The sequence below is a fragment of the Pantanalinema rosaneae CENA516 genome (genome assembly GCF_050753385.1).
GTDB lineage: Bacteria > Cyanobacteriota > Cyanobacteriia > Leptolyngbyales > Leptolyngbyaceae > Pantanalinema > Pantanalinema rosaneae.
On the sequence record NZ_JBLZFZ010000058.1, the window covers coordinates 1 to 43,222 of the forward strand.

Genomic DNA, 43,222 nt, shown 5'->3' on the forward strand with positions numbered 1-43,222 from the left:
CCCTGGAAGGGATTCAGTGATTTTGTCGCCTCAATCAATGCCTTTGTATCACTGCCTAGCGTTGTTTCAATCCCTGGAAGGGATTCAGTGATTTTGTCGCAGTAGGTGTTTCTGAGCATCGGAAAGTGGCATATCAGGTTTCAATCCCTGGAAGGGATTCAGTGATTTTGTCGCCGAGCCACCATCACGCCCTGAATTTCTATCTTAAGTTTCAATCCCTGGAAGGGATTCAGTGATTTTGTCGCGAGGAGTTTCAGGAGATATGCAACATCCTGAAATACGTTTCAATCCCTGGAAGGGATTCAGTGATTTTGTCGCTGGATTCTGAGCAACTGCAAAAAGCAGTTGCCCTGGTTTCAATCCCTGGAAGGGATTCAGTGATTTTGTCGCGTCACTGTGTTTTGCACCTCGTATGCCGACCCGTGTTTCAATCCCTGGAAGGGATTCAGTGATTTTGTCGCGCTATTGCCATCGGTCTATCTCCGTTTTGAATTATTGTTTCAATCCCTGGAAGGGATTCAGTGATTTTGTCGCTCCCATATTTGCTGGGTAACAAGAGAGGGTAAACTGTTTCAATCCCTGGAAGGGATTCAGTGATTTTGTCGCTATCAAACCAGTGGCGTGATTGAAAAGGCAGATTGGTTTCAATCCCTGGAAGGGATTCAGTGATTTTGTCGCTTGTTCAGGCGTTGCCGGTAAAGAACGGCACTCCTGGTTTCAATCCCTGGAAGGGATTCAGTGATTTTGTCGCAGGATGGGCAATTCATGGGGTTGCCTGCAAAGCTAAGTTTCAATCCCTGGAAGGGATTCAGTGATTTTGTCGCGGTTAATGCCTCCTGTACCAACTTTTCTAACTTTGGTTTCAATCCCTGGAAGGGATTCAGTGATTTTGTCGCCGGATATCCTCCTCGATTCTGGCGGCGACCATCTGTTTCAATCCCTGGAAGGGATTCAGTGATTTTGTCGCCCTCAACCCGTTTAGCGGTTGTCGGGTCAATCATCTTGTTTCAATCCCTGGAAGGGATTCAGTGATTTTGTCGCCTGGCTAGTTTGTCCCTCTGCACTCCGCATTATCTGTTTCAATCCCTGGAAGGGATTCAGTGATTTTGTCGCCCCGGTGCCGTTGTTGGCTGGTGTCATAGCCCAGGTAGTTTCAATCCCTGGAAGGGATTCAGTGATTTTGTCGCGGCGGGCGGCTGAAAGTCTTGGTATCTGTAGTTTTCAAGGTGCAATAGCGCGAACTCTTCAAATCCTAGCATGATCTCCACTGAAGTAACGGTTATTCTCCAGCATCTCTTTAACTGATCCTTAAGCAGGGCAAGTATTTCCAGCGTTGCGCGAACCGATTGCTACCAGCAAATGGCTGTAACCCCGCATACCAGAGCGATCGAGGTGATTAATTGACCCGTTGTTTCTAAACACCTACCCATTCGCGCATCACACCAGAAAGATAGAATCATCCCGCACTGCTTCTCCGCCAATGCGTTCAATTTTACTCTGGCAGCAGGCACACAAAACGTAGAACCGAATGCTGTCCTGCTCTGGCTTGATTAGTTTGTGCAAGCGCGATCGCAACTTGGCATACTGCGTTTCTGTTAACTCACATTCAAACACACTGTACTGCATCCATTGTCCATAGGACTTCAGGATCTTGTGGATCTTCGTGCGCCGTTTGTCTTCTGGAATATCGTAGGAAATGGCAATATACATTTACTTCAGCACTAATGGTGGATACTGCTCTGTTTCACCCATCAGGTACTTTGCTAGTAACCGAGCTTGAATCTCAAAGGATTCCTGATACGTGCATTGTTTCCCCAGCACCGGATGCTTAAACTGGGACTGCTTCTTTTGTTCATATAACCGTAAAAACGTTCGTCTCGCTTCATCTACTAACGACACGGCTCCACTCAAGGGTTCAGTGGTGAAATCAGCAGGGGTCAGCGATCGGCGATTGATGGCAGCTAACACCATGGCATCCACCACCAGGGGACGAAACTCCTCCATCACATCCAACGCTAAGGAGGGCCGTCCATACCGTTGCGTGTGTAAGTACCCCAGATAGGGATCAAAGCCTACAATATTCAGGGCACTTTCAATATCATGACGCAGTAACGCATAGCCAAAGCTCAACAGCGCATTCACAGGATCGGTGGGCGGACGTTTTTGCCGCGTGGTAAAGGTAAATCCTTCTACCCGAATCAAAGCTGGCAAACAACCAAAGTAAGCCGCACTCCCTGCTCCTTCTAGCCCCCGTAAAGCATCAATGGTATCCGTGGTGTTAATCGGAGCGATCGCTTGCTCCAACCGCCGAATTCCCTCAGCCAGTTTAGAGACCCCGGCAGAATTCGGATCACTGGCTTCTCGGTGGGCCCGCATCAGCGTCTGGCGATAGTTCTTGAGCTTGCCGCGAATAAAGCTCCGAACCACATGCACGGCTTGGGCAGAGTTGCCTTCGGCTTTCCATTGTGCCGATCGCACAAAGATGTTTTTAGTCAACGGCGGTTCTAGTCGTCCTAAAAAGCGCCCAGTTCCGGTTAGAAAACTCAGTGGGATTTTGCGTTCCAATAGCTCGATCAGGGCGGCTGGGGAAATGGTGGCACGACCCAATACGACGACTCCATCGACTTTAAGCATCGGGACATCCAACAAAGTTTTCTTCTGCGATCGCACCTGGAGCCGTTCATCGGTTTTGCCAATAAAGGCATCATCCTGAGTAATATAAACCGTTCCCATCGTATTCTCCTTGAGTTAACTGGTTTCGCGATACCGTCCCACCTTCTCAACGGCTTGGGGCAGACAGGCTTGAAACAGACTGCATCCTTTGCACCGAGGTGTATACGTTGCTTTGGGCATTGTTCCGGTTTGCAACAACATCCGCACCGCTTCCAGAGTCGAGATCGTCTCCTGACGCAATGCATCCGAGATGTTCACCAGCTGCCGTTGATGCGACTGAGCATAGTAGAGGTATCCTACCTGCACCCGCTGTCCGGTCATTTCCTCCAGGCATAAGGCTTGAGCACAGACCTGGAGTTCATCATTGTCAAACTCACCTCGACAACTGCGTTTGTATTCCACTGGATACCACTGTCCATCCTCAGCTTCAATCAAATCCGCTTTACCGATCAGCCCATACCGTTCTGACTTCAACCATATGGCTCGAATCTGCCAAATCTCTTCCCGGTGACTCTCGCCGATCGTATGGACGCGATCGTGCAAGCTGGTGCCCTCGATCGTGTATTGGTTGTCCGTAAAGTCGCCAATGCAAAACATCCGCCAACACCGATGAGGACAGTAGTTGTAATGATTCAGCGCGGCGATCGGGACGTAATCTGGTTCAATCATTGTTCTGCTCAATGCGGACTTTCACCCCTTTGGATAAATACTTGGTAATCGCTTCTCCCAGTTCCTGTTCCGGGGTTTTCCCAGGTTTGGGCAACAGATATTCAGCCAGAATCAGAACTCCTAGGCTAGAGAAAACAATAATTCCAATCAGCATGAATCGTGCCTCCTGATTTGAAGGTGGGTTGGGTTTGATGAGTATTGATGGAAAGTTAGGGGCGGGATTTGAGCAACCGTCTGGTCATCCCCATTCCCATTGGAGTTTTGCGACCGATGCCACTGTAAAGGGCAAAATCAGCCAGGGTATTAATTTGTTTGATTGTCAGGGGATCAACTTCACCTAAAATGCGAAAGTTCATCGCTCCCACACAACCGATAAATTTGCTGCGAGAATCGGTAACGAGTTCAGTCCGAATCTCAAAAAAGCTAGGAAAAATCAGTTCCAGTAACGTTTCAGGAAACTCCATGCCGCTGTACTGATTCCAACGCCGCCGGAGGCTATTGAAGACGTGCTCACGGGTTGGTAGCGCGCAGTCGTACTGGCTCTGCCGAAAAGCCGTTGGGGTACAAAAGGTGAGGTCGATTTGACGATCGCGATCCGAGGCTTGTTCATACAGTTGGGTATAGGTGGAAAAATTTGCCCAGGGCTGAGTTGATTGGGGCGTTCCTAAGACACTCGTAATCTGGAGATCGGCTGATCCTAAATGCCAGGGATGATTGGGGTTGAGGTTGAGCCAGAGTTGAGTCAGATTGCTAAACAAGGCGTCATCCAACAGAGAAATACGCCACCAGCAAGGAGTGCCAGCCGGGATAGGACGTGAATGCTCCCACTGCAACAAATGGTCGCGCCCAGATTGTTTCGTGATCTGAAGTGGACTCAGGGTGAAGGCTTTGTCGGTTTTCTGTTCGTGTAGGCGATCGCCCAAGGATTGATCCACCGAACTCACCAGAGTTAGGAACAGGGCATGAAGGTGTTTGCCAGTCAGGTAGCCTGGTGGAATCGGCGAGGTTGGGACGAGGTTAAGAATTAGGCTATGCGGCATAGAATCAGGGGATATAGATGAATAATTGCAGGGACTCTCGGTATGCCAGTTGATGATTACGCCGAAGCGATCGCGCTAACTGAAAAAATCAAAGCCAACTTGCCCATTACGGCTCATCCTGGCAAACAGTATCTCAAGCTGCTGAAAAAGCAGAGGGAACATGTTTCTAGCCATCAAGAACTGGTGATTGACAGCGTGGTGTATACCGGGGATGAAGGTGGAATCTGCTGCGGAATTCAGCCCAAGGAAGGCGATAAGCAGGTTCAACTGGTTTCCATTACCCATTTGGAGGTTGATCCTAAGCATTCCCTGGCATCAGAAATCCAAAAATATCAACGCAAGCGCACACGGACATTGATGCTGCAAAATAGTCGGAGTTTTATGGCAGAAATGCAGCGGTTATCGGAGTCGAAAAGGAGCCAGAAGAAGATCGATCGTGGCTTTGGCAAGTGAATTAACTGCTAAACCGATACGCCATGCGAGCCGGAATCTTCAATCCTTCAGATTCATAGTAATGACCTTGCAAGCGAACATTGCGAATCAGGCTGACGGGTGGCATGTTCACAGTGTCATAGCTCAACACTTGATGAGTAAACATGACATCCAGGGGATTGAGGGGATAGGGGAAGGTCAATTCCCCCTCTGCCGATCGAACTTTGGGTAGTTCTTCAATCCTGACTTCAGCTTTACTGGCCCATTTGCCTAAACGCACCCATCTCGGTACAGTTAAGGGCTTTGCAGACAGGATAAAACACTCAAATTGGCTCTCGGGGGCAATTTCTTTGGCACGACCAAAGCTAGGAATGTTTTTCTGGGTTTTCTCCATTTCAACATGGTAGTTATTGTTGGCATACTTCCAGGTGTTGAGCACCGCCGTATGATTGATAGCCCGTGCGGGAGTTACATAAATCCCCTGCTGATTTAGTGGCATCAGGTGTTCTTCATACTTGGGAACTTGTTCGGGACAGAAGTAACGATAGCTGTGTGCTTCGGCAACTATCGTGGAGTGGCGATCGCTATCCACTAATCCCAACGCATAACAAAGGGCATAGTTATGCAGTACAGGTTCGGTTTCATACAATCGCCCAATCTCACGGGTTGCAAAGTAAAGGTTATCATGTAGCTCCAGGGTGCAACGATAGATGATAGTCATGGGAGTCACCCTGCCTTGGCTGGCTTTTTGGGCTTCTCAACATACTGGGTATAGTAAGTTTTGGCATCGCGATCTGCTTGTTGCAACACTTGTTTGATCCCTAATTCACTACCTGTCAGGGTCTTGACTTCATCCAATAGCGATTTGAAAGAGTCTCCGATGAAGTCTGTATGCACAATGAATTCTTCAGCCATTAATACTCCAATAGTTTCCTTTGCTGCTTGCATCACATCATCTTCATCTAATGGATCAGGAGATTTGAGGGTGTTTTCTGCTTTCATCTGGTCGTAAATGGCTTGAGTCCAACGCAGATTACTGGTGATTTCCCCATCCGCAAATACAACCCCAATTAACTCATTCCGAACTCGACCTGTACGGGTTGTCTGAGCACCATAGTGCCTGGTTCTAAGAATATTGTTGAACACGTACAAGAAGCTGGCTTCTGTGGGGTCTTTCAAAGTCACGATGCTTGGGAAGAAGACCTGAGGTTTGATGTGATCCTGCTGATTAATACGGCTAGTGACTTCCCCTTGCTTGCTCATAGTGCCGCTCTCATAGGGAGCATTCAGCGTAAAGGTTTCATGGGATTCATCAAACGCACTAATAGAAAAAGCTGTATCTACAACCACTTTCGATTTTTCAGACCCAGAATCCCCGATCGCGAAGCCGTAAATAATGCAATCAGGATTATTCATGGCAAAATCGACGTTATATTCGCACTCCTCAGCCGTCATCAATCCATAATTACGGAGCAGTTCCCGTCCCACCAAACGCTCCGGTGTTGATTGTTTGCGCTTGAACATGGAAAGACGACTGATGGTCGTTTTGTCAGAGATTCCAGCTCTCACCCGCGCTTTATTTAACTCTCCATCGGTTTGAAAAAGTGGGTAAGATTCTGTAACTCGGATAGTCAGAAAGTGGACGTATTTCCCCATTGGCTTGTAGGGAATTTCTGCATGAAAGAATTTGGGGTCAATTGTTTTTAGAAGTGCCATTTGTTGTCTCCAATTTATTTGTTTTCAGTATCAGATTCTTCGCTTACTTCGCCTTTTGCGTTGAGTTCCCGATTTTCCTTGTCCTGCTCCAATCGGTAAAGGAACTCACAGGTATCACGAATTAAATTCAGTTGCCGACCGGCCAGACGGGCACGATCGCCCGCAAATGCGCCTTCAAACACATCCTTAACAAAATAACGGGCAAAATCTAAAACGGCTTGCCGCTCGGCTTCACGATTGCTGATTACCCATCGCCCTTCAGCCGTAGACGCATGAACTCGATCCATCAACTTGAAGACTTCTGCTGCCACTGCCGCGACTAAAGTCTCTCCTTGAAAGACGCTCAATTCCGCTTTCAAAACGGTATCAGCTGCAATATCAATGGGTTTTAAAATCGCATTCGATTTTGGGTTATACCGCTTAGCTGCGCGATAAAAGTGACGGTATAACTCTGTAAGTTTTTGTGGATGGTTCAATGGTGATTCCTCTCCCACAATCAATTCCTCCAAATTGGGATCAAATTTGCTGTAAGGGTCAAAGCAAGGATAAAAGTGATACGAATAGAGCCGAATCTTTTTAATCCGCTCAGTATCAACACTTTGGTTTCGCACCCATCGGTTGAGGTAGCTGAAAACGTAGAGGGGGCTGGTTTCAAAGTCCTTCGCGAGTTCTGTAAACCTGCCCCAGTTTGCGTCATAGCCACCCTTTCCCTGTTTGGCATTGACATCCATGTGAATGGCATAGGCAGCCGTTAAGGTATTTAAGGGAGCCGGATGCTGGTTTCCATCGGTAGATTTCCAACCCTCTAGGATGTAGTCCAGACGAAAGCGATCGCGTCCAACCAGTACCCGAAAGGCATGAGGCGCACTATCCAGAAAGACACTTTCCTCAAATTCAGCGCCGTCGTTAAAGGGTGGAATGGGAGACTCAGAAACGACCGTCTTGACATCCAGAATCATGGGGAATGCAAAGGCTAACCAGGTTGGCATCACCCAGGATTCAGTATCGGTACTATCTCGCCCCGGTGGCATTGCCATAAAGTAGAAGGTCAATGGTTGGTCATTGGGGTACGAAAGTTTGAAGGTCCTGTCTTTGCGGTGCTTGGGGTCAGTCTCCGGTAAGTTCTTTTTGTGGTCTAAGTTCTCGTCAATCAGAAAAGTATCAACAGTTTGATAGCGATCTCGCTCTAGATGCGCTTCTAAATCTTTTGAGACAAAGTGATTACGCAGGCTAGTGTCAAAACGGGTTTGAGCGATGCCACTGTAAGCCTTTTGTAAGAACTTGTTCGTTTCTGGTGTGAAGTAGTAGGTTGGATAGAAGTAAAGATAACGATACTTCCCGTCCTCAAATCGCTTACCCACTGCTTGAGTTTGATTCATTAAGATTTGCCGCAGCATCATCTCAATGCCAGCAATGCTAGAGATATTCCGTTTGGCGTTCGAGCCACCCAAGTGTTGTTTGTTGGTGTACACCTGGGGGGTGAAAAGGACTGACGATTCCATTTGCTCAGTTACGGTGTAGGCAGAATGGGAAATTGAGCAAATGAGTTGCCGTCCTCGTCCCGGCTTTTTGGCTGCATTGTAACTGGCTAACTCTTTTAGGAAAATATCAACTTGATTCGCTCCAAGCTGTTTGTCAGTTTTACCTGGAAGCATGACGACACGTTGCACCCACTGACGCACATCATCCCAACCATCCGGTAAGTGATACTGCTCAATAATGGGGTTGATTAAACAGGTCAGATGGACAATCACCCGTTCACAGATTGGGCGTAGATCTTCAATACCGGGATTATGTTCCAGGTACTTTGCAGCCAAATAGTACCATTCATAGGGAACTCCGCCTGTATTTCCCTTAAGTTTATTTTCCTTAAGACTTTCGTTAATGCGTTGGATCGCTCGAAGTTGGGGTAGGTAATCGGTCAGTTGCCAGAACTCAGCCACAGTTTGAATAACATCAATAGCTTGAAAGGATGGTAACTTCTTGTCCTTCTTCCGAGCTTCTTCAATGCGAGCAACGCGATCGCCCCAAATCTTGCGGCTGATTAAGTCACCAAACTCAGCCAATTGATCAATCCGAATATCATTTCCCAACTGGAAGTTCAAATCAGCAGGCAGAACACCCTGTTGCTGAAACCGAATCAAGTTTTCGCTGCGACTTGCTGCAACGGAGCCTTTATTCGGATTGAGAATACGCAAGGTCGCATCTAAGGCGACCTGCATCAATCCCGGATCATCAAAGAATAGGTTGTAATACTCGGCATATTTCATGCCCTTGCCATCCCGACCGAAGCCAGTTTGGCGCAAGCGTAACTGACCTGCACACAGCTTTTTGATGCTGGTAACTACGCGATCGGGCAACTCTTCTGGATCGATCAATGGCGCATTACGATCAGCCAGATAAATGACCCCGGTAGGAAGGTACAGCAGAGGTTCGTAAGAGGTTTGCTCTGGCGTGTTCAAACTGGTGTGAGCGTCCATCAACGCATTGTTCACCACATTGGTCAGTACACCCCGATTTTCTGCAATGCTGTGATAGGTAAACTTAAGCTGCCCATCACTGAGGCTATGAATTAGTTCTTTTAGTCGGGGATGTTCAGCATCCTGGGGATGTTTGACCATCGAGGCTAGCGAATCAGCCAAACAGGTCAAATCCGAAAGACTCCGCAGGATACGATCACGTAGTATTGGGTTCAGCCCATGCTCAGAAAAATTCCAGTTTGTGTCCCAACGACGTTGAGCGTTGTATGCCATGCATAGAAGGTCATCCAGATACTCACGATATACTTCTGGATCGTCTGGATTGATGAAGCGACCCAGCCCCAGTTGCCGAATTTTTTCACCAATGATTTGGCGATGTTGGTCGAGTGATAATTTGCGGCAATCCTCTGGTGAGTCTGGAAACTTTTCAAAATCATGCAGAATGAAGGCGGCAATTACTAATCGGCGTTCCCGTTCCCGCACTACTCGTTTAATCGTCGTATCCAACTGTTCCAGTCGTTTTTCGATTAAGTTGGCTGGAAATAAACCGTTGAGCAGGTGGGTGTTGAGGGACTGATCGGCGGCGTTATCTCGTCGCACTCTGGCTTTACCTTCTGCTTCTCGCTGTTGATCCAGTTCATCAAAAAATCTGCCGCCTTTCGCTGTCACCCCGATCGCTACTCTCAATAAATTCGGCAGCACATACTCAGCAAAATCCCTCATTACTGCATCATCAGGATTTTGAGTCTGAATCGCTTCCCGTAACAGTTTGAGTGTCAGAAGTTCCCGGTTAGCAGGTTCAATGGTGCGATCACTATCACCATCAAAGCCAAAATCACCGTCTAGAAAATCAAAATCGTTATTATCACGGCTCATCATCTATCTCCAATGAATCCAGATAGTTCTGAATTGCGGCAATGTATTGTGGATATTGTTCAAATGCTTTTTGTAATGCTTCGTATGTCTTCTCAGGCATAATCTCGTCATACAAATGCGCTAAGACATTCCGAAATCTTCCAGAAGCCGACAGTTGTTGAGCTAACTGCTGTGGGATGAACCCATATTCACCTGCTAAAACAAATATCTCAGCATTGGTGAGACTTTCATTACCTTGAGTAAGTTTGATATTCGTAACTTGCTTCAAAAGCATTTTGTTGATGTCTATAGCCCCCTGAATGATTAACTCCAGAAACCGCTCGATCGTTGCTTGTCTAGCTTCATCTTCGAGATATTCTTCAAACGTGAGTGTTCGATAGGGTTGTAGAAGAATTAAGCGCCTAGTCATTCCAGCTAATTTTTTGTTGATTCCCTCTATATCGACGCTCATTGCTTTACCAACCTTGCTAAACCTTCTCGAACCTTTTCCCTTTGTTCTGCTCGAAAGGCTTTTAGTTCTGCCTTGCTCATTAATGCCTGTTGCTTAAACTGCTCAAATGCGCCAGGATCTTTTTCATAAAGAAGTTTTCCATCTCGTGCAATAGAGTGAGCCAGAATATTTGAGCAATCGTTCAAAATAACGCAATCTACCTTGCCTTCCGGCAAGTCAAAAACTTCTTCCAAAACGTTCCAAATTCTTAGCCAATCCCATCCCCCTTTCTCATGCTCTGTGCGAAGTGCCTCATCGTAAAGCACTGCAAAATCCCAGTCACTCTCGTCGTTATAAGTCTCTTTTGCTCTAGAGCCAAATAGAATTAATAGCTTCAGGTAAGGCACTTGTTCGATCACAAATGGGGCAACCGCTTTCAAATCTTTCAAGGATGCTAACTGTGCTCCTTCAGCAGGTGCTTGAGGGTTGAGAATTCGATATTCAGAGCAGTTGTTAGTTTGATGCTTCTCAACTTGATACCCTTGCTTTCGAGCTTCATAAACAGCATGACCAAATCGCCAAGAAACTTTCTCAGCAAGTTCCCGACTGGAATGCCACTTACCATCACTGAGAAGAGAAATTAATTGCTCAAGATTGGTAGTTCCAACATCTTGATGCATTGCCTCACTCCATTACTTGGGGGAAATGATTACAGAAGAAACGGTTAACCCAAAATTTGGTCAACTGCAATCTGGATTTCTGAAAAGTTAGGAATCGTCAGCATTTGACCTGCTTGAAATCGCTGGCTGTTTCCATACCCCTGATCTGTGGGTTCCTGGAAAACCTCTACGACTTCAGCATTGAGATCAATTAACCAAACCACAGGAATGTTTTCCTCGGCATAGGTTGGAATCTTAATTTCGCGATCGAACTCAATGGTGGTATCTGCAACCTCAATAACTAAAAAGATATCGTTCGGCTTAGGATGACCTGTGGCATAAAAATCATCTCGTCGGCTGAGGATGGCAATATCGGGTTGGGGTTCGGAATTATCACTGAGTCGAATCGGATTTTGGCTACGAACGATCGCTTTCCCTGCCAATTGCAAAATCAACAGTTCGGTCAGACGGTCTACACAGGCAGCGTGCCGCCTACCCACGGGTGACATCTCAATAATTTCTCCGTTTAGTAATTCAACCCGATCGCGATCGGTCAAAATTCCTGACTCAATCATCTGGTGGTACTGCCCCACCGTAAACTTCTTCCGCAAAATCTGGACGGTCATTGTCCTTCACCTCATTACCAGTTGCAACGGGCATCCCCATCTAAAGAGTAAGGATTTTCTAGATATTCAAGTTCAACGCTTCTGTCTACCCGGTGCCTCAGGTAAGGTATTTCTGCTTCGAGGAATTCCAAACGGTTCGTTTGCTGCTGTCCCTGTTCCTCGATCTGCTCAATTCTTTGAGAAATAGTTTTGAATTGTTGTTCCCGCAGTTCCCGCTCGGCTTCAAGTTGGTCAAGCACTTGGAGAAATAATCTACGGAGCAAATCGAGATCTGTGTTTTGGCGCAGCATAGAGAATTATCCTGTATCGATTAGTGGGAACTGGGATCTTGAGCAATTTTGCTTTACTCTAACGGATACGCCAGTTTGAGTAAGGAACACATTACTGAGTTCATATTGTATTAACCATTTGCTTCTCTCTCCCCCGTCTTTAAGGCGGCTATTGCGGTAGGCCAAATACTTCAGTACTATATTAAACGCAGGTAGGTGTAATCTGGCAAGTCCGGAATCCAGATTCATGATAATCCCTTTGTAGTGCAGGGATTGAAAAAATGCAATACGTACCTGCATGTGATCGTTTCTCCTTTTGGGTACATCGATCATAGAGTTAATCCCTTTCAGGGCTTTGGCTAGGCGATCCATATTTCGCCTCCTTCTTTTTTGAATTGGTAGGCAAGGGTGTCGAGCAGCAGAGCGCTTTGCCCAAAGGCGACAGAGTAAGGTGCAGTTGCATCGTGAAAACTGTACTGGTCGCTGATGGGATAAATCTGGAAGTGCATGGGTAATCGCAATCGCATCCGGACTTCATTCACCGGGCGACGCAGCACGTAGGCAACCAAACCTTCCTTTCTGAGTGTTTTGTTGATTTCAGTTGCCCAACGGTTCTCCGGTTGCCAGATTTCCAGTCCGGTCAAAACCTGCACTTTCCAGGCATCGGCAACGGGTTGTAAATTTCCAGGATAGGCAAACTTCCAGTTCAATCGTTCTTCCCGGTATGCCTTCAACTGCATGAACGCGAGACAATGAGCAAACCGTCCTTTAGGAATGGGCTGATCCGTCCGACGTTCGACCTCCTCCAGCATTCGCATAAAGGCGGCTTTAGACAGTATTTCAATATCCAGGTTGCCTAGAACCCCCGGTAAGTCATAGGTCTTGAAGCGATCGCCCTCATTCGCCTCTGTTAAATCGTACAACCCACATTGCAGTGGGCTAGAACCTCGGAAACTACAAGCATCGTCAGCAATGGGATTTCCTTTTTTGCCGGAAAGTTGTTGCCACTCCTCCGACCATCGCCGTACCTGCCCTGCAACTTTTTTCAGGCTGGTATCAAAAACTTCTTCACAGGCTGTCTGGAACTTTTCGCGGCTCCCGGCATATTGCTGCTGAATCGTGCGATCGCCCAAATCCCAGAACAATCGAAATGATTGCACTGCCCCCCACCGTTTGTAATAGCCCCGAAAGTCATTAATGCGGCGGTATTGTTCACGGATGGTTTGATTGAGAAATGGGCGATCATAAAGACCGGTTACTTCCAGTGGTGCTGCGTCCCCTGCAAACAACCGCTCTGCCAGAAAGTTTGGGACAAGGGCATAAGCTGTAAAATCATCGAACTGGACTGTTTGACCATCCCGCTCATACCCATCATGTCGTCCCAATCGCCCTAACCGTTGAATAAAGTTCCCCGCATCAGATGACTCGAAGATCAGAAAATTAATCTTGAAATCAACTCCTACATCGATCGTGCTGGTACCAATTACCAGGTCAGCGAGTAAAGATGTTTCCCTCGTTCCCTTCCCAGACAAACCGGTGTTTTCGCTGACTTTTAACCCATGTGGTTCCAGCAGTTCTTGGAAGAAAGGAGTGAGCCGTTTAACTGCCGCGATCGAGTTAAGAATAATGGCTCCCTTACTCCCTGGATGTTGTTGAAATTGGTTCAGGATTAGATTCGTGTTTTCCCGTAACCAGATTTCGGACGCTTTAGAAGCCGATTCTAAAGGAACGAAATTGAGACGAATCGATCGAGCCACTAATCGCCAGTCTCTTAAGTCGAGTTGCTGTACCTCGTCCTGATGATTAGGGAAGCGGTATTTTCCGGTGGCTAAGGGGTCGATCATCTGACATCGCAACCCTGCGGTTTCTAATCGCTCCAGCAACTGATCATTCGGCGTCGCAGATAAGAATAAAAACTTTTTGTGAGTTCCATCGCGACGACTCAGCCCACTGGTGTAGCGAATCAGTAGCAATGTGTTGATTACACTAGCAATTTGAGGTGCACCAAACACATGGAATTCATCAAAAATGAATAAGTCGAAGTTTCGATCAATGCGATTCCACAGTTTGTCTGGAGCATCACCTCGAAACACATAGGCTCCCCGATAAATGTAGTGAAAAATGTCAGGATTCGTGACTAAAATCTCTGATTGTCCAGTGCGAGTTGCGATCGCATCTGCTTTTTTCAGCTTTTCAGTTTCGGCATAAATTTCCAATTCTGCACCACTTAATCGATTAATCCGAGGTTCATGCAGTGGCCGGAAAGTTTGCACGTAGTTGGATATCTGCAACTCCTGATCACGGGCTAGTTCGTTTGTTGGATATAAGCCAATTGCACAGTAATACTCCTGCACACTCTTAAGATAAGCTGCCAGACTTTTTCCATCCCCAGTCATAGCAGTGTTAAACACAACATCAACGTTGGGATTGGACAAAGCGGCTAGGGTTTCTGCCTGATGCCAGGAAAGCGACCATTCATCGGGCAATGTCACCCCGCTAGGTGTTGGAACAGTTTGAGAATAAACAGGTTTGAGCGTAATGCTGTATTCCGTCATCGTCTTAAGGTGTACGTGACTGGTTGCAATGTCTCCATCATGGCAGCACAATAAGAAATAGACAAGTACAAAGTGTACGTACAAGTGGAAGATAGTAATGGGTCGTCGTGGTCAATCAATTACCCTATCGATTTCTGATAAGGACAAAGAGCAGTTAGAGCAGATTGCAACTGAGCAAGGCATGATGTGGGGCGATCGCCCAAACATTTCCCGACTGGTCGAAGCGATCGCCCGTCGAGAATTATTGATTAGTCGCAATAACGATTGGTCAGAAACTCGCATCAGGGCACTCCATCAATCCATCCAGACCCTGATCGACGCTGGCCACTCGGAGTCTGCCCAAATTGTGGCTCAACTTTTAGCGGAGCGAAGTGAATTACCAATTCCCTTAAAAAACCAGATTGAACATTATCTGGAAACGCCCCTCGCTCCCTGGCGATTGGAAATTGACCAGTACATTCGCCGTCAAACTCCGTTCCAACTCACCTATCGAGATGCCGCCGATCGCCCTTGGAGTTTCACCATCCGTCATGCCAAAATCACGCCGTATGAGCGACGGCAATATCTTGAATGTTGGTGTGAGGAGACCGAAGGAAACCAAGATGTAGCGGAACTACAGCACAACTGGATACTACGTCTAGACCGAATTCCTGATGCGGCGATCAGTTCAGTTCCAGATCAATGGCGGTCTAACTTGGATCTCCTTGAAGTCGAAATGCACCTATTTAGAGGATTAGCCTTTGCCTATGAGGCTAAAACAGCCGATATACATACTGAATGGATGAGCGATCGCAATCCACCGATACGCCGAGTTGTGCGTCGTATCTCAAACACCTTCTGGTTCTTTCGTGAAGTGATGCGTTACGGAGAAGATTGCATTCTTGTATCACCAGAGCCAGTTCTGGCAAGACTTAAGCAGAAGCTGCAAGCTCAGTGTAAACAGTATGGTCTTATCAATTAGATAATTTTATCCATAGAAACTTTAAGGAATAAGAACGTTCACTGTTGGAAGCCCAAGTAAAAAAACTGCCTCAAAACTAAGATTAGAGGAATCAAATTGTAGTACTAATATTAACCTATAAATTAGCACTACAAAATATGGCTTTTATCAGATCACGTCTTATCAAGGGAGTGCGCTACTACTCTCTGGTGGAGAACAGACGAGAAGCAGGACAACCATCACCGAGACAAGTGCAGTTGGAATGGTATGGCACTTACGAGGAGGCAGTTCGTAAAATTGAAAAAAGCCGACTAACCGCCGCAGTGAAGCAGAAATATCTAACTCAGTTGGCTAAAAAGGAAGGGCTTCTAGATGCAGGTGCAGTGCCATTTCCAGAGAAACACTACTCCTGTATCGTGGCAGACCCACCCTGGTTTTATCAGCTACGGAACCAAGATAAAACTCATCGCAATCGGATTCCCTATCCTGCTATGCAATTGGAGGAAATTTTAGCTCTTCCCGTTCCTGCCCTCGCCGATCTTACTGGCTGTGTACTGTGGCTCTGGACTACCAACACTCACATGCCGGATGCCTGTAAATGTCTAGAGCATTGGGGATTTGCGCTCAAAACCATCTTGACGTGGGTGAAAGTGTCGAAGAGCGGAACTCCGCACATTGGTGTAGGTCATTGGTTGCGGAATGTTACAGAGCACTGTTTACTAGCAACTAAAGGTAAACCTCGCTCGTTTGGAGATAATGGCACCCAAACATTAACGAATGAGCTAACTCTTCTCTTAACACGTAGGCGAGAACATAGTCGCAAACCAGAGGAGTTTTATCAGTTGGTCGAAAAGCTGTGCCCTGATTTGAGCAAACTGGAGATGTTTGCCCGCCAGCCTAGACCAGGATGGGAAAGTTGGGGAAATGAAGTAGAGAAGTTTGCGCTTGACCAGTAGTGCTAAGAAAAACTTCATAATTAGCACTACATTAATTAGTTCATTGCTTGTCTCGTAAACGGTCGTTTAATTTACAGTTTTCGGCTTCCCATCACTTCTGCCAAAAATTAAGGGTTTTAGCTTTTCTCAACTGTAAATCAACTTGTCTCTAAATCTATGTATCAAAATACAGCAGTTTTAACGAGTTCTGATACAGTCAAAGCATATTAGAACTACTAAGTATGTTGATTGGATATGAACGGGTCTCAACGGATGACCAGAATCTCAACTTGCAACATGATGCTTTAAAGGAAGCAGGGTGCGATCGCATCTTCTCTGACAAGATGAGTGGAGTCAAAGCCGATCGCCCAGGACTGAAAGAAGCCTTTGATTATGTGCGACCAGGCGATACCTTGCTGGTGTGGCGGCTCGATCGCTTGGGGCGATCTCTCAAGGACTTGATTGCGTTGGTGGAAGAATTGGAGCGCCGCCAGATTGGCTTTCGATCGTTGCAGGAGAACATTGATACGACAACGAGTGGTGGAAAACTGATTTTCCATATGTTTGGCGCATTGGCGGAGTTTGAACGCAACTTGATTCGCGAACGGACTCAAGCTGGATTGCAGGCGGCCAGAGCCAGGGGGCGCAAAGGGGGACGACAGCAGAAGTTAACGCCGCAGCAGATTGAGATTGGGCGGTCTTTAGCGGCTGATCCCTCCCGGAGTGTGACTTCCATTTGCGAGCATCTCAACATCAGCCGTCCTACTTTCTATCGGTATATTCATCCGGGAGTCAAACTTGTCGAGCAATCAGAGCCAACCGCACAGGTGATTGCCACACAGACGATTCAAGCGCCAACAACGAAAACGACTCAAATTCGGCTGTGGTTAAGAGTTGAGAATAACAATAAATTCATTCGTCGTAAGAAGAGAGTGAGGGAGTGGATTGAACAACATTGCCTATCTGCTTATCAAATGAAGCAGAAACACAAAGACAGTTGGGAATATGAACTTACCTTTACCTACGAAACGGATGAAGACCTGGAGCAGCAAATTTATGACTTACTCCAGGAAATGGACTGGCACGCAGATCTGGAGTGTTGTTTTATTGAGGCAGATATGACTGAGATTGGCACAGAGCGAAGCTGGTAAAAATCGGGGTGTTTAAGGATAGCGGATGGAGCGATCGTGCGAAGGGAAAAAGGATTCTATCCTTCATTCCGGATAGCGTTTGGCTGAATGCAGTACCCGTAAAATCTCTACGGCTCTGCCGTTAACCCGATAAATAACGATATAAGGGGTATTGGTGATCACCAATTCTCGTGTGCCATTAACTCGACCCATTCTACCCATCAAAGGGAATTCCGCCAGTTGCTCGGTTGCCGCCTGAATTTTGAGTACGAGACTGATGGCGGCATCTAAGTCATGTTGAGCCATGTAATCATAAGCTTGCTCCAAACTTTTCAGAGCTTTGCGTAGCCATTTAACGGACTTTGCCATTCGTCAGCCTTGCAAACACCGCCTGCACCTCTTCCTCCGTAGCAAAGTCTCCGGCATCTGCTTCAGCCAGACCCTGCTGGATCTCCTCGATCTGCCATTGGTGCATTTCCAGGTAAAGCGAAATCGCTTCATTAATCAAGTAGCTACGATCGCGATCCATGCCAGCCGCGATCGCATCGAGGGCGGCTCGCTTTTCGCTATCCAGTCGGAAGGTGACATTTTCCTTGCTCATGGCTATACCTACCTGAAGAAGAAGGAATTTACCTCTATCATGCAACGCATTGCATTGCATTGCAACTATGCCAGGAATGGTGTTATCTGTCAGGTTGACGATCGCAGGGATATGTCTCCAAAATTTTAGCCAACCTAGACCCAATTCAGCGATCGACGCTCGATCGATAAAACGCTAGATCGAAAATCCCCAGAACTAAAGAAGGTGGATCCTATTCAGCTTTAGGACGGCTATTCCCAAGTAACGATCGCGGAAAAACCACGACAAAAAGTTTCATGACAAGACCTTATCTCTAAATGAGATGAAAACCGTCACGCGAGACTTGCGATGCGACTAATAGCCGTAACATCCTAAATAACTCCAAAACAATTGACAAAATGAAAGCCCTCTTTCGAGGGCTGGAAGGAATTCCGAGGTTGTTATGGAATAGGCTTAACCGAGGATATTGGAGATGGCTTGAGAAGTTCTTTGCAGTACATTTGGCATCTCTATTTCAACATCATCGAACTAAACGTTGATCTTAAGCCAAATTCCACCACGCCCTTCATGTAGAATTAGTCAGCATCAGATGCATCGTTTCCGGTCGATTGAGCCGCGTCGGCTGGTGACACCTCTGACAAAACCTCCTGGATAAATTGCAGGTTGGCCGTCATGACCGGCGCAATTTTTTGCACCGTATCTCTCATGTCATAGTGTAGATTTTCCATGTCTTCAGAGTGTTGCAACAGCACCGCGCTACTCTCGGAGAGACCAGCAAACTGGGTGGCAAAGATCTTGCGCAAATTTCTGGGTGGAACAGGTACTTCAGTCCGGCCCCGAATGATGGTTTTGATCCGGCTGTTCCAATCGCTGGCTCGCATCGGCTCGGTCGAGAAACAACGACGAAAGAAGAAGTCGTGCTCCACTTCTCCCCGTACGGTCCGCCCCCAGTCCAACCAGCGTCGAATATAGTCATAGAGCGTGAGAGAACCAAAGGGCACATTGGGCAACTCCACCCACCATCCTTCACTTTGGCGCATCGTCGGTGCCATCGATTTCCCGGTCTTAAAATCTTTGGGGGTGTGATGAAAATAAAACTTCACTTCCTGATGGGATGTTTCCCATAGTCCCTGATGCTTGAGGTTTTCCACACTCCTGAATCGTTGCTGAGTTAAGATCCCTTCCTTAAACGTTTCGCCGATGCGGAGTTCGTAGAACGTGCGCGAGCGGGAGGGGACAAGAATGCAAAAGATAATGCTGAGAAATCGCTGTAAGTCATTAGCGAGCCCTGTATTTGGGCGTTGACAACTTGTAAACCCTTGAGTAGTGTCAGTCCTCACATGGGTAATTGTTTGATCGGCTCGTTGGCGTTGATGCTTCATGGCCTGAATCACTTCTGCCCAAGTCACTGAGGTTTCGCTAAATGCGACCGTCGGCAACGCTTGGGTAGCCTCTTCTTTCTTGGTAGATTGAAGGTCGAGCAGCCGCCGCAGGATAGGAATATTGCGATCGCTAGGAAAATCATCCTGGTTGCGGTCTTTGCGGTAAAGGAACTTGCCGATCGCGAGGGCAATAAAGATGCGTCTGCTTTGAGAGGCCGGATGCCCACCCACAAATTTGAGGTAGCGTTCCACTCTTGCCAAATCCTCGTCGGCAACGGTGCGAGCACGCTGAATCACCATGTCTTTCTGTCTGAGGTATTCGAGATAGTCATCATAATTGGCGGCTTGGATCGTCAACGGACTTTTCGTAATGAACTGCTCAAAGCACAGATCCTCTAGCGCGACGTTTTCGTAGCGATGGAGCCACCCCAGCACCTGCAAAATTTGTTCCGCTTCGACTACATACCCGCCGGGGTTGACGTTGTTATCGAGTCGCCATTGTTGGTAATCCTGGAGTTGCTGTTGCAGCTTCGGATTGATGTAATCGTTGGGAAACTTCTTGGCGCACAAGGCATAATCGCAGCAGCGCTTCGCCTGCATTTGAGCCCCCGGTTTCTGACGTGGACGGGCGCTGCCCGGTGTCCTAAAGGTGTTAAAGACAGGTTCTGGTGCGGCATTGTCGCTCGAATACGTTATGCCGAGTTGATGGCAGATCCAATCCACCCATCCGTGGAGATGCATACGAATCTCAGTTTGCTGCGCGGGTGTCAACTGCAACCGCTCCAACTCTAAATTGAGCAGCGTCTGAGCATTCATGAGATAGGGCAACCTTAACGTGTCTAAATAGTCGATCGCCGCTTGCACGTCTGCCTGAGTCAGCCTTTCGTGAACTGGGGCAGGCCCACCACACGCTGGAATGAAATAATGGACAAGCGCCGATTGCCACAAATCAAGGCCAGCCGTGAGATGAGCGCTTTGAAGGTGTTGAGAGTAGCGCTCATAATAGTCCTTTAATGTCTGGGTCTTGGCTGGGTCGGATGGGCAAATTGGGAAAGCGGTTGGAGTTCCCCACGGGGTAACGCTATGGGGTTGAGGTAGGTAGTGCCATCTCCTAGCCCATCGGAGCAAGTCTTGCAGGGTTCTCCGCATCCGGGTTTGCTGCGTTTGGCTGATATGCAACGCCTGCATCACCGCAGTGGCAATGGTAACCGCTGCATCCAAATATTCCAAGGGTACTGTTTCTAGATAACTCAATGCTGCTTGCACTTCAAACTCCCGTGCTGGCTTATGGAGGGGCCTGGGCCCCCCACACCCAGGGATAAAAAATCGGACGATCGCGTTCTGAGTATTGGTCGTGGCTTCTGAGGTATCAGTCGCCTGCGCCAGATACGCCTGACAAATCTGGCGGGCACTGGCTCGCTTCAGGGGCAGCGCGGCATACAGACCGACCGAAATGTGGTGACAGATCCCTTCTGGAATGGGGTTATCCAGGGGCGCTAAATAGTCGTGCTGCACTGCCCAATCGATGAAATTGCTTAAACTGCGGCGAACTCGTTCCTTCTGAACGGTTGAACTCCCCAGTTTTTCTGCTGTTTTCAACACGAGATCGGGCGCATGACGGAGTGTATCCAGCGAAACTTGGTCTAAAAAATTCAAGCCGACCTGAATATCTTCGGTGGAGAGTGGTCTTCTTTTTTGTGCGGCAGGAACTGGGCCATCAAGACTGGGGATGAAGTAGCGAATGGTGGCATTTTGAAAATTGAAAAGTGATTGCCGATCCGAAAGCGTCTCGACGTATTGGTAATAAAGGTGTTTGGCAGTGAGTGTAGAAAGTTCGGGAGAGGGTGAATAGTTCATAGAGATTTACTCAAAGGTCAATCAGCTGGACAACTGTGAAACTGAACCAGCAAAATATGTGCCAATCTGACCCTTAACCCAGCGTCCATGGGAAGCCTCAACCGTCTCTGAGTTGCCCATATCTGTACTTCCGCCCACGATAGTAAATCGTTGCGATCGCTAGAACAGCTGAAGCAAGAGTTACCCAATCCTCACTCTCAACCAGAAAACTGGGAAACTTACAAGTGGTGTCAGGAAACCGGGTCAGCTTGGGCTAAGCGACTAAGGACAGCCATGATTGAGCACCGCAACATTGGGCATAAATGGCAATTTACAAAGGCACAATGGGAATTACTCCAGAAGTATTACGATGCTAATCAGTTCCGTATTGATTGCCTCAATAGTGCTTGTTGTGTGAGCCGAAAGTACGGGATGAAATTGAGGCAACCGTGTTTACCTTGTGAAAAAGGAGGTGACTGGTAACCAAGCAGTGGAGTAGAGGGAGATAATTATGTCCTCACGTCAGAAGGCTTACGGTTTTCACAAGGCAAAGCTACGATCGCTGAGCAAATGCACCCTATCTGAGCGCCAGCTGCCTCAAAGCAATGCAAAACCGGACCACTATGACAGCGGTTGGGTTAGCACCCTTTTGGGAAAACAACTTTTTGGGCAAGTGCTTAGCCTTTTGATAGTCAAATGAATGACTATTTACGGTTCAGGTGTTTATCAAGCAGGCGGATTGCTGCCTTGCGTTTATTAATCCACAAACGCACGTCACCTGCCTCTGGGCCAACCGCTTCGACAGCTTTCCGAAGAAATGTCTCTGACACACCTAACTTTTTAGTCCAATACCTCACCTCATGAACCTGGTGGATATTGATCTTGAGGTAGTCTTCGGGCCTACGGCGGTTTAGGTTATCTGACATAAATTTAGATCCTACAGATAGGTGGCTCTTATGCTGAGGAATGCCTTTGCTTGACGTTTGTAGAAGACTATAAAGATCTACCTATCTACACTAACTCATATAATTGAATTTGTGTTCTGATTTTAATCATCTGATTAAATAGTTGTTCAGATTTATTCAAAGTAGAGAGAATTATGCCAGATGGATTTACAAGGCAAGAGGTTATTGCAATGACCAGTGCTAAACCAGGAAATCTTAGCTACCTTGACCGAACGGGATTGGTTAAACCCTCTAAGGAGGGCGACCCCCAACACCCTACCTCAGTTATTTACAGCGTGGAGCAGGTGCTTCAAATTAAGGTTATTGAGCGATTAAGGGAACGGCTTTCATTACAGGAAATTCGTCGAGTGCTAGAGTTTCTGGCTAACCGCAACTATACGCCATCCCTTTTCAGTTGCAACTTAGTCATGCTTGACAAGCAGGTGTATCTAATTGAGGATACTTGCGACTTTGGCGTTCAGGTGCTGAAAGCATCAGGCAGAAATAGAGGTCAGGTCGTTATTCATGACGTTGGACAGATCGGTGATGTCATCTCAGAGCTTAGAGAGGCTGCAATTGATAAAGTATTAGACTTTCCCAAAAGGGTTAAAGGCACTCTACTAGAATCAGGGCTAACCTAACCGATATCCTTAAGAAATCAAATTATTAGTCCATCAGGAAATCACTAATGATGACTTACAAATGCAGGCTATATGCACATAAATTCAATCCATCGGATAGCATATACCTCTGTGCTTCCGATGTTGACAGATAAACTCTATTTAAAGAAACCGATTTTCCTATCTGGGTTCTCTGTCTCGGAGAAGAGTTTAAATTCAACGGATTTTATTACAGAATAACTCGAGTAATTTGGTTTCCCAATGATAGGAATGATGCAGTGCTCATTTTGATGCGAGGCAGATTAGTGCTGAGTAAACAACTTATAATCCAAACTGCTTACACACTTCCTGGTAACGCTCTCTGGCACGGCGGTAGCGGGGAGAGTCACCTTTGGAAATGTTCCAAAAGGTTTTGATAAAGGCATCCTGCCCAGTCGTGCCTTGCTGACGGTATTCCAGGATTAGCGATCGCAGCATCTCATCATCCAGGTCATCAATTTCGGGAAATTCAAGTTCGGGCGAACCCGGTGCAGAACCTACCTGATTTTGCCCAGTTTGCGGCATGGTTTCAGCTTCTGAACCTGCCGAACCCGGCGAACTTGAATTCTCGTAATCTAGTTCCAGGCAGCGTTCAAGTCGGGTTCGCTCATCCGCACCTGCATCGAACTCGGTTCGGGGTGGGTTCGCGTTGGGTTCGACTGGGTTCGCTGGGGTTCGGGCCGTCGAACCGGGCTCACCGAAGCGGAAATATTTCGCCTGAGAGAGGTCAGGTAGCTTGCACAGTTGATTGCCTCCTAAGGTAGTGAAGGCGATCGGCACCCGTCGATCCTGAGCCTTGTCCCTGGCATAGAGGGCGAGTAACTGTTGCAGCAGCTGTCGCTGCCGGGAATTGCTCACGACATACGGATTCGATAGGGCATCTTCGACACTTTGGTAATCCCCATTCCGAGACTGAGCAAAATAAGCCATGTTGTCTTGAACGCTAGTATCGAGCCCTAACTGTTTCACTCGGGTCGTTTGAGCTAGCAGCCAAACCGCAATATTGTCCTCACCGCCCTGGAAAATTAGCCGCTCAAGGGCATCGATCGCTCGACCCCGATAATCCGTTTTGTGCTTTTTATCCAACCGGCTGATCATTTCGTCATAGCGCCCAGCCATTCTGATCCAAGTATTCAACTCGTCAAAAATGACCTTGACAGCTCTGGGCATGGTTTCCCAGTGTCCGCCCTGCGCCACGCGTTTGTCCTGTCGGGGTTCTAGCACCTGGGTGATGATCGTTTCAAGTCGTTCAACCGCTTCGGGAACCTGGGATGGCTTGTTGCACAGGAGATAGCGCTCCGTTTGCTCAATGCCGCAAAACGCAGCGCCCTTGGGGTCAAATACCCAGAAATCAACCGCTCCACCATATTGCTGCCAGGTATGAGCGATCGCACTTTGAATGGTGGTGGTTTTGCCGCTGCGGGTCCGGCTGGCGATCAGAATATGTCCTTCATACCGGGCCATTTCCGCCGTTAAATCCCTGACGGCTAGTTCTGTCGGCAGCGCCGTGTCAGGTGTCTGTTGTTCTGTACCGATCGGCATTTCCGCCGGTTGCTGTTGGGTGGTTGATGGGAAGAACTGGGAGCTGAGCTGTTGCTTGTAGTAGGCGGCTTCAGTGGCAATCTGATGCTGGGTTAGTTCTTGCTGCATCAATCGGGAGGCGCGATCGTAGCTTTCTTGCTCCTGCAATTGCTGGCAGCGCTTGATATAGGTGGCACTGATGCCAATACCCATCAGGTAGGTGAGGAGCCGCTCCCACGGTTTCATGTGGGCAATGTAGCTAGGAGCCAGCCAGAGGGCTAATGTCAAAGCACAGGCAAATCCTACCTCTGAAGCGGTTGGTGGTTCATCCTTGGCAACCGCTTTCCAGAGAGCTTTCAGCCAATCCATAGGCTCACTCCAATACCTAAAATCACGACGATCGCGGCTCCGACTAGCACTGCCCAATACACTTGCAGGTTCAGCTTGAGGTAGGCAGCGATCGGCGCACAAATAAGCCAGGACAGGGCATAGAGCACGATCGCGACCACCAGCAGAATGACAATGAACTGGCGGGAAACTGGCAGATTGACGAAAACGCCTTTGTATAGCAATGGAGAAATTTTGGTCGCTAAGGCTGAAAGTCAGACTAGCGTAGACTTCTAAACGGTCTTTCCTTGCCAATGTGCTCTATCTCGAAGTGATACTTCCCGTAAACATTGATATGACCATGACGGGTAGGCCATAGATGCATGAGATGTTCATCCTTTACCACTTGCCCCTGCTGCCGAAGTTGCTGCACCACCTTTTCCATGTACACAGTGTTCCAAATGATGATCGCGTTTGTGACCAAGTTGAGGCAGCCCACCTGATTGCGAAGCTGTTCATCGGTCTGCCCCCGAACTTCCCCCTGGTTGGCGTAATAGAGGTGAGATCGCAAACTATGTAAAGCTTCCCCTTTATTCAGTTGTCGATTGATTCTGCGACGGTTGGTTTCGTCGGCATACCAGCGCAAAATGTGAATGGTCTTAATCAACCTGCCATACTCTTGCAAAGCACGGGTTAACGGATGCTGTCGTGGATAGGCTTGCAGCTTTTGCACAATTAACGACGCTGTGACCCGTCCTGTTTTGAGAGACCCTGCTAACCGTAGCATTTCATCCCAATGGGGCAAAATACGCTCTTTGTGGATGACGCTTTGCAGATGGCTCTTCAGTTTTGGGTAGGCATCTAACTGGATCTGACTGGTGCGATACAGTTCCTGGTCAGCCAGATCGCGAATGCGAGGCGAGAACTGTAACCCCAACAAGTCAAACAGCGCAAAGATCAGTTCGGTGTAGCCTGCTGTATCGGTCGTGTGTTCCAAAATGGGCAGTTCCGTTTCGTTATTGAGAATCTCATCGAGAACATAGGTTGCGTCTCGCAGTGTGGTTGGAACTGGCTTGGAGCCGTATTGGGAAAACTGGTCGCTAGTCCAGCTATAAAAGGTGATGCCTTTACCGTACCCAAAGTAGCGGGGGAGTGCTCTCGCCTGACGCACAGAGCCGCGCACTGGAAAGCGTTGCCCATCTGAGGACGATAGCATCCCACCACCCCACAAACGGCTCAAGGGCAACTGATAGTGGTAATTAACCAGGGCGGTATTTGCGTTTCGCAGCGTTTCATCTCGGATATACCAGGTGTTACACCAACTCAGTTGTCTGTACCCCAGATTGGCAGAGGTTGCCATTTGCTGTAAATCCAGATTGCAAGCTTGCGCCAGAAGACAGCTATAGAGGTGCAGCAACAAATTGGTATCCCGGCGGTGGGGACTCTGCAAATGCTCAAAAGCATCGGAAAAGTGGGTCCAGGAATCAACCTCGACTAACAAGTCCGTGATGTCCAGAGTCGGGAGTCGGTTCGTGATCAGATAGGTCAGTTGATTGAGTTCGGCAGTTCGCTCCTCTGCCTCAAAAGGACTCAAAACCAGCTTGTCCTTTTCCTCTCGCAGATCCCCTTCGGCTTCATTTAACAACGCCTCTACTTGCTCAATCAGGCGAAGCAGTTCAGCCTCTCGTTCCGTCAGACGAACAGTTGCATCAATCGGAGTGCCCAGTAAACTAACTGTTTCTTGTCGTTGCTTTTGCCATTCTTCTTTGGACATGAAGTAGCTTTCCAGGGTGCTGAAGCGGCGACTATGGCTGAGATAGATATCGCCTGAACGCAGGTGTTGCCGTAGTATCCATAGGGCAGCAAGTTCGTAGTAGCGACGGTTAAAGCCCTCTGCGTCAATGACATACGAACGCCAGGTATCCGGGATAAACTCAGTAGGAGTCGTATCTGGCAGTTTGCGACGAATTCCAGCATGGATCTCGCGAACCAGGTCGAGGGCTTGTAACAATCCTTGATCCTTGCTGCGACTGTGGAACTGCAAGGTGGACAGGAAGTGACTGGAGAATCGGCGAATGCGCGGATAGAACTTACCAAAGTAATCGACGTAGGCATCATTTTCGGGACGAATCAGTTGTTTCGTTTCGCCCAATGCAGTTTCCAGTTTTGCTGGTGTGATGTACTCAAACGCAGTTGTCCTAACCTTTTGGTCATCGACTTCTGCATCTAGCAAAATCTGTCCGATTTGATGCAACGTTTTCAACTTTTCATTGATCGTTTTTGTTGCTTGTAAGCGATCTGCCTCAAAGGTTCGCTTTGCTTCGTTGTGCAATTCCTGCATATTCTCATCACTTCGGCAGGGTCAACTCAGTGACTTCGGCACTGGATTCTCACCCAACTTCGGCAGGGTTAATTTCGTCTGCTTCGGCCGGTCAATTTGTTGTAGATCAGATCGCATGTGAGATCACCTTTGCTCCAAACGATAACATGATCCCTCTCTGGCTGAATTAGGCGATGGCATATTCAGCCGTATCGGGTTGAACCGAACTGGTTAACTTTCGCATCGACTCTCCTTTGAGAGACAGTCTCAGCGCATCGTGAACAATGCGGTCGAGCATAGCATCAGCCAGGGTGGGGTCTTGGATTTGTTGATGCCACTGAGAAACGGGGAGTTGGGTCGCAAACAAACAAGCCGCTTTGCGATAGCGTTCGTCCAACAGATCGAGTAGATCGCGTGCCTGTTCCTGGGAGAGAGGATCGCGCAACCAGTCATCGAGGATGAGCAGGTTGAAGGTGGCTAATTGTCGTTTCCACTTAGGCAATGATCCATCTGCTTTGGCAAGTTTTAATTCCAACAAGAGGTCTGCGGTTCTGAAGTAGCGCACACTGTGTCCCTGCTGACAGAAGGCGTCTGCCAACACCGAAGCCAGGAAGGTTTTGCCCACACCTGTGGGTCCGACAAGGATCAATTGAAGGTGTTGGTGTAACCATTGTCCCTGTGCCAACTCCAGAAACTTCACCTTGCTCAAGCCACGAGCGACGTTAAAGTCAATGTCATTCAAACTGGCAGTGGTCGTCAGTTGAGCTTGCTTGATGCGGCGTTGCAACCGTTGCTGGGCACGTCGCCAGTGCTCACGTTCCACCAACAGTGCTAGTCGTTCATCGAAACTGAGATCGTGATAAGTGCTGCTGGTCTGTTGCTCACTCCAGGCTTCGAGCATCCCGACCAGGCGCAAGGCTTTGAGTTGTTCAATCGTAGACGGATTCATCATGAGAATTGATCCAATGAGAAATAGTTAGGAATAGTACTGAGCACCCCGGACGTTTGCATGTTCAACAACCGGAACGACTGGATTGTCATCCGCCAAGGGTTCTTTGTCCAACTGGGTTTGCAGCATGGAGCGGATGCGACGCAAACTGACAATGCCAAACACATTCGCCCGATGACAAGCCGCTTCCAGCCGCGCCGTGCCATACTGCGTTGCTAGAGACTGCAAACCTCGCACGGTACGAAACGCCTGCTCTTCATGGTCTTTGCGTTCAAACATTGCCTCCACCTGGCTTGTCGTGTGGCGTCCGACCTGTTGCGCCCAGGCTAAAAAGCGTTCTTTCGACTGGCGTTTGTAGGCCCAATGTTCAGGCGGCATATGGTCGGGTAGCGTCGTGTGGCGATGGGGCAGGCGGCAGCGTTCGTGGGCAGCAATCCGCTTGCCATCGTGAAAGATTTCGACCATTTGCTCAGACACCTTGACTCGCACTTCGTGCTGCACAAACCAATAGGGGACGGAGTAATAGTGCTTTTCGACCTCAATGTGATAGTCCAGGTTGACCTTCGCTGTCTTCCAGTGGGCAAACGTGAAGGGTTGAACCGGTAAAGGAGAGAGGGCAGGTTGGTCTACTTGCTCAAACAATACCCGTCGCGACACCCCATAACCGGGCATCGTCCGCTCATTTAACGCCTTCAGCCTCTGGGCAATAGCAGCATTAAGGTCGCTCAGTGTGCTGAATTGCTCGTGCCGCAACGGTGCCAGCACTTGTCGTTCTACCTCCTGCACTGCCTTTTCGACCTTGGCTTTGTCACGCGGTTTGTACGGTCGAGCCGGAATAATGGCGACCCCATAGTGCTCGGCGAACTCCTGGTAACTCGGATTAATGCCCGGTTCATACCGACAAGGGTCGGTGACCCCGGACTTGAGGTTATCCGGCACAATGCACTGCGGCACACCACCGAAAAACGCTAGTGCCCGCTGGTGCGACCCAATCCAGTGCGGTAATTCCTGCGTAGGTGTAGCTTCGGCGTAGGTGTAGTTGCTCGCTCCCAAACAGGCGACAAAGATTTGGGCTGCCATCACTTGTCCGGTTTCCTTGTCCTGCATGGGCACCGTCAGCCCGCAGTAGTCCACAAATAGCTTGTCACCTCCCTTGTACACCTGCCGCATCGACAACTGGTGCCGCACCCGCCACTGGTTGTACCAGCGGCAAAAAGTGGCGTAGCTACAGTTCCATTGTCCTTTGTCCAGTCCCTCCTGCCACAGCAGAGCTAGCGTCACGCCTTTATGCTGTAATTGGGCATCTACCGCACTAAAGTCAATCGGTTCCGCCCGCTGTTCGGGGTTCTGTCTTCCTTTGCCCAGCGCCGCTTGCGCCTCACTGTCACTCAACTGGGTCAACTCGGTATAACTCAGGTTCTTGGCAGTGGCGCGACGAATGTAATCTTGCACGGTTGAGCGTGCCACCGCACAGCTTTGGGCGATCTGGCACTGGCTATAGCCCAGATCGTGAAGTCGCAAGATCTCTCGAAATTTTGCCACAGGCAGTAATCCTCCTTGTTGCTTCCGTTTCATATCCCCGCTACCTCCGCTTGTCGTTGACAGCGAGTGTAAAGGGGGTGCCGAAGTTTGTGAGAATTACCTGCCGAAGTTCGTTGGGAATGGGGTGCCGAGGTTTGTGAGAATCACCCGCCGAAGTTCAGTGAGAATCACCTGCCGAACTTTGTGCGATTTTGCAATTCCCATAGCCGTTGGTCAAACATCTCAATGAGATCATCGACAAAGTTGTAAAGAGACTGTTTCAGGAAAGCAATTAAAACAGGATAACGTCTGAATTGTGGTGCTCGTTTCAGGTATTGATTTGTCGCTCTAGCACCGATCTTTGCCAGGTAGTTGACGCGATTGGGGTTGAGCATATTGAGGTTCCAAGCTCCCACCCCCTGTTGTTGAAGAAAATCAATCTTCTCAAGGGTTTCGAGGATTTGCCTGGTATTGTTACCAGTGGGGGTCCGCTGCAACCAGGACAAGCGTGTTCGCTTTAATTCATCATCCACTTCCAATAAGTTGTCTAAAAACTGGCACTGTTCCTGTTTGAGCAATGGTTGCAATGCTTGATAAATTGCTTCTTGGGCTTGTTGGCGAGCCGTTGCCACCATCTTCTCAAGACGGGTTGTACCAATCCGAATCATCTTGTGCTGCTGAAGGTACTGACAGGTCAGTTCAAAAAGAAGCATGGGTTTGTCGTGTTCTAAAGCCCGTTCTAACAGCCATTGTTCCAACGCCAGCAGATCCAGTGGGGATGCACGACGATAACCTAAAAGGACTTGCACCTGCCGTTGATGATTGCGTTGCGTGCTGGTTCGTTTACCATAAAGAGAGAAGGCATCAGCAGACACCTGTAGTTGCACAGCGACATACTCAATTACAGAGGCAGGAAGCTGTGACAACTGTTCTGGGAAGAATCCCAGATAGCGTAAGCAGCACAAAAACAGGGCAAACCCCAGGCGATTATGATCACCGCGTAGTCTTAAAATGGCACGGTGGTCGTCTGGAGATAACCAAAAGAAGCGGTCTAAATCGGTCTGTGTGATCTCTTGCGGAAAGCGATTTAAGCGATCATGATCTGAGTCAGAGAGAAACTGAACAGGCATGGGATAGACTCATCAAACTGTCCCACTATTGTTCGTATCTGGGACAGTCTGTGTCTAGAGAAGTCCGAAAAACAACGGTTTCAGGAGGGGGAAAGCAAGGATGCCAACCATCGAAAATGGGACAGTTCCTCCCAAGATGTTGCCTCATGCCCAAAAGCGCCCACGTGAGTATCTCACTACCGCAGAAGTTGAGGAGTTGATTTTAGTTGCCAAGAAGCGGGGACGGTATGGGCAGCGGGATGCCACGATGATTCTCTTAGCCTATCGACATGGGTTACGGGTGAGTGAACTCTGTTCACTGCGCTGGGAGCAAGTAGACTTTGAGGTGGGGCTATTGCATGTGCGCCGCGTCAAGCATGGCATCCCCAGTGTGCATCCTCTCCGAGCACCTGAACTGCGAGCACTGCGTCAGTTGCAACGGGAATCATCCCCATCTCCCTACCTGTTTGTGACAGAGCGTGGCAGTCCCATGACTGCTGCCGGATTCCGCAAAATCCTGACCCGTGTGGCTCAACTGTCATCTCTACCCTTTTCAGTTCACCCTCACATGCTCAGGCACGCTTGTGGGTATAAGTTGGTGAATGACGGGCACGATACGCGATCCATTCAGCACTATCTGGGACACAAGAATATTCAGCACACGGTGCGCTATACCGAGCTTGCAGACAGTTGTTTTCAGGAGTTTTGGCAAGACTAACTTCCTTAGCGACCAAAATTTCTCCATTGCTATACAAAGGCGGAAAAGCCAATGGAGCAAGCCCACCAGCAGCAGTCCCAGCTCACCCAGCAACAGCAGTCGTAGCGATCGCGCCATTTACCACACTCCCTGAATCTTGCTCTGTAATTTCTCAATCTCTTTGTCTGTCTTACTTTCGGTCTTCATGAGGTTGGTGCCTAAGCGGGCATATTTGCCCCGCAAGCCGTGCAAATGGTCTGCCAGGTCAGCGTTAGCTTCCTGTTTGCCATATTCGACATCCGCGACCACCTGTTCATAGTCCCGGTGTCGCCGATGCAGCTTGCCATCGGTGCGTTCAATTTTTTCCATCGCGGTATAGGCTCGACTGGCGTAACGGTACTGGTCAGCGGTCTTGGTGGCTAATTCCTCTAACGCTACGGCTTCCTCCTCCGAAAAGTAGCGAGGGGCAGTCAGCACTGGCATGGAGCGGAAGCTGTCAAACGTGCCAGGGTTTTCTGGCGTGATGGCGGTCGGGTCGGATTTGAACACGCGATCGGGGGTGAGGGAGTGCTTTCCTTGAACCAGAGATAGCCCACCACCACCTTGTCCATTAATGGCTCTGAATAGTCGTCCGAACATAGGCAGTTCCTAAAGGATGAGTGGAATCAAAATCAGCAAGGCTAGAAAAATCTGCACCAAGAGTTGCGCGATCGGGTCATCCCTGAAATTGTCTGCACTACCTTTTCTGCCGGACTTCCCCGACTTACCCAACCCAAGCGACCCGAAGCCTGCACCGGACAAAGCTGGTTTGGGGAGTTTGAAACCTGTCAATTTCTCTGATGGTTTACCTGGCTGGCTTTTAGGCTTACTCGGGCTAGTCGTCGTGGTTGTTGGAGCAGGGCGTTTCCAGTGAGGCAACCGTAATTTAGGCAGGTTGGGCAACTTGAGCCTGGGAAACTCTTTGAGCTGAAGCTTGAACTGAGCTTTGGATGCAGGTTGAGTTTGCGTCCCTGGCTCAGAACTGATAAACCCTGGTGTGGCATAGACTGGGTAGCGTTGATGCACGGCTAGCCCTCGCGGTTGATGGACGATCGCACCGAGAGGTGGAGCCATGATCGCGTTACTGGGAGACCGGACGATCGCACCGGGATCAGCTTCAGAGATCGGTAGACCAGGACAATCTTTAAAGCCCCCATCTAGCAACAATTCTCTGGCTGTAACAGGTGCATAGCTAGGGCGTTGCGGTCGTTGTCGTCTGGGAATCGGTGGCGGCTCAAAGTCCATATCGCACCTGCACCATGTTCGACTGAGTTTGTTGGGGTAGGGGTGTAGTCCGATCTGGTGAAATTGCTTCTCTGATTCGGACTCGCCGGGGAGGACTGAGCATGACTTGAGCGACCCATCCCCGAGCGCCGTTCCATTCCGTTTCCAGCCAAAGCTCGCCATCGCTACGGATGCTATTCCCCGTCAGGACTACTGCCGTATTGCAGGGAATCACATTGGCGATCGCAGCATCATCCAGACTAGGAACGGTGCGGAAATTGGCTCCTGCAAGGTTCTGACAACGGGTGACAGTGGCTGCTAAAACGTCCCGTTCAACGGTCATCGGGGACGGTGCAGGAGTCGAAACTGTAGGAACTTCTGGGTTTGGCGTAGGTGTTGGATGAACGACGATCGCGGGTTGAGTGGTTGTCGTTGCTAGTTTGGGGAATGGCAGACGAGCGGCTCCCATCAAACCCAGATTGATTGTGACTACGGTGAGGATGACTTTAGACATGGCGGCTCATCCCCAGTAGACTACTGTGATTTGGGCGCAGGCTGGAGACGGCGGCGAAGGTTCCGATCGCGAACAGGGAGATCATGCACAGCATAAACACTAGCTCGACCAAGCCGAAGGCATCCCAGTAGTAGCCCCCTTCAGACTGGTTCTCTACCTTGATCTTGATATTGATGGGCTGAACAGCTTGAGATGCTGGTTCTGCTTGGGGCTGATGGGTGGCTGGGATACTTGCTTGCTGCTGGTAAGCGGCTTGCATGATTCGGAGTCGTTCAGTTTCGAGCGTCGATCGCTGTACCTCCAATTCATCTCGTTTGAGTTGCAGCAGTTCAAATAGTCGTGGATCATGCAATAGGTTGCCGGAAACCGTAGCGGGTTGGATGTCTAAGGCGGCTGGATGATAGGCGGATAACTGACCAGGCTCTTGATAGAGTGATGACTCTGATTGCCTCGGTTGCCATTGGGATTCATGAATGGCTGTGGTCGCTGGGCGAGGGATAATCGCAGAGCTTGACTGGCTGACGATCGCTTGATGCAGTTGGTTAGCCCGATCGCTGCACACGAGATCGCATAGCTCCAACACCCCAGCTCTTGTGTAGAAATGTCGCCGGACTCGATCGCTGCCAATCTCCTCAATCCAATGAATTCCTGCCTGGAGTCGATGTTTGAATTTAGTCAGTTGATGCTGGCTGATGCCTAATGCTGCTAGGGTGAGTGCGGTTGATAACAGCCAAGTGTGCTGTGGATGGGGAATAGTCTGCTTGAGGATGGGTGCAAACATGGCATCTCCTGATGATGGGGAAGGCAGTCTACAGGGGCAATGCGCCCACGATCGATGTGGGTGAGATGGCGGGAAAGGCAAATTCGGGGACGGTAAAATCGGCGGTCAGGTCTTCCGCATCAATAAAGGTGGGGGGAGTGGGCAGGAGGGTGGCTAGTTCTTCACCGAGGTAAGCCATGAAGTTGTGGGGACGGGCGGCGATGTGGGTAGCCACTTCTCTAGCTAAGGCCCGATCGTGCTGATGCATCCGGTCGAGTAACTGAGTCGCCTGTCCGATGAGGGCAGCATTACTCGCATCCAGTGTCGTTTTAATTTGGCTTTTGTTGGCGGCTGTTCGGTTTGCCAAAGCTGTATGAAGTTGCTCTGAGTTGTGGCTATTGGCTGGCTCTGCTGGTATTTCAGACGGACTGGTTGGTTCTGCTACTGCTTGAGACTGCAAGGCTTGAACCATCTGCTTTGCTTGGTCATCGGTATAAGGTTCTGTGAGATGTAACGATCGCGCTACTTCGGCAATCCGGTGGTTGGATACCTGAATTCCTTGCTGTAACAACATCTGCCGGATTTGATGCCTGTTGATTCTGCTCATGAATTAATCTCTCCAGAATTTTTGCTGTGGTTTTGCCACGTCTGTAATCGAGGGCGATCGCCGCGAGTTGGTCAAATTCAGTCCCCGTAAACTCGAACTTCCTGGCGGCAATGCCTGCTAAGTCACACCAGCGCCATAAGGTTGGTTGGCTGAGCAGGATGCCATCTGCCAAAGCGTTGTTGCCATATCGAATTTCTGAAAGCCTGACCAGAACGATGCTACGGGGAATGAGTCGCTCCGTTTTCACTGCATTCATGTGCATGGCTCCCATGCGTGTGAATTACTTGTGAATGAATGTTAGCACGCTGACATGTTAGCATGTTAACTAGAATTGCGATAGTTTCCAGGAGACATGTCAAGATGGATGCATTCAGCATGGATGATTTGATGGCTGGCAAACGCAAAGACCCAGGCTATATGCAGGTATCGGGGTATGTTCCGAAGGAACTAGCCCTACGATTCAAGGCATCTTGTCTGATCGAAGAAGTGGAAATATCGGAGGCGCTAGAGGAGATGATGCGTTGGTGGTTAACGGAGCGAAAGCCCAACAAATCCAGCCATACAGAGCAGTGAAGGGACGATCTCTATGACTGAATCTGTAAAAGCTACCCGCGCTACTGTCACGATCGGCGCTTTAACCGTTGATGGGTTCATGCTGCCGGATGGGGCTTATCGGATGTCCCAAACTCAAGCGGCGGAATGTGTCAATTTGACCGAGCGGAACGCCCGCGAATTTTTACAGTCAAAAGCCCTCAAATCCTTGCTAGGAGAGGCTTATACGCCCGCGATTTCTGACATAGAACCCGACATCGATCAACTGCGGGGCGGTAGCCGAATTAGGGCTTTGCCGCTTGAGGTGGTCAGTGCCTACTGGCTGTGGCAGGCATTTCGCGGCAACAAACAGGCATTAACGTTGTGCATGGGACTGCTGACGGAAACGTTAGAGCGGCGGTTTGATGCGGCGTTTGGAGTCACTAGGGCTGAACAGGAGCGCGACGATCGCCTGAGCCAACGCATTCAGCAGCTTGAGCAAGACTTAACCCGCTTAGGAGAAGCGTATGCCACCGAGGATGACCTGAGAAATCGGCTGGCTTATCTAGAAAGCTGGTTAGAACAACAAGGGTTAAATCCCTGGTCAGCCTCGGGGGAGGCAGAGTGAGGGCGATCGCTAGAGTAAATGGGCTTTAGAGGCTAGCGCTGCAAAGATTATGAGATCTATACACAACATTGATCTACCATGCTTCTGAACCATTTAGTTTTTGACGATGCCATGTTTGGGTCAGCCATACTCCAACCAACTCACAACCCTGCATCAGGAGTGTGCCGTGGCTCGTCAAGTTTCCCCGTTTGCAATGGCACAAGGAGCGTGGTTATGTTCTAGGACTCCCTAGAAGCCCAAAACCCCCACTGCGGCAAACAGTGAGGGCATCAAGCTTCAGTATTTATTTGTAAAAGGCTTGGGGACGCTAACCCAGATTTTCCAAGGTCGAAAGTTAGCTCACCCGGCTGGTCGTAGTCTCTCCGATGTCGGTTGACGTTGGAGCACCATGCGCTATGCCAATTTTAGGGTCTATTTGTCCAATGGTGCAACTTTTTTGGACAAATAGACTAGCTGCGGCATGGCGCGATGTTCACCCCCTTCAGGACTTAATCTGCCATGCCCCATTTCTGCGTTGCCATGCTGGCGGGAGGTTGCCAATGACCCTGCCTCCCAAGCGCCGCCTCCCCGAACCATTGCCTGGAGATCCGCAAGGCAAACGGTTATGTGAATTGTTTAATCACCCGTGGTATCCGATCGTCGCCGCTACTCCTGAGGATGCCCAAGCCAAACCACAATGGCAAACCCTCAAGCGCTACCCGATGCGACCCCGGACCCTGTGGAACCAGTGGCAGGATGCCAACCAACTGGTCGGAGTCCGGTTTGGTCATCAGACCCAATATGCGTTGATTGATTTGGATACCCAGAGCCAATACCGATCGCCTGAGGCTATCTCTGCGATCGTGCAAGCGTTGGAAACGATCGGGATTTGCCGTGTCATTCCGATCCAATCGAGTTGGAGTGGCGGCATTCACTTATACCTGCCATTGCCAGAAGCCGTAGCGACCTTCGATTTGGCGTTAGCCGTCAAACGCTGTCTAGAAGTGCAGGGGTTTGAGGTTGCGCCGGGTCAGTTAGAAATCTTTCCGAACGTCAAAAGCTGGGGCAACCCTGCCAAAGGGCAATATATCCAATACAATGCCCATCGCTTACCGTTACAGCCCGGTACAGGCTCTTTTCTCCTCGATGATGACCTGCAATCGATCGGGACTGACCTGGCTAGCTTCTTCCACCAGTGGGACAGTGCGACTCCCCAGCAAGACCTGACCCTCCTCCAACTTGCCCTCAGTCAAGCGAGAGCCAACCATAAGGGCAACTACCAGCCCCCCACCGCTTCCAAAGTCGTAGATGCCTGGAAACAGGATTTAGAACGCGAGATGGCTGAAGGCTGGACAGGACACGGGCAAACCAATCACCTGCTGAAAACGATTGCTTGCTATGGCGTAGTCTTCCTAAGATTAACTGGAACCGCGTTGGTGGATTATGTGGAACAAACCGCGATCGCCAGTACCGGATATCCCGAATGGTGTCGGCATCAACTAGAAATTCGGCAACGCAGCCAGGACTGGGCCGAAGCCGCCGAAAGGTATTACTGGGAACTGGGGACGGATGGAGAGCGGGAAGGGAACGTCCATGCGGCCAACAACATCGTGCCGATGCGGCGGAACCACCGAAACCAAGAGAAAGCTTTGGATGCCCAGGCTCGGATTCAACAAGCCGTCAAAACGTTAGCGGCGTTAGGGCAACTGCCGGATGACCTGAGTAAGCGAGGCGACGCGATCGTGGCGCAAGCGCGATGCAGCAAGCAGACTTTGTACAAATATCAGGAGTTATGGCAGCCCAAATATGACCGGCCAAATCTGGAGGCATCTCCCGGTTTAGTAGCGGCGATCGCCCCTGCTACCAACGCCAAAACTCAGGACGACAGCCAAGTGAGTGTACAAGCCGAGCCAGAGCCAGATTCCAGTGCATCAACGGAAGAACCGTTTGACCAGCCAAAATTGCTAGAAGCCAAGCCAGCCGGGGTTGTACACTCAATCCCCTATATGAAAGGTGGAAATTTTGAAAGTAATCCTTTGTCTGCTGCAAATCCTTATTCGGCGGTGTTGGGTGAGTTTTCCCCAGCCTCACCGCCCGTTTCCCGCTCCCCTGAACCACCAGTAATTCCTGGTAATGATGGCTCGGAGGTCACGATCGCGGCAATTCGAGGAGCAATCCAGCAATTGGGTTGGCAACCTACCCAGTTCCATCAGTTTGTCGCAGAACGCTTTAGAGGACGACGTTGGAGCCAGTTGACGGAGGACGATCGGCTGTTGTTGTTGTATTGGCTAAGGCAATTAGAATAGTGATGATGTGAGTATGTACTTAGCTAACTATCTCCTAGCTAATTTAACCCCTTGATCGTCTTGGTTATTCATCCAATCACCTTCTCTATTCTTCCTCATCGAACAAGGCTTCCAAATCCTGCCTACCACTGACCACGCGCAGAATTTCCACATCGTCCCCTTGTACTCGGTAGAAGATGATATAGCCATCTAACGGTACTCCGCGCAGACCTTCCCGAATCTGAGCATATCGCTTACCTAGGTTGGGAAACCGGGTCAGATTTTGGCACTTCTGGTTAAACTCTTTGAGCAAGCGTTCCCCAGCCTCAATATTATGCTCAACAAAGTAATCTGCGATCGTATTCAGGTCGCGGCTGGCACTGGGCGAAATTATACAACGGCTCATTCCATTGCTGCCCGTGCTTGCCGGAATCGAGTTTGCAGTTGTTCCATCACCGTTTCCAGCGGCATCCCCTCACCCCGATCCAACTCTGCCGCTGCCTCATCCACCTGTTGATAGGTTTCCTCTATCCAGGTTTCGTACTCCTGATACTTCTCCTCCAGCAGCTTAAACGCCTGAGCCAGCACTTCATCAGCAGATCTGAACCTGCCCCGTGCTACTTGATCGCGAATAAATTGTTCCTGTTCTGGCTTGAGGGTAATGCTCATTGACCGTTGACCTATGCTGAGAACAATTTTACCTTTGCATCCCTACGTCTGGCAGAAGTGCACGAAAGAATTGCTACATCGACCCTTGGTAGAGGCTGAAGTATGATAGCTGGATTCTCGAAAACTGCGGGACAAACCAGAAGCGGGGATACTTAAAGCTCTTGCAAGAGCTGGGATACGACCAAGAAAAGGAATAGCGATGACCGATGCGGACTTACCTCAAACGCCTGGAACTCAATTTTCTCCGGCAGAATATGATTCACCCTGGAAGGAAGCACTAGAGTTTTACTTTGAACCGTTTCTCTTGCTATTGTTTCCGGCAGTGCATGAATTAATCGATTGGAGTCGTCCTTACGAATCGCTGGATCAGGAGTTTCAGCAACTCGCCAAGGATGCCGAGGTGGGCAAACGGTTCACCGACAAATTGTTCAAGGTCTGGCAACAGGATGGGGAGGAAGCCTGGATTCTGATCCACATTGAGGTGCAAAGCCAGGAGGAGTCGGGATTTGCTGAACGGATGTTCATCTACAACTATCGATGTTTTGACCGTTATCGTCAGCCTGTGGTCAGTCTAGCGGTGTTGGGGGACGATCGTCCTTCCTGGCGACCCAATTCTTACGGGTATGGGTTGGGTGGTTGTCGGATGGGGATTGAGTTTCCGATCGCTAAGCTCTTGGACTATGAAGCTCAGTGGTCAGAGTTAGAGGAGAGTCGGAACCCATTTGCGGTCATGGTGATGGCACACCTGAAAACGAAAGCGACAACGGGAGAACCACAGCAGCGGAAACAGTGGAAATGGGTGTTGGTTCGCAGGTTGTTTGAGCAGGGCTATAGTAAAGATGATGTGGTAGAGCTGTTCCGGTTGGTGGACTGGATGATGGCGCTTCCCAAGGGGTTAGAGCAGGAGTTTCGGGCAGAACTGAAACAATATCAAGAGGAACGACAGATGCCATACATTACCAGTGTTGAACGGCTAGCGAAGGAGGAAGGTGTAGCGGAAGAAAGGAAACAGGTGATTGAGAATCTCCTCCGAATGCGGTTCGGTGAACTGGATGAAACTTTAAGTGCAACAGTTGAGCCTTTACTGAGTTTGCCAGCTCAAGAGTATACGCGCCTGCTGATGGAGCTTTCGCGCGAAGAATTAATTTCCCAGTTTGGTGCAGGAGCCTCTAATTGAAGCATCAAGTTGAGGGGCGATCTCCCAGATCATAAAGCTCAGTTGCAATATCTGGTTGGCAATAAATGAAGACCAGAGTGGGAATTGCCTCAACTGTTGTAGGAACAATAGGAAGTCGTTTTTGCGATCGCGATAGGGTTCAAACTTTAGGTGTTTAATTTTTTGAGTGCTGCTTCTACCCGCTTGGATAGCCGAGTCACATCCTTACTAATTACCTGTAGTTCAGACATCTCTGGTTCTGGATAAGCCTTCTGCCAACGATTGAGTTCTGTTTGTAATCGTCGTAAAGCGGCTAACACAGCATTTGCCTCTTCCTGTTTAGAAAGTCGGACATCTGTCACACTTTCCTCAAACCCTTCATTTAAGTAGCGTCTGACTGTCCGAATACTCTTCCCAATAATTACTTCTAGCGCAGGTCGGAGTGCTTTCTCGCCCTTGGCTGGTCTGCCTTTCACATCGGCATAACCGGCATCCCGAAGCCGCTCAGCTAATGCTCTGACTTCTTCAGGGGTATAGTCTCGCCGCTTTTCGTTTTCCGTTACCTCAACTTGCAATGCCAGGTCGGGATGCTCCTCTGCATCAAAATCGACCACCCTGACTGGTACCAAGTCCTCAGGAAAGTGCTTGTTATAGGCTTTTGAATTTGCCTCTTTCAGCACGAATACGGCGGCTTTGCGGTGTCCACCTGCCAGTAGCCGACCTCGTTGATCTACAACCAGTGGTTCCAACAGACCCAGCACCGCGATCGACTCTGCTAGTTCACTCACATGCTGACTGCTTAAGCCTCGGGTATCGCTGGTACGATCCAGAATTTTCCCTAAAGGCAAAACTGAGGTGCGAGATTTTTCCAGTTCAGCTCTGGCTTCTGCTTCTCTATCCTTCGCTTGAATTGCTGTACCTGCGGCATCGGCTGCATCCAACAGTTCTGCTGCGCTACGTCGTCTAGCCATATTCGTGTCCTAATCGTGAGCCGTTTCCATAATCCACTGAGCGATCGTACCCAGTTCCTCTGCTGATCGTGATCGAGGAGCATAGTCCATAATCGGAATTTGCTGGGCGCCAGCCTGTGACAGATTCGTGTCTTGATGCACTGTGAAGTGTTTAATATCAGCGTACCGTTGAGCCAACTGAGCGGGTAGTTCTTTATCTAAGGCGCGTCGTTCGTCAACCTGGGAGAGCACCAATGCCCACTGTTTAGGACCTCGACGCTCTCGGTTGCGATAGCTTTCCAAGATGCCCATAACCCGATTGGCCCCCATAATGGCAAAGGGGTGAGCATTGGTGACAACAAGTGTCACTTGAGCGGCAACCAAGCCTAATCGCTCCAGAGTTTCGTTTCCGGGAGGGCAATCTAGAATTACAGCATCGTAGGACATCACCTTAACGAAATCTGCTAAATCCTCCGGATGTAGTGACTGAATCGCTTGATTGGTCAGGTTTGGTCCCCCCGGTAAAACATATAGTCCAGGTGCAGCTTCTAAAGCTGCTGGGGTATTGCCCATCAACAACTCAGCCGTACCTGGAGCAGTTGGGTCAACCCCTAACGCATAGGCTGAATTTGATTGGGGGTCTAAATCGACTACTAATACTTGCTTTCCCTGTTTTGCCAGAACCGAAGCCAGACCACAGGCGATCGTGGTTTTGCCAACTCCACCCTTTCTAGCCGCTACCGCAACTCGATGTTGAATCATGGGCGCATCCTATCATGTCTCTAGTCAACGATACAGGGTTCGCCAGTAGTGACATCTGTTGTTTTTGGATGTGTAAAGCTGGTATTAAACGACAATGCAGATGGCTCCTTGCCCTCTTAAGTGCTAGTCTACCGATTTATATCTGGGGTTCTGGAGCTTTTCAATAGTTTTGGCGCGACCTGAACTATATCTCAACGTTTCAATCCCTGGAAGGGATTCAGTGATTTTGTCGCGGGAGAAGAGAGAGTAAAGGAGGGACTAACTGATGGGTTTCAATCCCTGGAAGGGATTCAGTGATTTTGTCGCCGACTTGAGGAAAAATCTGGAATCTGGATTGCTCCAGTTTCAATCCCTGGAAGGGATTCAGTGATTTTGTCGCCACCAAAGACCGGATTACCTACGGCTCTGTGTCGGGTTTCAATCCCTGGAAGGGATTCAGTGATTTTGTCGCACCCGCCAGAAAAAAGCTGTGCTTGATCCGAGGGGGTTTCAATCCCTGGAAGGGATTCAGTGATTTTGTCGCTCTCAGCCAACACTACCAGCAACGGCTAACCGACCTGTTTCAATCCCTGGAAGGGATTCAGTGATTTTGTCGCGGGAGCCGCAGGATCGCAGCAGGAGCCTCCTCAGAGTTTCAATCCCTGGAAGGGATTCAGTGATTTTGTCGCACCACCGTCGCCTTTACCTCTGAGAGTGTTGTCAACGTTTCAATCCCTGGAAGGGATTCAGTGATTTTGTCGCAGCAAAACAGGAGATTAAAAAACATGCTGGAAGTAACCGTGTTTCAATCCCTGGAAGGGATTCAGTGATTTTGTCGCCCATGAGTGCAGTCTGCAAAGATGGCGGATACGGGGAAGATGGTTTCAATCCCTGGAAGGGATTCAGTGATTTTGTCGCTCATTTACCCCGAAAAAATGAATGATTGGCTGTTTGTTTCAATCCCTGGAAGGGATTCAGTGATTTTGTCGCTGCTCCCACGATCGCGGTCAATGCTCCCAATTTTGCCGTTTCAATCCCTGGAAGGGATTCAGTGATTTTGTCGCTTGGATTCTGGGCAACTGCAAAAAGCAGTTGCCCTGGTTTCAATCCCTGGAAGGGATTCAGTGATTTTGTCGCTATTGTTTTAGGATTTGTAGCGTTTGCGAGGTAATGTTTCAATCCCTGGAAGGGATTCAGTGATTTTGTCGCTAATGATCGGGCTACTAATCACCCCAGGAGGGTAGTTTCAATCCCTGGAAGGGATTCAGTGATTTTGTCGCATCACCTGGAATTGCTCACCCGTGTTAGAGCGTTGGTTTCAATCCCTGGAAGGGATTCAGTGATTTTGTCGCTGCAGGAGTTTCTAGGGTATCTGGGCACTCCGATCACCAATGTTTCAATCCCTGGAAGGGATTCAGTGATTTTGTCGCGGAACTACACTCACCCCAGACTTCTCACTATTTACTGTTTCAATCCCTGGAAGGGATTCAGTGATTTTGTCGCCTCAATCAATGCCTTTGTATCACTGCCTAGCGTTGTTTCAATCCCTGGAAGGGATTCAGTGATTTTGTCGCAGTAGGTGTTTCTGAGCATCGGAAAGTGGCATATCAGGTTTCAATCCCTGGAAGGGATTCAGTGATTTTGTCGCCGAGCCACCATCACGCCCTGAATTTCTATCTTAAGTTTCAATCCCTGGAAGGGATTCAGTGATTTTGTCGCGAGGAGTTTCAGGAGATATGCAACATCCTGAAATACGTTTCAATCCCTGGAAGGGATTCAGTGATTTTGTCGCTGGATTCTGAGCAACTGCAAAAAGCAGTTGCCCTGGTTTCAATCCCTGGAAGGGATTCAGTGATTTTGTCGC

General features: G+C 49.1%; 44 protein-coding genes and 2 CRISPR repeat arrays. Of the genes, 11 read left to right on the top strand and 33 right to left on the bottom strand.

All coding sequences use genetic code 11. From position 1 onward, the window contains the following. The first annotated feature begins 63 nt into the window (after window positions 1–63). Window positions 64–1,187: a CRISPR direct-repeat array (repeat unit 37 nt; unit sequence GTTTCAATCCCTGGAAGGGATTCAGTGATTTTGTCGC). Window positions 1,188–1,437: 250 nt separating this feature from the next. From cas2 to cas6, 5 genes are read right to left on the bottom strand one after another with little or no spacing between them, the layout of a single operon-like run. Further along, window positions 1,438–1,710 (bottom strand): CRISPR-associated endonuclease Cas2, encoded by a 273-nt coding sequence (gene cas2 / locus ACN4EK_RS25465; protein ID WP_431661091.1) that lies wholly within the window; start codon window positions 1,708–1,710, stop codon window positions 1,438–1,440. Continuing rightward, complete coding sequence (gene cas1d / locus ACN4EK_RS25470; protein ID WP_431661092.1) at window positions 1,711–2,733, bottom strand: type I-D CRISPR-associated endonuclease Cas1d; 1,023 nt, start codon at window positions 2,731–2,733, stop codon at window positions 1,711–1,713. A 15-nt stretch (window positions 2,734–2,748) separates the two neighbouring features. Next, a complete protein-coding gene (gene cas4 / locus ACN4EK_RS25475) occupies window positions 2,749–3,342 on the bottom strand; it encodes a CRISPR-associated protein Cas4 (protein ID WP_431661093.1) in 594 nt (197 codons plus the stop codon). Then, the gene (locus ACN4EK_RS25480; RefSeq protein ID WP_431661094.1) at window positions 3,335–3,496 is read right to left on the bottom strand and encodes a hypothetical protein; all 162 of its coding nucleotides are present in this window, start codon (window positions 3,494–3,496) and stop codon (window positions 3,335–3,337) included. Before ACN4EK_RS25480 ends, cas4 begins: the two co-directional genes overlap by 8 nt. 55 nt (window positions 3,497–3,551) lie before the next feature. Then, a complete protein-coding gene (gene cas6 / locus ACN4EK_RS25485) occupies window positions 3,552–4,382 on the bottom strand; it encodes a CRISPR-associated endoribonuclease Cas6 (protein ID WP_431661095.1) in 831 nt (276 codons plus the stop codon). Window positions 4,383–4,424: 42 nt separating this feature from the next. Here cas6 and ACN4EK_RS25490 point away from each other — a divergent pair, with 42 nt between their 5' ends. Beyond that, the gene (locus ACN4EK_RS25490) at window positions 4,425–4,835 is read left to right on the top strand and encodes a hypothetical protein (protein WP_431661096.1); all 411 of its coding nucleotides are present in this window, start codon (window positions 4,425–4,427) and stop codon (window positions 4,833–4,835) included. A gap of 1 nt (window position 4,836) precedes the next feature. Here ACN4EK_RS25490 and cas5d read toward each other — a convergent pair whose 3' ends face one another. From cas5d to cas3, 8 genes are all read right to left on the bottom strand, one after another. Next, window positions 4,837–5,535 carry a type I-D CRISPR-associated protein Cas5/Csc1 gene (cas5d, locus tag ACN4EK_RS25495; protein ID WP_431661098.1) on the bottom strand — a complete coding sequence of 233 codons (699 nt, stop codon included), beginning with the start codon at window positions 5,533–5,535 and terminating at the stop codon, window positions 4,837–4,839. Between the two features lie 5 nt (window positions 5,536–5,540). Then, entirely contained in the window at window positions 5,541–6,530 is a 990-nt protein-coding gene (gene cas7d, locus ACN4EK_RS25500; RefSeq protein WP_431661099.1) for a type I-D CRISPR-associated protein Cas7/Csc2, read from the bottom strand. Between the two features lie 14 nt (window positions 6,531–6,544). Beyond that, window positions 6,545–9,886 (bottom strand): type I-D CRISPR-associated protein Cas10d/Csc3, encoded by a 3,342-nt coding sequence (cas10d, locus tag ACN4EK_RS25505; RefSeq protein WP_431661100.1) that lies wholly within the window; start codon window positions 9,884–9,886, stop codon window positions 6,545–6,547. After that, window positions 9,876–10,337: a type VII toxin-antitoxin system HepT family RNase toxin gene (hepT, locus tag ACN4EK_RS25510; RefSeq protein ID WP_431661101.1), complete on the bottom strand. Its 462-nt coding sequence runs from the start codon at window positions 10,335–10,337 to the stop codon at window positions 9,876–9,878. Before hepT ends, cas10d begins: the two co-directional genes overlap by 11 nt. Continuing rightward, window positions 10,334–10,996, bottom strand: a complete 663-nt coding sequence (gene mntA, locus ACN4EK_RS25515; RefSeq protein WP_431661102.1) for a type VII toxin-antitoxin system MntA family adenylyltransferase antitoxin — start codon at window positions 10,994–10,996, stop codon at window positions 10,334–10,336. The genes hepT and mntA overlap by 4 nt, the downstream gene beginning before the upstream one ends. Window positions 10,997–11,040: 44 nt before the next feature. Next, the gene (locus ACN4EK_RS25520) at window positions 11,041–11,601 is read right to left on the bottom strand and encodes a Uma2 family endonuclease (protein ID WP_431661103.1); all 561 of its coding nucleotides are present in this window, start codon (window positions 11,599–11,601) and stop codon (window positions 11,041–11,043) included. Window positions 11,602–11,615: 14 nt separating this feature from the next. Continuing rightward, on the bottom strand, window positions 11,616–11,891 hold the full coding sequence (locus ACN4EK_RS25525) for a hypothetical protein (RefSeq protein ID WP_431661104.1): 276 nt from the start codon (window positions 11,889–11,891) through the stop codon (window positions 11,616–11,618). A gap of 338 nt (window positions 11,892–12,229) precedes the next feature. Continuing rightward, the gene (gene cas3, locus ACN4EK_RS25530; protein ID WP_431661105.1) at window positions 12,230–14,425 is read right to left on the bottom strand and encodes a type I-D CRISPR-associated helicase Cas3'; all 2,196 of its coding nucleotides are present in this window, start codon (window positions 14,423–14,425) and stop codon (window positions 12,230–12,232) included. A 97-nt stretch (window positions 14,426–14,522) separates the two neighbouring features. Between cas3 and ACN4EK_RS25535 the strand changes: the two genes are divergently transcribed. The 3 genes from ACN4EK_RS25535 to ACN4EK_RS25545 all read left to right on the top strand — a co-directional run bounded on the left by ACN4EK_RS25535 (window position 14,523) and on the right by ACN4EK_RS25545 (window position 17,451). Next, window positions 14,523–15,386, top strand: a complete 864-nt coding sequence (locus ACN4EK_RS25535; protein WP_431661106.1) for a WYL domain-containing protein — start codon at window positions 14,523–14,525, stop codon at window positions 15,384–15,386. A gap of 188 nt (window positions 15,387–15,574) precedes the next feature. Then, entirely contained in the window at window positions 15,575–16,321 is a 747-nt protein-coding gene (locus tag ACN4EK_RS25540) for an MT-A70 family methyltransferase (protein ID WP_431661107.1), read from the top strand. A 221-nt stretch (window positions 16,322–16,542) separates the two neighbouring features. Continuing rightward, window positions 16,543–17,451 carry a recombinase family protein gene (locus ACN4EK_RS25545; RefSeq protein ID WP_431661108.1) on the top strand — a complete coding sequence of 303 codons (909 nt, stop codon included), beginning with the start codon at window positions 16,543–16,545 and terminating at the stop codon, window positions 17,449–17,451. Between the two features lie 63 nt (window positions 17,452–17,514). Here the strand turns inward: ACN4EK_RS25545 and ACN4EK_RS25550 are convergent, their stop codons facing one another. From ACN4EK_RS25550 to ACN4EK_RS25560, 3 genes are all read right to left on the bottom strand, one after another. After that, a complete protein-coding gene (locus ACN4EK_RS25550; protein WP_431661109.1) occupies window positions 17,515–17,799 on the bottom strand; it encodes a type II toxin-antitoxin system RelE/ParE family toxin in 285 nt (94 codons plus the stop codon). Next, a complete protein-coding gene (locus tag ACN4EK_RS25555) occupies window positions 17,783–18,031 on the bottom strand; it encodes a CopG family ribbon-helix-helix protein (RefSeq protein ID WP_431661110.1) in 249 nt (82 codons plus the stop codon). The genes ACN4EK_RS25550 and ACN4EK_RS25555 overlap by 17 nt, the downstream gene beginning before the upstream one ends. 554 nt (window positions 18,032–18,585) lie before the next feature. Beyond that, window positions 18,586–21,249 (bottom strand): hypothetical protein, encoded by a 2,664-nt coding sequence (locus ACN4EK_RS25560; protein WP_431661111.1) that lies wholly within the window; start codon window positions 21,247–21,249, stop codon window positions 18,586–18,588. Window positions 21,250–21,399: 150 nt separating this feature from the next. Here ACN4EK_RS25560 and ACN4EK_RS25565 point away from each other — a divergent pair, with 150 nt between their 5' ends. After that, on the top strand, window positions 21,400–21,711 hold the full coding sequence (locus ACN4EK_RS25565; RefSeq protein ID WP_431661112.1) for an NACHT C-terminal helical domain 2-containing protein: 312 nt from the start codon (window positions 21,400–21,402) through the stop codon (window positions 21,709–21,711). 221 nt (window positions 21,712–21,932) lie between these two features. Here the strand turns inward: ACN4EK_RS25565 and ACN4EK_RS25570 are convergent, their stop codons facing one another. Beyond that, window positions 21,933–22,154: a DUF3606 domain-containing protein gene (locus ACN4EK_RS25570; protein WP_431661113.1), complete on the bottom strand. Its 222-nt coding sequence runs from the start codon at window positions 22,152–22,154 to the stop codon at window positions 21,933–21,935. 173 nt (window positions 22,155–22,327) lie between these two features. Here ACN4EK_RS25570 and ACN4EK_RS25575 point away from each other — a divergent pair, with 173 nt between their 5' ends. Next, entirely contained in the window at window positions 22,328–22,813 is a 486-nt protein-coding gene (locus tag ACN4EK_RS25575; protein ID WP_431661114.1) for a MerR family transcriptional regulator, read from the top strand. Window positions 22,814–23,113: 300 nt separating this feature from the next. Here ACN4EK_RS25575 and ACN4EK_RS25580 read toward each other — a convergent pair whose 3' ends face one another. The 6 genes from ACN4EK_RS25580 to ACN4EK_RS25605 form a co-directional block, all read right to left on the bottom strand. Beyond that, window positions 23,114–24,721 carry a type IV secretory system conjugative DNA transfer family protein gene (locus tag ACN4EK_RS25580; protein ID WP_431661115.1) on the bottom strand — a complete coding sequence of 536 codons (1,608 nt, stop codon included), beginning with the start codon at window positions 24,719–24,721 and terminating at the stop codon, window positions 23,114–23,116. Beyond that, window positions 24,709–24,924: a hypothetical protein gene (locus ACN4EK_RS25585; RefSeq protein WP_431661116.1), complete on the bottom strand. Its 216-nt coding sequence runs from the start codon at window positions 24,922–24,924 to the stop codon at window positions 24,709–24,711. Before ACN4EK_RS25585 ends, ACN4EK_RS25580 begins: the two co-directional genes overlap by 13 nt. A 35-nt stretch (window positions 24,925–24,959) precedes the next feature. Then, complete coding sequence (locus ACN4EK_RS25590; RefSeq protein ID WP_431660817.1) at window positions 24,960–27,020, bottom strand: Tn3 family transposase; 2,061 nt, start codon at window positions 27,018–27,020, stop codon at window positions 24,960–24,962. A 166-nt stretch (window positions 27,021–27,186) separates the two neighbouring features. Next, on the bottom strand, window positions 27,187–27,951 hold the full coding sequence (gene istB, locus ACN4EK_RS25595; RefSeq protein ID WP_431656493.1) for an IS21-like element helper ATPase IstB: 765 nt from the start codon (window positions 27,949–27,951) through the stop codon (window positions 27,187–27,189). A 24-nt stretch (window positions 27,952–27,975) separates the two neighbouring features. Continuing rightward, the gene (istA, locus tag ACN4EK_RS25600) at window positions 27,976–29,523 is read right to left on the bottom strand and encodes an IS21 family transposase (protein WP_431656492.1); all 1,548 of its coding nucleotides are present in this window, start codon (window positions 29,521–29,523) and stop codon (window positions 27,976–27,978) included. A 134-nt stretch (window positions 29,524–29,657) separates the two neighbouring features. Then, window positions 29,658–30,599: a DUF4158 domain-containing protein gene (locus ACN4EK_RS25605; RefSeq protein ID WP_431660816.1), complete on the bottom strand. Its 942-nt coding sequence runs from the start codon at window positions 30,597–30,599 to the stop codon at window positions 29,658–29,660. A gap of 100 nt (window positions 30,600–30,699) precedes the next feature. Between ACN4EK_RS25605 and ACN4EK_RS25610 the strand changes: the two genes are divergently transcribed. Further along, window positions 30,700–31,296, top strand: a complete 597-nt coding sequence (locus ACN4EK_RS25610; RefSeq protein ID WP_431656548.1) for a tyrosine-type recombinase/integrase — start codon at window positions 30,700–30,702, stop codon at window positions 31,294–31,296. Between the two features lie 117 nt (window positions 31,297–31,413). On the opposite strand, the gene ACN4EK_RS25615 is transcribed toward ACN4EK_RS25610, so the two are convergent. From ACN4EK_RS25615 to ACN4EK_RS25635, 5 genes are read right to left on the bottom strand one after another with little or no spacing between them, the layout of a single operon-like run. Then, window positions 31,414–31,914 carry a hypothetical protein gene (locus ACN4EK_RS25615; RefSeq protein ID WP_431661117.1) on the bottom strand — a complete coding sequence of 167 codons (501 nt, stop codon included), beginning with the start codon at window positions 31,912–31,914 and terminating at the stop codon, window positions 31,414–31,416. A gap of 9 nt (window positions 31,915–31,923) precedes the next feature. Then, window positions 31,924–32,559 (bottom strand): hypothetical protein, encoded by a 636-nt coding sequence (locus ACN4EK_RS25620; protein ID WP_431661118.1) that lies wholly within the window; start codon window positions 32,557–32,559, stop codon window positions 31,924–31,926. Further along, window positions 32,549–33,052, bottom strand: a complete 504-nt coding sequence (locus tag ACN4EK_RS25625) for a hypothetical protein (RefSeq protein WP_431661119.1) — start codon at window positions 33,050–33,052, stop codon at window positions 32,549–32,551. Before ACN4EK_RS25625 ends, ACN4EK_RS25620 begins: the two co-directional genes overlap by 11 nt. Then, on the bottom strand, window positions 33,045–33,833 hold the full coding sequence (locus ACN4EK_RS25630; RefSeq protein WP_431661120.1) for a hypothetical protein: 789 nt from the start codon (window positions 33,831–33,833) through the stop codon (window positions 33,045–33,047). The genes ACN4EK_RS25625 and ACN4EK_RS25630 overlap by 8 nt, the downstream gene beginning before the upstream one ends. A gap of 28 nt (window positions 33,834–33,861) precedes the next feature. Further along, window positions 33,862–34,419 (bottom strand): hypothetical protein, encoded by a 558-nt coding sequence (locus tag ACN4EK_RS25635; protein ID WP_431661121.1) that lies wholly within the window; start codon window positions 34,417–34,419, stop codon window positions 33,862–33,864. A gap of 360 nt (window positions 34,420–34,779) precedes the next feature. On the opposite strand from ACN4EK_RS25635, the gene ACN4EK_RS25640 reads away from it, so the two are divergent. Both ACN4EK_RS25640 and ACN4EK_RS25645 read left to right on the top strand, forming a co-directional pair. Further along, complete coding sequence (locus ACN4EK_RS25640; RefSeq protein WP_431661122.1) at window positions 34,780–34,992, top strand: hypothetical protein; 213 nt, start codon at window positions 34,780–34,782, stop codon at window positions 34,990–34,992. Window positions 34,993–35,005: 13 nt separating this feature from the next. Continuing rightward, window positions 35,006–35,578 carry a hypothetical protein gene (locus ACN4EK_RS25645; RefSeq protein WP_431661123.1) on the top strand — a complete coding sequence of 191 codons (573 nt, stop codon included), beginning with the start codon at window positions 35,006–35,008 and terminating at the stop codon, window positions 35,576–35,578. A 411-nt stretch (window positions 35,579–35,989) separates the two neighbouring features. Here the strand turns inward: ACN4EK_RS25645 and ACN4EK_RS25650 are convergent, their stop codons facing one another. Further along, complete coding sequence (locus ACN4EK_RS25650) at window positions 35,990–36,118, bottom strand: hypothetical protein (RefSeq protein WP_431661124.1); 129 nt, start codon at window positions 36,116–36,118, stop codon at window positions 35,990–35,992. On the opposite strand from ACN4EK_RS25650, the gene ACN4EK_RS25655 reads away from it, so the two are divergent. Continuing rightward, on the top strand, window positions 36,118–37,863 hold the full coding sequence (locus ACN4EK_RS25655) for a bifunctional DNA primase/polymerase (protein ID WP_431661125.1): 1,746 nt from the start codon (window positions 36,118–36,120) through the stop codon (window positions 37,861–37,863). The two genes, ACN4EK_RS25650 and ACN4EK_RS25655, sit on opposite strands and share 1 nt — an antisense overlap. 85 nt (window positions 37,864–37,948) lie before the next feature. Here ACN4EK_RS25655 and ACN4EK_RS25660 read toward each other — a convergent pair whose 3' ends face one another. Together ACN4EK_RS25660 and ACN4EK_RS25665 are read right to left on the bottom strand one after the other, a co-directional pair. After that, the gene (locus ACN4EK_RS25660) at window positions 37,949–38,248 is read right to left on the bottom strand and encodes a type II toxin-antitoxin system RelE/ParE family toxin (protein ID WP_431661126.1); all 300 of its coding nucleotides are present in this window, start codon (window positions 38,246–38,248) and stop codon (window positions 37,949–37,951) included. Further along, on the bottom strand, window positions 38,245–38,511 hold the full coding sequence (locus tag ACN4EK_RS25665; protein ID WP_431661127.1) for a ribbon-helix-helix domain-containing protein: 267 nt from the start codon (window positions 38,509–38,511) through the stop codon (window positions 38,245–38,247). The genes ACN4EK_RS25660 and ACN4EK_RS25665 overlap by 4 nt, the downstream gene beginning before the upstream one ends. A 199-nt stretch (window positions 38,512–38,710) precedes the next feature. Between ACN4EK_RS25665 and ACN4EK_RS25670 the strand changes: the two genes are divergently transcribed. Then, on the top strand, window positions 38,711–39,688 hold the full coding sequence (locus tag ACN4EK_RS25670) for an Rpn family recombination-promoting nuclease/putative transposase (RefSeq protein ID WP_431661128.1): 978 nt from the start codon (window positions 38,711–38,713) through the stop codon (window positions 39,686–39,688). Window positions 39,689–39,834: 146 nt separating this feature from the next. Here the strand turns inward: ACN4EK_RS25670 and ACN4EK_RS25675 are convergent, their stop codons facing one another. Beyond that, on the bottom strand, window positions 39,835–40,638 hold the full coding sequence (locus tag ACN4EK_RS25675) for a ParB N-terminal domain-containing protein (RefSeq protein ID WP_431661129.1): 804 nt from the start codon (window positions 40,636–40,638) through the stop codon (window positions 39,835–39,837). A gap of 9 nt (window positions 40,639–40,647) precedes the next feature. Then, window positions 40,648–41,379: a ParA family protein gene (locus ACN4EK_RS25680; protein WP_431661130.1), complete on the bottom strand. Its 732-nt coding sequence runs from the start codon at window positions 41,377–41,379 to the stop codon at window positions 40,648–40,650. Window positions 41,380–41,575: 196 nt separating this feature from the next. Beyond that, a CRISPR array of direct repeats spans window positions 41,576–43,222; the repeat unit is 37 nt; unit sequence GTTTCAATCCCTGGAAGGGATTCAGTGATTTTGTCGC.

What these genes read in the sequence shown, in the direction of transcription:
- ACN4EK_RS25570 (WP_431661113.1), bottom strand. Translation starts at nt 22,154, where the DNA reads ATGTCAGATAACCTAAACCGCCGTAGGCCCGAAGACTACCTCAAGATC.
- ACN4EK_RS25490 (WP_431661096.1), top strand. Translation starts at nt 4,425, where the DNA reads ATGCCAGTTGATGATTACGCCGAAGCGATCGCGCTAACTGAAAAAATC.
- ACN4EK_RS25520 (WP_431661103.1), bottom strand. Translation starts at nt 11,601, where the DNA reads ATGACCGTCCAGATTTTGCGGAAGAAGTTTACGGTGGGGCAGTACCAC.
- cas1d (WP_431661092.1), bottom strand. Translation starts at nt 2,733, where the DNA reads ATGGGAACGGTTTATATTACTCAGGATGATGCCTTTATTGGCAAAACC.
- ACN4EK_RS25560 (WP_431661111.1), bottom strand. Translation starts at nt 21,249, where the DNA reads ATGAACTATTCACCCTCTCCCGAACTTTCTACACTCACTGCCAAACAC.
- ACN4EK_RS25575 (WP_431661114.1), top strand. Translation starts at nt 22,328, where the DNA reads ATGCCAGATGGATTTACAAGGCAAGAGGTTATTGCAATGACCAGTGCT.
- ACN4EK_RS25610 (WP_431656548.1), top strand. Translation starts at nt 30,700, where the DNA reads ATGCCAACCATCGAAAATGGGACAGTTCCTCCCAAGATGTTGCCTCAT.
- ACN4EK_RS25655 (WP_431661125.1), top strand. Translation starts at nt 36,118, where the DNA reads ATGACCCTGCCTCCCAAGCGCCGCCTCCCCGAACCATTGCCTGGAGAT.
- cas10d (WP_431661100.1), bottom strand. Translation starts at nt 9,886, where the DNA reads ATGAGCCGTGATAATAACGATTTTGATTTTCTAGACGGTGATTTTGGC.
- ACN4EK_RS25535 (WP_431661106.1), top strand. Translation starts at nt 14,523, where the DNA reads ATGGGTCGTCGTGGTCAATCAATTACCCTATCGATTTCTGATAAGGAC.
- ACN4EK_RS25640 (WP_431661122.1), top strand. Translation starts at nt 34,780, where the DNA reads ATGGATGCATTCAGCATGGATGATTTGATGGCTGGCAAACGCAAAGAC.
- ACN4EK_RS25550 (WP_431661109.1), bottom strand. Translation starts at nt 17,799, where the DNA reads ATGGCAAAGTCCGTTAAATGGCTACGCAAAGCTCTGAAAAGTTTGGAG.
- ACN4EK_RS25680 (WP_431661130.1), bottom strand. Translation starts at nt 41,379, where the DNA reads ATGATTCAACATCGAGTTGCGGTAGCGGCTAGAAAGGGTGGAGTTGGC.
- ACN4EK_RS25660 (WP_431661126.1), bottom strand. Translation starts at nt 38,248, where the DNA reads ATGAGCCGTTGTATAATTTCGCCCAGTGCCAGCCGCGACCTGAATACG.
- hepT (WP_431661101.1), bottom strand. Translation starts at nt 10,337, where the DNA reads ATGAGCGTCGATATAGAGGGAATCAACAAAAAATTAGCTGGAATGACT.
- ACN4EK_RS25525 (WP_431661104.1), bottom strand. Translation starts at nt 11,891, where the DNA reads ATGCTGCGCCAAAACACAGATCTCGATTTGCTCCGTAGATTATTTCTC.
- cas3 (WP_431661105.1), bottom strand. Translation starts at nt 14,425, where the DNA reads ATGACGGAATACAGCATTACGCTCAAACCTGTTTATTCTCAAACTGTT.
- ACN4EK_RS25665 (WP_431661127.1), bottom strand. Translation starts at nt 38,511, where the DNA reads ATGAGCATTACCCTCAAGCCAGAACAGGAACAATTTATTCGCGATCAA.
- ACN4EK_RS25635 (WP_431661121.1), bottom strand. Translation starts at nt 34,419, where the DNA reads ATGAGCAGAATCAACAGGCATCAAATCCGGCAGATGTTGTTACAGCAA.
- ACN4EK_RS25625 (WP_431661119.1), bottom strand. Translation starts at nt 33,052, where the DNA reads ATGTCTAAAGTCATCCTCACCGTAGTCACAATCAATCTGGGTTTGATG.
- cas2 (WP_431661091.1), bottom strand. Translation starts at nt 1,710, where the DNA reads ATGTATATTGCCATTTCCTACGATATTCCAGAAGACAAACGGCGCACG.
- ACN4EK_RS25620 (WP_431661118.1), bottom strand. Translation starts at nt 32,559, where the DNA reads ATGGACTTTGAGCCGCCACCGATTCCCAGACGACAACGACCGCAACGC.
- mntA (WP_431661102.1), bottom strand. Translation starts at nt 10,996, where the DNA reads ATGCATCAAGATGTTGGAACTACCAATCTTGAGCAATTAATTTCTCTT.
- cas6 (WP_431661095.1), bottom strand. Translation starts at nt 4,382, where the DNA reads ATGCCGCATAGCCTAATTCTTAACCTCGTCCCAACCTCGCCGATTCCA.
- ACN4EK_RS25605 (WP_431660816.1), bottom strand. Translation starts at nt 30,599, where the DNA reads ATGCCTGTTCAGTTTCTCTCTGACTCAGATCATGATCGCTTAAATCGC.
- cas4 (WP_431661093.1), bottom strand. Translation starts at nt 3,342, where the DNA reads ATGATTGAACCAGATTACGTCCCGATCGCCGCGCTGAATCATTACAAC.
- ACN4EK_RS25590 (WP_431660817.1), bottom strand. Translation starts at nt 27,020, where the DNA reads ATGCAGGAATTGCACAACGAAGCAAAGCGAACCTTTGAGGCAGATCGC.
- istB (WP_431656493.1), bottom strand. Translation starts at nt 27,951, where the DNA reads ATGATGAATCCGTCTACGATTGAACAACTCAAAGCCTTGCGCCTGGTC.
- ACN4EK_RS25580 (WP_431661115.1), bottom strand. Translation starts at nt 24,721, where the DNA reads ATGGATTGGCTGAAAGCTCTCTGGAAAGCGGTTGCCAAGGATGAACCA.
- ACN4EK_RS25480 (WP_431661094.1), bottom strand. Translation starts at nt 3,496, where the DNA reads ATGCTGATTGGAATTATTGTTTTCTCTAGCCTAGGAGTTCTGATTCTG.
- istA (WP_431656492.1), bottom strand. Translation starts at nt 29,523, where the DNA reads ATGAAACGGAAGCAACAAGGAGGATTACTGCCTGTGGCAAAATTTCGA.
- cas5d (WP_431661098.1), bottom strand. Translation starts at nt 5,535, where the DNA reads ATGACTATCATCTATCGTTGCACCCTGGAGCTACATGATAACCTTTAC.
- ACN4EK_RS25645 (WP_431661123.1), top strand. Translation starts at nt 35,006, where the DNA reads ATGACTGAATCTGTAAAAGCTACCCGCGCTACTGTCACGATCGGCGCT.
- ACN4EK_RS25555 (WP_431661110.1), bottom strand. Translation starts at nt 18,031, where the DNA reads ATGAGCAAGGAAAATGTCACCTTCCGACTGGATAGCGAAAAGCGAGCC.
- ACN4EK_RS25675 (WP_431661129.1), bottom strand. Translation starts at nt 40,638, where the DNA reads ATGGCTAGACGACGTAGCGCAGCAGAACTGTTGGATGCAGCCGATGCC.
- ACN4EK_RS25630 (WP_431661120.1), bottom strand. Translation starts at nt 33,833, where the DNA reads ATGTTTGCACCCATCCTCAAGCAGACTATTCCCCATCCACAGCACACT.
- ACN4EK_RS25615 (WP_431661117.1), bottom strand. Translation starts at nt 31,914, where the DNA reads ATGTTCGGACGACTATTCAGAGCCATTAATGGACAAGGTGGTGGTGGG.
- cas7d (WP_431661099.1), bottom strand. Translation starts at nt 6,530, where the DNA reads ATGGCACTTCTAAAAACAATTGACCCCAAATTCTTTCATGCAGAAATT.
- ACN4EK_RS25545 (WP_431661108.1), top strand. Translation starts at nt 16,543, where the DNA reads ATGTTGATTGGATATGAACGGGTCTCAACGGATGACCAGAATCTCAAC.
- ACN4EK_RS25670 (WP_431661128.1), top strand. Translation starts at nt 38,711, where the DNA reads ATGACCGATGCGGACTTACCTCAAACGCCTGGAACTCAATTTTCTCCG.